The 56522-nt window shown below is 66.3% G+C and carries 53 protein-coding genes and 2 pseudogenes (1 of these 55 running past the window's edge); 34 read left to right on the forward strand and 21 right to left on the reverse strand.

From position 1 onward, the window contains the following. The 5 genes from E5P2_RS34945 to E5P2_RS34965 form a co-directional block, all read left to right on the forward strand. Window positions 1-867 (forward strand): ParA family protein (locus tag E5P2_RS34945; RefSeq protein ID WP_162571659.1); only part of this gene is annotated, 867 nt, incomplete at its 5' end. A gap of 234 nt (window positions 868-1101) precedes the next feature. Further along, entirely contained in the window at window positions 1102-2205 is a 1104-nt protein-coding gene (locus E5P2_RS34950) for a ParB/RepB/Spo0J family partition protein (protein WP_162571660.1), read from the forward strand. A gap of 355 nt (window positions 2206-2560) precedes the next feature. After that, entirely contained in the window at window positions 2561-2761 is a 201-nt protein-coding gene (locus E5P2_RS34955; RefSeq protein ID WP_232081019.1) for a hypothetical protein, read from the forward strand. A gap of 83 nt (window positions 2762-2844) precedes the next feature. Further along, complete coding sequence (locus E5P2_RS34960; RefSeq protein WP_162572119.1) at window positions 2845-4722, forward strand: phage integrase family protein; 1878 nt, start codon at window positions 2845-2847, stop codon at window positions 4720-4722. A gap of 85 nt (window positions 4723-4807) precedes the next feature. Then, complete coding sequence (locus tag E5P2_RS34965; protein ID WP_197908659.1) at window positions 4808-5677, forward strand: hypothetical protein; 870 nt, start codon at window positions 4808-4810, stop codon at window positions 5675-5677. 229 nt (window positions 5678-5906) lie between these two features. On the opposite strand, the gene E5P2_RS34970 is transcribed toward E5P2_RS34965, so the two are convergent. From E5P2_RS34970 to E5P2_RS34990, 5 genes are all read right to left on the reverse strand, one after another. After that, entirely contained in the window at window positions 5907-6779 is an 873-nt protein-coding gene (locus E5P2_RS34970; RefSeq protein WP_269475723.1) for an acyl-CoA dehydrogenase family protein, read from the reverse strand. 6 nt (window positions 6780-6785) lie between these two features. Then, window positions 6786-7898, reverse strand: coding sequence for an acyl-CoA dehydrogenase family protein (locus E5P2_RS34975; RefSeq protein ID WP_232081021.1), 1113 nt, complete (start codon window positions 7896-7898; stop codon window positions 6786-6788). A 121-nt stretch (window positions 7899-8019) separates the two neighbouring features. Further along, complete coding sequence (locus E5P2_RS34980; protein WP_162571664.1) at window positions 8020-9045, reverse strand: CaiB/BaiF CoA transferase family protein; 1026 nt, start codon at window positions 9043-9045, stop codon at window positions 8020-8022. Next, window positions 9042-9899, reverse strand: coding sequence for a MaoC/PaaZ C-terminal domain-containing protein (locus E5P2_RS34985; RefSeq protein ID WP_232081022.1), 858 nt, complete (start codon window positions 9897-9899; stop codon window positions 9042-9044). Before E5P2_RS34985 ends, E5P2_RS34980 begins: the two co-directional genes overlap by 4 nt. After that, entirely contained in the window at window positions 9896-11137 is a 1242-nt protein-coding gene (locus E5P2_RS34990; protein WP_162571665.1) for a thiolase family protein, read from the reverse strand. Before E5P2_RS34990 ends, E5P2_RS34985 begins: the two co-directional genes overlap by 4 nt. 143 nt (window positions 11138-11280) lie before the next feature. Here E5P2_RS34990 and E5P2_RS34995 point away from each other — a divergent pair, with 143 nt between their 5' ends. The 8 genes from E5P2_RS34995 to E5P2_RS35030 all read left to right on the forward strand — a co-directional run bounded on the left by E5P2_RS34995 (window position 11281) and on the right by E5P2_RS35030 (window position 20074). Further along, a complete protein-coding gene (locus E5P2_RS34995; protein WP_162571666.1) occupies window positions 11281-12015 on the forward strand; it encodes an SDR family oxidoreductase in 735 nt (244 codons plus the stop codon). Between the two features lie 76 nt (window positions 12016-12091). Continuing rightward, a complete protein-coding gene (locus tag E5P2_RS35000; RefSeq protein ID WP_162571667.1) occupies window positions 12092-13081 on the forward strand; it encodes a Bug family tripartite tricarboxylate transporter substrate binding protein in 990 nt (329 codons plus the stop codon). A gap of 11 nt (window positions 13082-13092) precedes the next feature. After that, window positions 13093-14265 carry an acyl-CoA dehydrogenase family protein gene (locus E5P2_RS35005; RefSeq protein ID WP_162571668.1) on the forward strand — a complete coding sequence of 391 codons (1173 nt, stop codon included), beginning with the start codon at window positions 13093-13095 and terminating at the stop codon, window positions 14263-14265. Window positions 14266-14269: 4 nt separating this feature from the next. After that, window positions 14270-15616, forward strand: coding sequence for a phenylacetate--CoA ligase family protein (locus E5P2_RS35010; protein WP_162571669.1), 1347 nt, complete (start codon window positions 14270-14272; stop codon window positions 15614-15616). 19 nt (window positions 15617-15635) lie between these two features. Then, window positions 15636-17183, forward strand: coding sequence for a rhodanese-like domain-containing protein (locus E5P2_RS35015; protein WP_162571670.1), 1548 nt, complete (start codon window positions 15636-15638; stop codon window positions 17181-17183). Window positions 17184-17285: 102 nt separating this feature from the next. After that, a complete protein-coding gene (locus E5P2_RS35020) occupies window positions 17286-18452 on the forward strand; it encodes an acyl-CoA dehydrogenase family protein (RefSeq protein WP_162571671.1) in 1167 nt (388 codons plus the stop codon). 10 nt (window positions 18453-18462) lie between these two features. Then, window positions 18463-19212, forward strand: coding sequence for an SDR family NAD(P)-dependent oxidoreductase (locus tag E5P2_RS35025; protein WP_162571672.1), 750 nt, complete (start codon window positions 18463-18465; stop codon window positions 19210-19212). Window positions 19213-19267: 55 nt separating this feature from the next. Beyond that, the gene (locus E5P2_RS35030; protein ID WP_162571673.1) at window positions 19268-20074 is read left to right on the forward strand and encodes an IclR family transcriptional regulator; all 807 of its coding nucleotides are present in this window, start codon (window positions 19268-19270) and stop codon (window positions 20072-20074) included. A gap of 22 nt (window positions 20075-20096) precedes the next feature. Here the strand turns inward: E5P2_RS35030 and E5P2_RS35035 are convergent, their stop codons facing one another. Together E5P2_RS35035 and E5P2_RS35040 are read right to left on the reverse strand one after the other, a co-directional pair. Continuing rightward, window positions 20097-21068, reverse strand: coding sequence for a Bug family tripartite tricarboxylate transporter substrate binding protein (locus E5P2_RS35035; RefSeq protein ID WP_162571674.1), 972 nt, complete (start codon window positions 21066-21068; stop codon window positions 20097-20099). A 12-nt stretch (window positions 21069-21080) separates the two neighbouring features. Next, a complete protein-coding gene (locus tag E5P2_RS35040; protein ID WP_162571675.1) occupies window positions 21081-22055 on the reverse strand; it encodes a Bug family tripartite tricarboxylate transporter substrate binding protein in 975 nt (324 codons plus the stop codon). 136 nt (window positions 22056-22191) lie between these two features. Here E5P2_RS35040 and E5P2_RS35045 point away from each other — a divergent pair, with 136 nt between their 5' ends. Next, window positions 22192-23340: an acyl-CoA dehydrogenase family protein gene (locus E5P2_RS35045; RefSeq protein WP_162571676.1), complete on the forward strand. Its 1149-nt coding sequence runs from the start codon at window positions 22192-22194 to the stop codon at window positions 23338-23340. 87 nt (window positions 23341-23427) lie between these two features. Then, window positions 23428-24309 (forward strand): IclR family transcriptional regulator, encoded by an 882-nt coding sequence (locus E5P2_RS35050; RefSeq protein ID WP_162571677.1) that lies wholly within the window; start codon window positions 23428-23430, stop codon window positions 24307-24309. Window positions 24310-24327: 18 nt separating this feature from the next. Here E5P2_RS35050 and E5P2_RS35055 read toward each other — a convergent pair whose 3' ends face one another. Further along, window positions 24328-25725 carry a phenylacetate--CoA ligase family protein gene (locus tag E5P2_RS35055; protein WP_162571678.1) on the reverse strand — a complete coding sequence of 466 codons (1398 nt, stop codon included), beginning with the start codon at window positions 25723-25725 and terminating at the stop codon, window positions 24328-24330. A 96-nt stretch (window positions 25726-25821) separates the two neighbouring features. Here E5P2_RS35055 and E5P2_RS35060 point away from each other — a divergent pair, with 96 nt between their 5' ends. Genes E5P2_RS35060 through E5P2_RS35070 form a run of 3 tightly spaced genes read left to right on the forward strand, consistent with a single transcriptional unit; the run spans window position 25822 to window position 28196 of the window. Continuing rightward, window positions 25822-27210, forward strand: a complete 1389-nt coding sequence (locus tag E5P2_RS35060) for an MmgE/PrpD family protein (RefSeq protein WP_162571679.1) — start codon at window positions 25822-25824, stop codon at window positions 27208-27210. Between the two features lie 9 nt (window positions 27211-27219). After that, window positions 27220-27750, forward strand: coding sequence for a flavin reductase family protein (locus tag E5P2_RS35065; protein ID WP_162571680.1), 531 nt, complete (start codon window positions 27220-27222; stop codon window positions 27748-27750). Next, window positions 27747-28196 (forward strand): flavin reductase family protein, encoded by a 450-nt coding sequence (locus E5P2_RS35070; protein WP_162571681.1) that lies wholly within the window; start codon window positions 27747-27749, stop codon window positions 28194-28196. Before E5P2_RS35065 ends, E5P2_RS35070 begins: the two co-directional genes overlap by 4 nt. A 74-nt stretch (window positions 28197-28270) precedes the next feature. On the opposite strand, the pseudogene E5P2_RS38060 reads toward E5P2_RS35070, so the two are convergent. After that, window positions 28271-28363 (reverse strand): annotated as a pseudogene (locus E5P2_RS38060) (IS6 family transposase); the annotation flags it as partial. Between E5P2_RS38060 and E5P2_RS38065 the strand changes: the two are divergent. Next, window positions 28325-28687, forward strand: a complete 363-nt coding sequence (locus E5P2_RS38065) for a hypothetical protein (RefSeq protein WP_332107585.1) — start codon at window positions 28325-28327, stop codon at window positions 28685-28687. The pseudogene E5P2_RS38060 and the gene E5P2_RS38065 sit on opposite strands and share 39 nt — an antisense overlap. 9 nt (window positions 28688-28696) lie before the next feature. Here the strand turns inward: E5P2_RS38065 and E5P2_RS35080 are convergent, their stop codons facing one another. Then, window positions 28697-29683: a tripartite tricarboxylate transporter substrate binding protein gene (locus tag E5P2_RS35080; protein ID WP_162571683.1), complete on the reverse strand. Its 987-nt coding sequence runs from the start codon at window positions 29681-29683 to the stop codon at window positions 28697-28699. 117 nt (window positions 29684-29800) lie between these two features. Between E5P2_RS35080 and E5P2_RS35085 the strand changes: the two genes are divergently transcribed. The 3 genes from E5P2_RS35085 to E5P2_RS35095 all read left to right on the forward strand — a co-directional run bounded on the left by E5P2_RS35085 (window position 29801) and on the right by E5P2_RS35095 (window position 32695). Then, on the forward strand, window positions 29801-30703 hold the full coding sequence (locus E5P2_RS35085) for a LysR family transcriptional regulator (RefSeq protein WP_162571684.1): 903 nt from the start codon (window positions 29801-29803) through the stop codon (window positions 30701-30703). Between the two features lie 160 nt (window positions 30704-30863). Further along, the gene (locus E5P2_RS35090; protein ID WP_162571685.1) at window positions 30864-31865 is read left to right on the forward strand and encodes a Bug family tripartite tricarboxylate transporter substrate binding protein; all 1002 of its coding nucleotides are present in this window, start codon (window positions 30864-30866) and stop codon (window positions 31863-31865) included. Between the two features lie 20 nt (window positions 31866-31885). Then, the gene (locus tag E5P2_RS35095; protein WP_232081024.1) at window positions 31886-32695 is read left to right on the forward strand and encodes an amidohydrolase family protein; all 810 of its coding nucleotides are present in this window, start codon (window positions 31886-31888) and stop codon (window positions 32693-32695) included. Between the two features lie 90 nt (window positions 32696-32785). Here the strand turns inward: E5P2_RS35095 and E5P2_RS35100 are convergent, their stop codons facing one another. Further along, entirely contained in the window at window positions 32786-33214 is a 429-nt protein-coding gene (locus E5P2_RS35100) for a LysR substrate-binding domain-containing protein (RefSeq protein WP_162571687.1), read from the reverse strand. Between E5P2_RS35100 and E5P2_RS35105 the strand changes: the two are divergent. Both E5P2_RS35105 and E5P2_RS35110 read left to right on the forward strand, forming a co-directional pair. After that, a pseudogene (locus tag E5P2_RS35105) lies at window positions 33158-33448 on the forward strand (serine--glyoxylate aminotransferase); the annotation flags it as partial. The gene E5P2_RS35100 and the pseudogene E5P2_RS35105 sit on opposite strands and share 57 nt — an antisense overlap. 73 nt (window positions 33449-33521) lie before the next feature. Then, window positions 33522-34424, forward strand: a complete 903-nt coding sequence (locus E5P2_RS35110; protein ID WP_162571689.1) for a LysR family transcriptional regulator — start codon at window positions 33522-33524, stop codon at window positions 34422-34424. Window positions 34425-34455: 31 nt separating this feature from the next. Here E5P2_RS35110 and E5P2_RS35115 read toward each other — a convergent pair whose 3' ends face one another. Beyond that, the gene (locus E5P2_RS35115) at window positions 34456-35184 is read right to left on the reverse strand and encodes a transporter substrate-binding domain-containing protein (RefSeq protein ID WP_162571690.1); all 729 of its coding nucleotides are present in this window, start codon (window positions 35182-35184) and stop codon (window positions 34456-34458) included. A gap of 255 nt (window positions 35185-35439) precedes the next feature. Between E5P2_RS35115 and E5P2_RS35120 the strand changes: the two genes are divergently transcribed. The 6 genes from E5P2_RS35120 to E5P2_RS35145 all read left to right on the forward strand — a co-directional run bounded on the left by E5P2_RS35120 (window position 35440) and on the right by E5P2_RS35145 (window position 41472). Continuing rightward, window positions 35440-36420, forward strand: a complete 981-nt coding sequence (locus E5P2_RS35120) for a Bug family tripartite tricarboxylate transporter substrate binding protein (RefSeq protein ID WP_162571691.1) — start codon at window positions 35440-35442, stop codon at window positions 36418-36420. Window positions 36421-36570: 150 nt separating this feature from the next. Continuing rightward, the gene (locus E5P2_RS35125; protein ID WP_162571692.1) at window positions 36571-37506 is read left to right on the forward strand and encodes a LysR family transcriptional regulator; all 936 of its coding nucleotides are present in this window, start codon (window positions 36571-36573) and stop codon (window positions 37504-37506) included. Between the two features lie 48 nt (window positions 37507-37554). After that, complete coding sequence (locus E5P2_RS35130) at window positions 37555-38424, forward strand: amidohydrolase family protein (protein ID WP_162571693.1); 870 nt, start codon at window positions 37555-37557, stop codon at window positions 38422-38424. Window positions 38425-38431: 7 nt separating this feature from the next. Further along, window positions 38432-39340, forward strand: coding sequence for an amidohydrolase family protein (locus E5P2_RS35135; protein ID WP_162571694.1), 909 nt, complete (start codon window positions 38432-38434; stop codon window positions 39338-39340). Window positions 39341-39377: 37 nt separating this feature from the next. Beyond that, window positions 39378-40373 carry a tripartite tricarboxylate transporter substrate binding protein gene (locus tag E5P2_RS35140; protein ID WP_162571695.1) on the forward strand — a complete coding sequence of 332 codons (996 nt, stop codon included), beginning with the start codon at window positions 39378-39380 and terminating at the stop codon, window positions 40371-40373. A gap of 346 nt (window positions 40374-40719) precedes the next feature. After that, window positions 40720-41472 carry an IclR family transcriptional regulator gene (locus tag E5P2_RS35145; RefSeq protein WP_162571696.1) on the forward strand — a complete coding sequence of 251 codons (753 nt, stop codon included), beginning with the start codon at window positions 40720-40722 and terminating at the stop codon, window positions 41470-41472. On the opposite strand, the gene E5P2_RS35150 is transcribed toward E5P2_RS35145, so the two are convergent. From E5P2_RS35150 to E5P2_RS35170, 5 genes are read right to left on the reverse strand one after another with little or no spacing between them, the layout of a single operon-like run. Then, window positions 41466-42356 (reverse strand): amidohydrolase family protein, encoded by an 891-nt coding sequence (locus E5P2_RS35150; protein WP_162571697.1) that lies wholly within the window; start codon window positions 42354-42356, stop codon window positions 41466-41468. The two genes, E5P2_RS35145 and E5P2_RS35150, sit on opposite strands and share 7 nt — an antisense overlap. Window positions 42357-42401: 45 nt before the next feature. Continuing rightward, window positions 42402-43520: an NADPH:quinone oxidoreductase family protein gene (locus E5P2_RS35155; protein WP_232081025.1), complete on the reverse strand. Its 1119-nt coding sequence runs from the start codon at window positions 43518-43520 to the stop codon at window positions 42402-42404. A 32-nt stretch (window positions 43521-43552) separates the two neighbouring features. After that, window positions 43553-44575 carry a tripartite tricarboxylate transporter substrate binding protein gene (locus E5P2_RS35160; RefSeq protein WP_162571699.1) on the reverse strand — a complete coding sequence of 341 codons (1023 nt, stop codon included), beginning with the start codon at window positions 44573-44575 and terminating at the stop codon, window positions 43553-43555. A gap of 25 nt (window positions 44576-44600) precedes the next feature. Continuing rightward, window positions 44601-46010, reverse strand: coding sequence for a phenylacetate--CoA ligase family protein (locus E5P2_RS35165; RefSeq protein ID WP_162571700.1), 1410 nt, complete (start codon window positions 46008-46010; stop codon window positions 44601-44603). 13 nt (window positions 46011-46023) lie between these two features. Beyond that, window positions 46024-46815, reverse strand: a complete 792-nt coding sequence (locus E5P2_RS35170) for an SDR family oxidoreductase (protein ID WP_162571701.1) — start codon at window positions 46813-46815, stop codon at window positions 46024-46026. Window positions 46816-47237: 422 nt separating this feature from the next. On the opposite strand from E5P2_RS35170, the gene E5P2_RS35175 reads away from it, so the two are divergent. The 3 genes from E5P2_RS35175 to E5P2_RS35185 all read left to right on the forward strand — a co-directional run bounded on the left by E5P2_RS35175 (window position 47238) and on the right by E5P2_RS35185 (window position 51108). After that, on the forward strand, window positions 47238-48911 hold the full coding sequence (locus E5P2_RS35175) for an alkaline phosphatase family protein (protein ID WP_162571702.1): 1674 nt from the start codon (window positions 47238-47240) through the stop codon (window positions 48909-48911). 77 nt (window positions 48912-48988) lie between these two features. Then, the gene (locus tag E5P2_RS35180) at window positions 48989-49318 is read left to right on the forward strand and encodes a hypothetical protein (protein ID WP_232081026.1); all 330 of its coding nucleotides are present in this window, start codon (window positions 48989-48991) and stop codon (window positions 49316-49318) included. Continuing rightward, entirely contained in the window at window positions 49318-51108 is a 1791-nt protein-coding gene (locus E5P2_RS35185; RefSeq protein ID WP_232081027.1) for a hypothetical protein, read from the forward strand. Before E5P2_RS35180 ends, E5P2_RS35185 begins: the two co-directional genes overlap by 1 nt. 75 nt (window positions 51109-51183) lie before the next feature. Here E5P2_RS35185 and E5P2_RS35190 read toward each other — a convergent pair whose 3' ends face one another. The 4 genes from E5P2_RS35190 to E5P2_RS35205 all read right to left on the reverse strand — a co-directional run bounded on the left by E5P2_RS35190 (window position 51184) and on the right by E5P2_RS35205 (window position 55426). Further along, entirely contained in the window at window positions 51184-52506 is a 1323-nt protein-coding gene (locus tag E5P2_RS35190; protein WP_162571705.1) for a sulfatase-like hydrolase/transferase, read from the reverse strand. A 9-nt stretch (window positions 52507-52515) separates the two neighbouring features. Continuing rightward, window positions 52516-53514: a tripartite tricarboxylate transporter substrate-binding protein gene (locus E5P2_RS35195; RefSeq protein ID WP_162571706.1), complete on the reverse strand. Its 999-nt coding sequence runs from the start codon at window positions 53512-53514 to the stop codon at window positions 52516-52518. Between the two features lie 128 nt (window positions 53515-53642). After that, complete coding sequence (locus tag E5P2_RS35200) at window positions 53643-54461, reverse strand: SDR family NAD(P)-dependent oxidoreductase (protein ID WP_162571707.1); 819 nt, start codon at window positions 54459-54461, stop codon at window positions 53643-53645. Between the two features lie 50 nt (window positions 54462-54511). Next, window positions 54512-55426 carry a LysR family transcriptional regulator gene (locus tag E5P2_RS35205; protein ID WP_162571708.1) on the reverse strand — a complete coding sequence of 305 codons (915 nt, stop codon included), beginning with the start codon at window positions 55424-55426 and terminating at the stop codon, window positions 54512-54514. Window positions 55427-55522: 96 nt separating this feature from the next. Between E5P2_RS35205 and E5P2_RS35210 the strand changes: the two genes are divergently transcribed. Next, window positions 55523-56522, forward strand: partial view of a serine hydrolase domain-containing protein gene (locus E5P2_RS35210; protein WP_162571709.1) — the 5' portion only. The gene runs 161 nt beyond the window's last position; 1000 of the gene's 1161 nt are visible here — the first part of the coding sequence; its start codon is at window positions 55523-55525; its stop codon lies beyond the right edge, outside the window.

The raw sequence follows: 56522 nt of genomic DNA on the forward strand, positions 1-56522 counted from the left end.
ATGACTCTGGCGCAGGGGCTGACGTTGCTGGGCCACAAGGTACTCGTGATCGACACCGATCCCCAGGCCTCGCTAACCACCCTCTTCGGCATCCTCCCCGATGTCGAGATTAGCGCCAAGGACACGATCATGTCGTTGGCCGATGGTTCATCCATGACCGTGCGGCCGATGATCCGAAGCACGTACTGGGACGGATTGGACCTGGTGCCAGCCGCGAGCTCGCTCTTCGACGCTGAGTTCATGCTGCCCTCCCGGCAAGGCAAGGAAGGATTGTCGGGCTTCGAGTTCTACAGGGTTCTGGATCTCGGGATCGATGACGTGCGGGCGGACTACGACGTCATCATCATCGACAGCCCCCCTGCCCTGTCCTACCTGACGATCAACGCGCTGATGGCGGCCAACGGCATCATCATGCCGCTACCTCCCGAGACGTTGGACTTCGCCTCTTCCACCCAGTTTTGGTCTCTGTTCTCCGACCTGACCCAAACGATGCTGGAGGGACGCGGACAAACCAAGAACTTTGATTTCATCAACATTCTCCTGTCTCGTGTACCGCCCAAGGCGGGTCGCGGTGCATCGACTACCGCGGACGCCGTGAGGGAATGGATTGGCGCCACCTACAAGGAGAAGGTGTTGCCATTGGAGATCCCGCGCACGTCGATCGCCTCCCAAAAGTCCTCCGGGTTCGGGACCGTCTACGACAGCGAGGCGGGTGATGCCAAGGACAAGACGTACAAGCGTGCCCGGGACGCCTATGACCTCTTTGTACAGCACATCGAGGTCTCGATCCGCAATGCCTGGGCAAGGCAGATGCCGGCCCAGGCAGGGGGTTTGTACGGTACAAACCCCCTGCGGGTAGAGGCCTAGGGGGCCAGCATGTGCATGAATTAGGCCCGACCAGTTTCCCAAGCGCGGGTTGCCTCAAGGGTTTTGTACGGTACAAACCCCCTTGGTTCCCAATGTCGAACCGAGGCTTAAATATTCGTTGTGCAGCAGTGGGATACCGCGAGGAGATCTTCATGCTGCCATGGGCTGCACGCAATCTCTCCTACCTGAACCGCGGCGCAACGCGCTGGAAACAACTGAACAAGGAAATCGGCAATGGCGAATAAAGACTTGGTGAAGCGCGCGTTCAGCGTCACGGCGAATCTCCCAATCCCCAGCCAGCAGCGGCGGGACGGCACATCAGCGTTGGGAGCAGCGGAAGAGGGCGCAAAAGCTTCCGAAGCTCCCGCCACCATCGCGCCGTCCGTATCCAACGAGCAGCTTGCGGCTTCCACGGCGCCAAAGACCGGGCCTGGCTCCATGCTGGCCTTCATGACAGAGCAGTCCGAGGTTCACCGCGAGGTAGTGCACCTTCGCGAGCGGCTGGGCGAATTCGACGGCGCGCAAGCGACGCGGCGTATCGATCCGAAGCTGATCAAGGCCTCCAGTTGGGCCAACCGGGATAGTTCGCACTTCAAGACGCAAGCTTTCTCCAGTTTGAAAGAGGAAATCGCGAGTGCAGGCGGCAATGTTCAGCCGATCAAAGTACGCCCGATCGAGGGTGCGGCTGCAGGATCGCCGAGCTTCGAGATCGTTTTCGGCCATCGGCGGCATCAGGCGTGCCTGGAGCTGGGCCTCTGGGTGTTAGCGCTCGTGCAACCTGGCATGAGGGACGCTGAGCTTTTTGTCGAGATGGAGCGCGAGAATCGCGAGCGCGAGGACCTGTCTGCCTGGGAGCAGGGCGTCATGTACATGCGTGCACTGGAACAGGGTCTTTTCCCATCCGCCAAGCAACTGGCCGCCGCGATCGACCGGGATATGGGCAACATCAGCAAGGCGATGGCCTTGGCCAAATTGCCGGGCGAGGTCGTCCGCGCTTTCGGCTCGCCCTTAAACCTCCAGTTCCGTTGGGCTACGCCACTCAAGGATGCGCATCAGCGCGACCCCGAGGGTTTGCTTGCCGCATCGCGTGAACTTGCAGCCCGGGTGCCGCCGCCTTCGCCGGCGGAGGTCTTCTCGGAACTCACCACGCAGGGCGGGACCCAGAGGCAAGCGCCAAGATCCACGACCGAATGGAAAGATGACGATGGCAAACGCCTTGCGTCACTTGTTGTGGACCGGAAAGGGAGGGCGACCCTATCCTTTGACCAGCCCATGGGGGATGCTCAACGCCGAAAGCTGACCAAGATGATCGACACCTTTGTAGGCAGCAAAGCCTGAGGGGGTGCACCTAGGACGGCATCGGCGTTGCCAAAATAAAGTGTGTGCTTGCATACTATTCTGAACGGTGAACGAAGGCTGAGGCATCAGAGAAGCGGAGCAGATGCTTCAGCGCATTCCTAAAAACTTCAACACCATCAAAGACTTAGGACGATGAGCTCACAAATGTTGTTGCGCGACCAGCTAAAATCGCATTGATGATTATGACCATTAGGGCGATCGCCGAGCATCAACATCCGCTGGGCTTGAAAGCGCATGGCGTGCGTGCTCGCATGCACTAGTTGCGCTGGAACCGTCCAGCTTTTGATCGGCTATCTTCATCGCGAACATGAACACCCGGCCTACGCCGTCTCAGATGGCAAGCCTCGATAACGAGCGCCTCGAGCAGCTCGGTGCTGAGTGGCGCGCGCAGGCGCTGCGCGGTGACCGGCGGGCCTTCGGCGTTGCCCACGCTTTCGAAGTCGAACGGCGGAGGCGCCTGCGCGAGAGTCAGCTGCAGCAACTCGAGCCCCAGGAGCATGTCTCGCCGTGCAACCCGTGGTGGAAGTTCTGGTGACCAAGCATCACGGCGCGCCTGCAAACCCAAAGAAGGGGAGGTTGCGGCAGGACCGAAAGCTGCACCGCGGCCATTTCGCCTTCATGCGGGCGCTGGCCCAGGGCCTGGACGAGCGCGCGAGCTGGGACCGGTACCTCCGGCTCGAAGGCGAGCACGCCGATCTCAGAACCGTGCGGCGCACGATCGCCTGGATCCGTGACGAATTTGCGGCGGCTGCCAAACGCGAGCACAAGCCGGGCACCGCGCGGCTGATCCTGCTCGATCCCGATCGCTTCGCCTCGGCGCCGGCGCTGCCGAGCTTGGCCGAGTTCGCTGCTGCCCAGGGCCTGGAGGACTTCTCCGAAGCCGAGCAAATCGAGGCCTATGAGGCGGCTTACCCGGCGGGTGGCGGGGGAGGGCGGGGCGGTGCACGGCCGTCGCGTCGCGCCCGCGTCATCGACCACCAGTTGCAAGCGTTGCGATGGCTCGAGGGCCTAGTGGTCCAGGATCCGCGGCCTAGTGACGGCGTGGCGGCCTGGCTCAACCCGTCGCTCGCGGCCCGGCTCGAGCGCGCCGGCGTGCCGACGCTTGCCGCCCTGGTCGACCGCATCAACGGCATCGGAGCGCGCTGGTGGGTCGGAGTGCCCGGCGTGGGCGAGCTCAAGGCCGCCCGGATCCTGGACTGGCTTCAAGCCAACGAACAAGTGCTCGGCCTGCGCGTCGGTCTGCATGTCGCGCGGCCGCGTGCCCAGCTGACACGGGCCGCACTGGCCGCGGTGATGCCGGCGGCCACCGCCATTCGACCCTACGAGAAATTCTTGCTGCCGGCAGAGCTCAACGGCAGTGCAGGGCGCTACCGCGCACCGCGCGAAAGGTGTTTGCTGTTGGCGGCCAATGACCACGAGGCAGTCGGCGCGTGGCTGGCCTCAAAGTGGCACTCCGCCGCCGAAGGCGATCTGTCGTCGACGCAGCGCTCGTACCGCAAGGAGGCCGAGCGCTTGCTGCTATGGGCGATCCTTGAACGCAAGAGGGCGCTGTCGTCGTTGTCGATGGAGGACGCGACGGCGTACCGCAGCTTCCTCGCCGATCCGCCGCCGGGCTGGTGCGGACCGCGGCACCACCAGCGCTGGTCGCCGATGTGGCGGCCACTGGAGGGGCCCTTGACGCCGACAGCGCTGCGGCAATCGCTGATCATCCTGCGCAGCCTGTTCGCCTTCCTGATGAGCCAGGGCTATGTGATGGGCAACCCGTTCGCGGCAGTGACGCTACCGCCGAGTCTGCAGCGCCCGCTGGGCGCGAGCCGGACGCTGAGCTTTGCGCAATGGGACCGCATCGATGCCTTGCTGCAGGCCCACGTCGACACCGAGCCGGGACGACGGCTGCGGCGCGGCATGCGCTGGCTCTACGCGACAGGGCTGCGTCTGGCCGAGATCACGCGCGCGAGGTGCCAGGACCTGGAGCAAGTCGTCTACGAGACCGCCGATGGATCGATGGCGACCGGCTGGCTGCTGTCGGTGGTCGGCAAGGGCGGCCGCAGCCGGCAGGTGCCGGTGTCGATCGAGCTGGTCGACGAGCTTGGTGATGAGCTGGCGCGGCATGGCTTCGAGCGCCAAGTCGGCGCCGTGGGCAACCAGGGCATCCATGTACTGGCGCGCTTCGACTCAGAGCGCGAGCGGCCGGCGCCGTGGTCGGCTTCGGGTCTCTATCAGGCGATCAAGGCGTTCCTGGCGCGGGCCGCGGACGGCCTCGAGGGGGTTGATGCACAGCAGCTTCGAAAGGCCAGCACGCACTGGCTGCGCCATTCGCACGGGTCACACGCGCTGCAGGGCAGGGCAGCGCAGGCGCCGGTGCCGATTCACGTGGTGCAGAACAACCTGGGGCATGCATCTATCGGGACGACATCGATGTACCTGACGACCGAACGAGAAAGCAGGCTGGCAACGATGCGGCGGTTCTGGAGCGAAGCGAAGTTGACTTCATGACCGTCTCGCAGAGGGCGGGACTCGATGCCCCCTCCACGAGCTGATTTACAGTCACGCGCAAGGACAGCCTGTTTGGATGGGGACCATGCAGCCGCAACAACTCGACATCTTCGATCACAGTCGCGACACCGTGCTGTGCAACGACGTCGCGACCGCCCTCGAGCGTCGCGACCCGAGCGGCGCCAGATTGGCGCAGGGCACATTCGCAGAAGAATTCCCAAAGCATGAATCCCTGGCGCCGCTTTCCGTGCTCGTGGATGCGCTCGAGCAGCGCGTGGCTGCACCGCTCCAGGATCACGAGTCCCTGCACGAGGCGCGCCGTGCATTGAGCGAAGTGATCGAACCCGCAGCGCTGCGTATTTTCGGGAAGTGCGCCGCTGCGACCTGGCTCATCCCGCTGTGGCGGGAGATGGCGCAGCGGGCCGCGCATCTTGCGTTTCGCTCCGACCGCAACGATGACCACGCCGCCGCACTGTGGCTGTGGGCCGGCGATTGGTCCGCGGCGAACGACGTCGTGGCACGGATCGCGTCGTGGTGCCGAATTCCGGCGCCGCCGGCCTGGATGGCGGAGGCGCGTTACCGCCTGCACGATCTCGACGGCGCATGGGGCCTGCTCGCAGAACTCGCCTGGCTGTCGCCCGATCGATTTGACCAACTGACGAAGAGGCTCGCCGACCCGCTGCTGGAGCGACTTCGCAAGGCGTTCGACGCGAGCTTTGACGGGCACGGCGACGTGCGCGACCTGGCCTGGTTTCCAGCCTGGGTGCTCACGGAAAAACCCAGCTTGTCAGCCCTGTTGGATCAAGCGCAGCGTTCTCTTCACACCGAGGCGAACAGGCGATGCGACTGCTGCTGGAACTTCTGGGTCTGGAGCGGCAGGGCCGGCACCACGACGTGGTCGCGCAACGCAAGGCGCTGCGCGATGCCCATGCGTCGCTGTATGCGGCCTATATGAGGACGTCGTCCTCGTACATTCATTTTCGGCGCGCAGTGAGAGCATTGAGCCCACTCCGACGGAGACGCTCCACGCGAATCTCGATCCAGGCCTGTATTGAAGGAGAGGGCCGGAGCCTACGAAGATCATTGCGGAAGGGGCGGTCAATCGGTGCCGGCCCTTGAACAGTTTGTCCATGCCTTGAACCTTCTTCGCCATCAGCCCGCACGTGGTGCACAACGCGGGCCGCCTATACCGCGGCACGGTTTGCACCAGAACCAGCCGCCGTCGAATCAGGAACCGACGGCGGCTTGCATCGATTCGCGGATGTGCGCCCGCTCAACGATCTGTTCGAAGTCGGCGGGCCGCGGATAGCGCCGATCGGCAGACCCTGCACGCCAGACTTGTCCGCGGATCGCCATGGTCGCGCAGGCGCGCGGCCTGCATCACGGTCGATCGGCTGGCCGAACTGCCGACGCTGCTTCAAGCAGTCTGTCGTGCGCAACAGAACTTCGTCGGCCATGCCTGCCAGCTCGGCCGCCAGTGCCAGGCGGCCGGCGTCCAGCACGTCTTCGAGCAGCGGCCACGCCTGGCCGACTTTGCCGATCACGTCGTCCGGACCTGCGCGAACGCCGTCGAAAGCGACAGAGGCCGCGGCACGGCTGTCGATCATGTCCAGAGGCTGCACCGCAACGCCGGGCTGCCCGGCCTCGACCAGGAAAAGACTCAGGCCTTCTGTATCGCCCGCGCGCTTCGACGTCCTGGCCGCCACGACGAAGGCGTCGGCAGCCTGACCGTCGACGACGAAGCGCTTCTCGCCTCGCATTGCGATCGCGCCCATCACCGCCGTCGATACGAATGGCGAGGCCGACAACTGCCGCCCCATCTCCATGCACAGAAGGCTGCTGCCGAAATGACCGAAGTCCGAGCCGCCATGCTGCTCATCCACCAGCATGCCGGCCCAGCCCATCGCAGCCATCTCCTGCCACACCTCGCCGCGGAACGCGGCCGTCAAGCGCTCGTCGCGCAGGGCGCGCAAGTCCCGCGGCGAAGCGCGCCGCGCAAGAAACTCGCGCGCGCTCGCTGCCAGCATCGCCTCTTCATCTGTCGGTGTCAGTGACATCGTTTATCAACTCACCGGAAGATCGAGCAGTCTCTTGGCCACGATGCCGAGCATGATTTCGGCCGTGCCGCCTTCGATCGAATTCGCTCTCGACCGAAGCCAGTCCTGCGCCACCGGACCGCCGTCGCGACGCTTGAAATCCCACCGCAATCCGTCCATCCCGGCCGCTTCGACGATAAGCCCCTGGCGGCGCTTGGCGATCTCGGCGTTGCAATACTTGAGCACGGAAGAGCGATCGCCGATCTCCTGACCGCGGGCCGCCTCGTCGACGAAGCGCGCGATGGTCGCTTCGAGCGCCATGGCATCGATCTCCGCATGTGCGACGCGTGCGCGCAGTGCTGGATCGGCGATCCGGCCATCCTCGGCGCCTGTGAGTTCCTGCACGATGCTGTGCAGCGCGCGGCCGTCGTGCAGTCCGCGCGCACGGCCCGAGATCATCTCGCGCTCCTGCGTCAGCAGGTACTTGGCCACCGTCCACCCGCCGTGCAAGGGACCCACAAGGTTGTCCTTGGGCACGGCGACGTCGTCGAAGAAGGTCTCGCAGAAGGGCGACTTGCCCGATATCAGCTTGATCGGGCGCGTCGTCACGCCCGGGGTTGCCATGTCGAACATCAGGAAGGAGATGCCCCGGTGCTTCGGCGCAGCACTGTCGCTGCGCGCGAGGCAGAAGATCCAGTCGGCCTGGTCGGCATAGCTGGTCCAGATCTTCTGGCCGTTGACGACGAAGTGCTCGCCGCGGTCTTCGGCCCGCGTGGACAGGGACGCGAGGTCCGATCCGGCCCCAGGCTTCGAATAGCCCTGGCACCAGCGGATCTCGCCCCTGGCGATGCGGGGCAGATGCAGACGCTTCTGCGCTTCCGTGCCGAACTTCAGCAGCGCCGGCCCGAGCATCCAGATGCCGAAGCTCTCCAGCGGCGAGCGCGCATCGATGCGCATCATCTCTTCATCGAAAACGCGCAACTGCTCCGGCGAGAGGCCGGCGCCGCCATAGGCGCGCGGCCAGCCCGGCACAGTGAAGCCGACGGTCGCCGCTCGCTCCGATGGCTCAATGCCAGCCTCGCCCAGTCGTTCGGTGTACCGGATGCTGACGTATTGGGCGCATTCAACCGGTCGTCGCAACGCACTCAGGAAGTCGTTCGGCCGAGCGGAGAACTTGCAACAGGGCCAGCGCAACGGCGTACGGGCCGTCTCATGATTGCCCTCCGTCTTCGTCGTCGTCCCCGGTGGGCGCAGTGTAAGTTCAGCCGTCTGTGACGTCCGACGCCTTCGAGAACCGGGGCACGGGCGCGGTTTGCAGCAACCCCCGCCTCTCAACAAAGCTGCCCCGCGCGATCAGGTGCGGATCGGACGCAAGCTCCGCCAGCGACAGCACGGGCGTCACGCACGCGTCGGTCCCCGCGAAGACGCTTACCCAATGTTGTCGCGGGTGCGATGCGAAGGCTTGCGCGAAAGACTCGTGCAGTTGCGGCCATTGGGCGCGGTCGTTCTGCTCCGGGAGCGTGGCGGCGTCAAGGGCGAGGCCTCTCAGCAGCGCGGCGTAAAAGCGCGGCTCGATCGAGCCCACGGCAACGAATTTGTCGTCGGATGTCCGGTACGTGCGATAAAACGGTGCGCCGCCGTCGACCAAGTTGCTTTCGCGCGCGTCGATCCAGCGGCCCTGCTGCAAGCGGGCGAATGTCGAAGCCATCAGCGCGAGCGTGCCGTCCACCATCGCGGCATCGACGACGCTGCCTTCGCCGCCGGGCGCTCGTGCCTGGTTGAGCGCCGAAAGGGCGCCGACGAGCAGGAGCATCGCGCCACCGCCGAAGTCGCCGACAAGATTGAGCGGCACCGCGGGCGCATCGCGGGGCCCGATGGCATGCAGCGCGCCCGTGAGCGCAAGAAAGTTGATGTCGTGCCCCACCACCTGTGCGAGCGGCCCTGTCTGGCCCCAGCCGGTCATGCGGCCGTAGACGAGTCGCGGCTGCTGCGCGAAGCATTCCTTCGGCCCGAGGCCGAGACGTTCCATCACGCCCGGCCGCAGGCCTTCGAGCAGGATGTCGGATTGAGCCACGATGCGCAGCGCGTCGTCGCGCTGCGCCGCATCTTTCAGGTCGGCCGCAACGTTCGTGCGGCCGCGCAGCAGCGGCTCGGCCCATGGCCCGTCCGACGACGGACGCGCGATGCGCGTGACCTGCGCGCCCAGGTCGGACAACATCATTCCCGCCCACGTCACCGGCCCGGGTGCTTCGAACTCGACGACGCGAACATCTTGCAGCGGTTTCATGCGGCAAGCTCCAACACGCCTTGGTCGATCGCGACGACGTCGCGCTGCGGCACGCGTACCCGGAACGAACCGTCGTCCCACGCCTCGACGAGCAGCCGATTGCCGGGAAACACAGGCGCGGAAAAACGTAGGCTCACCCGGCGGAATCGGCGAGGCTCGCCTTTCGCGAGCGTGCGCAGCAGCACCTGCATCGCAATTCCCGCCGTGCACATGCCATGCAGCAGGGGCCGTTCGAAGCCGGCATCGTGCGCGCGTTGCGGGCTGCTGTGTAGCGCAAAGAGATCGCCGTTCAATCGGTAGAGCAGCGCCTGTTCAGGGCGCGTGTCGACGTGCACTTCGACTGCTGGCGCCGCGTCGGGAACATTGCGCGTGACAGGCTTCGGCGGCGGCTCTCCGCCAAAGCCTCCGCCCTGGCGCAGCACGTGCGTTTGCGCAAGCGTTGCCAGCGCCGCGCCCGAGGCGTCGTGCAGCACCCGCTCCGAGCGAATGAAGGCGTGACCGCCCGCGCCCTTGTCGTAGATGCCGGTGACGCGCGTCGTGCTCGTCACGCGGCCCGACGTCGCGATGGGCGCGTGCCATTCGATCTGTTGCTCGACGTGCATGAGGCGGGCGGGGTCGGCCGTGGTGCCCGAGCGCGCGAGCCAGAAGCCCGGGTACGCCAGCACGAGCGCCATCGAGGGCAGCGCGACATGGTCGCTGCGTGTTTCGTCGGCAAAGCGAAGCTGCGATTCATCGAGCGGGTCATGGCCCATGCCGCACGAGACGGCATAGAGCGCGCAGTCGCGGGGACGCCATTCGTGCTCGACGCGCTCGATGTCGAACCGGCGCAGCGCCCCGGGGTCGAATGTGGTCACGGCGCTTCGAGGATCGTTACCGCGCACACGGCTTCTTCGACGCCGTAGAAGCCGCCGCCGTTCTCGGCCAGGCCCAGACGCGCGCCACTCACCTGTGCCGTGCCCGCTTCGCCGCGCAACTGGCGAACCAGGTCGTGAATCATCAATGCCCCCGTGGCGCCGATGGGGTGGCCCTTGGACAAGAGGCCGCCCGACACGTTGATCGGCAGGCGCCCGCCGAGCCGTGTCGCGCCGCTTTCCACCAGCGCGCCGCCCGAGCCCGTGTCGCAGAAGCCGACATGCTCGGTGTGGATGATCTCGGCGATGGCCGATGCGTCGTGCATCTCGGCCAGCGAAATGTCCGATGGGCCCACGCCCGCGCGCTCGTAGGCCTGCGTGGCGGCCAGATGGGTGATGTGATGTTCGTCGTCGTCCGGCGCGCGCGCCATACCCGATGCGATCGCGATGCCGCGAATGCGAACCGCCCGCTTCGTGGCGCCCAGGCGCTGGACGGCTTTCTCGCTCGCGACGACCAATGCACCCGCACCGTCGCTCATCGGCGCGCACATCGAGCGAGTCATGGGCCAGCTGATCATCTTGTCGGCGAGCACTTCGTCCACCGTCATCGGCATGCGGTACTGCGCGAGCGGGTTCCACTGCGAATGCCAGTGGTTCTTGGCGGCGACGCTCGCGATCTGCCGCGGCGTGGTGCCGAAGCGCCGCATGTGAAAGCGCGCCTGCGCGGCGTAGATGTCCATGAAGACCGAGCGCTCGGGCGCGGATTCGACACCCGCCGGCACATCCACGCCTTCGCCGAGCGCCAGCAGCGCGGCGAGGTGTTCGTCGGCGAGGTCGCGGTCCCAACTGCCCTTGAACGCCTCGAACATCTCCTTGCGGCGCTCGGGGTAGTTCATCTTTTCCGCGCCGACGACGAGCGCGATGTCGGCCAGGCCCGCGCGGACGGCGGCATAGGCCTGGTACAGCCCGGCCGTCGAACTCGCGCAGGCGTTGTCGGTGTTGAAGATCGCCAGGCGCTCGAACCCGTCGGCCCGCAGTGAGCACTGGCCCCGAATGCCGTGCTGGCCTTCCAGCACGCCCTGGCGCGTGTTGCAGAACCACGCGGCTTCGATGTCGCGGCGCTCGACGCCCGCATCGGCGAGCGCGTCCGCGACAGCCTGCGCGCTCAACGATTTCACCGTGCGGTCCAGGTGTTTGCCCAGCGGCGTCGCCGCCGCGCCGATGACGAATACATCGCGCATCCTTCGCCTTCCTTGCTCTTTAGTTTCGCCCTGCGGTTTCCGCTGCGGGCGCCGTGGCGCGAGGATGCGATGCTGGCCGCCCGCGCGGGAACCGCAGGGCGAAACACAACGGCGAGCAAGCGCCGATTTCACTGGAAGAAGCGATGGACCTGGGGCTGAAGAACAAGGTGGCGCTCGTCACCGGCGCGGGCAACGGCATCGGTGCGGCCATCGCGCGGGCGCTGGCGGCTGAAGGTGTCCACGTGGCCGTGGTGGACATCAACATCGAGGCGGCGGAGCGCGTGACAAGTCAGCTGCGCGAGCGCGGCACCGCCATCCGCTGCGACATCACCGATGAGGCGCAGGTCGCCGCAATGGCCGAGTCGGCCGCTTCGCTCGGCCCGGTGGGCATCCTCGTGAACAACGCGGGCTTCACACGCGACACGCGCATCACCAAGATGACGCTGGGCGAGTGGGACGCGGTGGTCGACGTGATCCTCAAAGGCGCGTTCCTGTGTGCGCGCGCGCTGATGCCGGCAATGATCGAAGCGGGCTGGGGCCGCATCATCAATATCTCATCGCGTGCGCACCTGGGCAATCGCGGGCAGGCCAATTACTCGGCGGCCAAGGCGGGCCTGATTGGGTTTACCCGCGCCCTGTCGCTGGAAAACGCGAGACACGGAGTGACGGTAAACGCCGTCGCGCCGGGACTGATCGACACAGAGATGGTGCGAGCGCTTCCCCACTACGAAAGCGTGCGTTCCAGCGTGGAGAAGAATACGCCCATCCCGCGCATGGGCCGGCCCGAGGACGTGGCGGATCTCGTCGTCTTCCTGGCCTCCGAACGCGCGAGCTACATCACCGGTGACCTGATGCACGTGAGCGGCGGGCGTTATTGAGCGTTTCGATGTGCGGAACCGACGCGCCTGTGTTGCTGCCTAGGATGGTTGGGAACATCCAACAGGAGACATCGCCATGCTGAATTTCAACGCGCGCCGGCTCGCGCTGGCGTTGCCGGTCGCCGCTCTCTCGGCGGCGCTTCTCGGGGCGGTGCCAGCGACGGCCGCGGGCGAATTCCCCACCAAGCGCATCACCATGCTCGTGGGCTACCCGCCCGGCGGCACGGCGGACCGCACGGCGCGCGTGCTGGGCGAGATGATGGGCAAGGACCTGGGTCAGCCCGTCATCGTGGAGAACAAGTCCGGCGCGAGCCAGACCATCGCGGGCACGGCGCTGCTCGCGGCAGAGCCCGACGGGCACACGATGCTGGTGGTCGCCGAGATCGATTTCGTCTCGGCCGTCGTGACCGCGAAGGGGCTGGCGTACAAGCTGTCCGATTTCAAAACGGTGTGCGGCACAGCCACCACGCCCTACCTCGGCCTCGTCGTGAAGGCCGACTCGCGCTTCAAGACGGTGGACGACGTTGTCGCCGAAGCGAAGGCCAAGCCGGGCTCGCTCTCGTGGGGTACTGCGGGTCTGGGGACGGGCCACTTCTGGACGATGGAGCTGTTTCGCCGTGAAGCCGGCGTGGAGATCCTGCATGTGCCCTACCAAGGCGGTGGCCCTGCCATCACCGCGCTGCTCGGCGGCCAGGTGGACCTGATGGGTGGCTCGTACGCGCTGTGGCGCCCGCAATTGCAGGCGGGCAAGGTGCGCGTACTTTTGATCCAGGGACCGAACCGCCTGGCGGATCTGCCCGGCATCCCCAGCTACAAGGACAAGGGCTGGCTGCCCGCGCTCAAGCAGGGCTGGATGCGCGTGCTCGTCTCGAAGCGCACGCCCGATGCGGTGGTGGAGCGCCTGTCGAAATCGTGCGAGCTGATCAAGACCGATGCGCACGCGCAGAAGATTCTTCGCGATGGTGGCGCCGAGCCGTTGTTCTTCAGTGCAGCGGAGGCGACCAAGCTGGCGCAAGAGGACGAGAACGAGATCATCCCGCTCGCGAAAACCGCGCAGATGCAGTGACGGCGGCGCCCATGACGACGAACGATGCAGGCGAAATGCAGTGGGGCTTTCAGTTTCCCGCTGACGTGGAAGCACTGCGCGCGCGCGTTCGCGAGTTCGCGCGCGCTGAGATCGCGCCCGTCGCGGCTCCCAACGACGCCAAAGAGGTCTTCCCGATCGAGACGCTTCGCAAGATGGCCCGCATCGGGCTTCTGGGCGTGATCTCGCCCAAGGCGCTCGGCGGCCTGGGCATGAGCAATGTCGCGCTCGGCGCGGCGGTCGAGGAGATTGCGAAGGTCGATTTGAGCTGCGCCATCATCTGCTCGATGCAGAACACGCTCGGCAACTTGCTGCACGGTTGGGGCGACGGGCTGCGCGCTTCGGTGAATCGCGCCGACGACATCATCGGACTTGCGACATCGGAGCCGGACTCGGGCTCGGACATCTCGCAGATCCGCACGACGGCGGTCAAGGACGGCGACGAGCTCGTCATCAACGGCACCAAGCGCCACGTGAGCCTGGTGCCCGGCGCCACGGTGCTGGCGGTGAGCGCGACGATGGAAGTCGAGCCTGGCCGAAATGCCACGACGCTCATCAAGGTGGAGGCGAATCGCCCCGGCGTGAGCTGGGAGGAGATTCCCGAGATGGGTCAGCGTGCCCACCAGCTCGCGGAAGTCCATTTCCGTGACGTGCGCGTACCGATCTCGAACGTGATGGGCGAAGAAGGCCAAGGCATGGCGATGAACTTCGTGCGCTGGAACGTCTCGCGCGCGGTCAGTGCGTTGATCTCGCTGGGCACCGCCACGGGTGCGCTCGACCTGGCGACCGAATACGCGAAAAAGCGCGTCGTGTTCGGCAAGCCCATCGCGCGCTTCGAGGCCGTGCAGTTCCCAATCGTGGAGCAGTACACACGCGTCGAAGCAGGCCGGTGGCTGGCGTACCGCGCGCTCTGGGGCGCGGACAACGGCATCGCTTCGGCCAAGGAAGCCTCGATGGCCAAGCTGTATGGCGCGCGCACGGCCTTCGAGGCTTGCGACGTGGCGCTGCAGACGCACGGCGCCGACGGCTACACGCGCGAGCTGCCGCTGGAGCGCATGCTGCGCGACGTGCGCGGCATGTATTTCTCGGGCGGCACGCCGCAGATCCACTCGATCAACATCGGGCGCGAAATCTTCGGCAAAGGCTACGCGCCGCACAGGGATTGACCGGGTGCACGCGCAGGCACTTTCGCTCTCGCCCGATGCGCTGCACGAGCTGCGCATGCGCAAGCTGCAAAAGCAGATTGCCTATTGCTGGGAGCGTTCGTCCCTTTATCGCGCGAGCTTGCAGGCAGCGGGCGCGCAGCCCGGCGACATCCGCGAGTGGAGCGACTTCCGGCGCCTGCCGGTGCTGATGAACAAGCAGATCGAGCGCGAGAGCCAGGAAGAATCGCAAGCGAAGCTCGGGCATCCGCTGGGCATGCACCTGTGCGCCGACCCGGCGGATGTCGCGTGCATCTGCGGCACCTCGGGCTCCACCGGGCAGCCGACTTTCACTTACCTCTACACGCGCGAGGACCTGAAGGATGTGCGCATGCTGTGGGGTCGCATGCTCGCGTGGATGGGCATGAAGCCCGGCGAGCGCGTGCTTCACGGCTTCGGCATGAGCATGTGGGCCATGGGCGCGCCGCTGACGAGTGCCCTCCTGGACAACGGCTACAACCTCATTCCCGCAGGAGCCGAAGCAGGCGCCGAGCGCATGTTGAAATTCGCCGAGCTCTTTCGCCCGCGCCTTCTCATGGGCACGCCGTCGCTGGTGGAGCACCTGATCGAGCGCGCACCGCAGGTGCTCGGCAAACCCGTGAGCGAGCTGGGTATCGCACGCATCTACTGCAGCGGCGAGCCGGGCGCGAGCATCCCGGCCGTGCGCAAACGCGTGCAGGACGCATATGGCGCGCAGCTTTTCGACGGCATGGGGGGCGGGTGGGCACGCGCTGCGATCACCTGCGCGGGCGAGCATTCGCGCGGCCTGCACGAGCTCACGCCCGACTACATGATCTGGGGCGATGACCTCGTCGATCCACAGACGCACGCGCCGATGGAGGTGACCGAAGGCGCCATCGGCAAGGTGCTGACCACGGCGCTGGAGCACCGCGCGCGGCCCGTGCTGAAGTACGACACGGGCGATGTCGCGCAGGTGTACACCGCGCGCTGCGAATGCGGCTTCGAAGGTCGGCGCGTGCGCATCATCGGCCGAGCGGACGACATGGTGATCGTGCGCGGCGTGAACGTGTACCCGGCGGCGGTGCGCGGCGTGGTTGCCTCGTTCGTGCCCCGCTGCACGGGGATGATGCGCATCGTGCTCAAGGAGCCGCCGCCCCGCGCCGCGTCGCCGCTGGACATCAAGGTGGAGCACGACGCGGCGCTCGGCGAGGGCGAGCTCATCGCGCTGAAGGAAGAGCTGGCTACCGAGATCCGCTCGCGCCTGCGTTTCACGGCCAATGTGCTGCTGGTGAAACCTGGCGAACTGAAAGTCACCGACAAGGGCAAGAGCCCGCTGGTCGAACGCGCCTACTGAACTTGTCGAACAAAAGCCCATGGCCTTCCCACGCTCCATCACCGCGCTGGAACTGAAGGCGCTCACGATCGACCACGCCTTGCTGGACATTCGCGACCTTGGCGAATACGAGAAAGCGCATCTGGGCGGCGCGACGCCGCTGCCGCGCGCGCGCATCGAGAGCGATCTGGCGGCGATCGTGCCGGACACGTCGGCCTGCTTGGTTCTGTACGGCGAGGACGACGTGCGCGCACGCCTGGCCGCCCAGACGGCGAAGTCGCTCGGCTACACGGACGTGCGCGTGCTCGAAGGTGGCATCGCGGCGTGGCAGGCGTCGGGCGGCGCGGTGCACAGCGGCACCAACGTGCCCAGCAAGGTGTTCGGCGAAAGCCTGTTGCATGAAGATGGTGTGCCCGAAGTGACGGTGCAGGAGCTGGCGCGCGAGCTGGAAGATGCGGGCCATGCGCCGCTCGTCATCGACGTGCGCACCGGCGCGGAATTCCTGCGCGGGTGCATTCCGGGCGCGGTGAACCTGCCGGGCGGCGACCTCGTGCGTGCCGCCAGCGAATTGAAGGCCACGGGCCGCCCCATCGTCACGCATTGCGCGGGCCGCACGCGCAGCCTGGTGGCGGCCGCCACGCTGCGCAAGCTCGGGATCGACAACGTGCGCGCGCTGCGCAACGGCACGATGGGCTGGCTGCTCGATGGCAAACAGGTGGAGACGCCTGCGAAGCTGCGCCGCTTCGAGTGGCGGGACGTTCCGTCCACCGATGCGGCCACGCCGTCGCCGTTCGAATCGGCCGGTGTCACGGCACACGAGCTGCATGAACGGATGGCGCACCTGCTTCGCGACTTCTATCTTTTCGACGTGCGCGGCACCGCCGAATTCGAGGCGGCGCACGTGCCGGGCGCGAAGCACGTGCCCGGCGGTCAGCTCGTGCAATGCGCCGACGACCACATCGCGCTGCACCGTGCCGACATCATCGTCGTCAGCCTGCGCGCTGAGCGCGCTGCTGTGACGGCTTCCTGGCTGCGCCGCATGGGTTACTCGCGGGCGCAGGTGTTGCAAGGGGGCATCGCCGCATGGCAAGCAGCGGGCTATGGCGTGGAAAAAGGCGCGGCCGCAACGCTGCGCGTGCCCGATCGCGCGCCGTACGTCGATGCCGCAACGCTCGCGCGCGAAATCGAAAGCGACGCGCAGCCCGTCGTCCTCGACCTGGGCTCCAGCATCCGGTTCGACAAGCGCCACATCCCCGGTGCGCACTGGATCAGCCGCGGCTGGCTCGAGATCGAGATGCCCCAGCGCATTGCCGTTCGCGGCACCCCCATCGTGGTCAGCGGCACGTCGCACGAGCAGGCGCAACTAGCCGCGCGGACGCTGCAGGGCCTGGGTTACACGCACATCCGCGTGCTGCACGAATCCATCGACGAATGGCGCGAGGCGAAGCATCCGCTCGAAGCCGGCCGTACCAGCGCCTGGAGCCGCGTGAAGGATCTGGCCAATCTCGCGATCCTCAATCGCGACTTCGAGGCCATGCAGCACTACCTGGATTGGGAAGTGGCGCTGGCGGGCAAGCACCGCGGCTGAATCGCGAAAAGCCGCAGTGAGTTTCAACGTGCGGAACCGCCTCCGCACACCGGCTGCCTACGATGGACTCACATCAAGGTACACGCCACAAGGAGAGCCATCTTGGATTTCAGTTTCACTCCCCAGCAGCAGAAGGTCTACGATACCGTGGGGGCCCTGGGCCGCGAACGTTTCGCGCCACGCGCGGCGGAACATGACCAGGCCGCGACGCTGCCGGTCGAGAACATGACCGACCTGAAGGACGCGGGCCTGCTCAAGCTCACCGTGTCGGAAGACCTGGGCGGCATGGGCAGTGGCACGGCCGGCACCGACCCGCTGATGTACCTGGTGGCGGTCGAGCAGACCGCGCGCTATTGCATGTCGACCGCGCAGTGCCTGCACATCCACTGCCACGGGTCGCACTTCATCGACAAGGCAGGCAGCAAGTACCTGCGCGAACTCGTGGGCAACGACGTGGTTAAAAAGGGCGCGACGGTGAGTTTCACCGGCAGCGAGCCTGGGCGCACCTCGCGCGGCCTGTACACGCTGCTGACCACAGCCGAGCGCGTGCCCGGCGGCTTCAAGGTGAACGGCGTCAAGAACTACGCGACGCTCGTCGACATGGCCGACTACAACATCGTCGCGGCAGGCATCCCCGACGTGCCGCCGGCCGAAGGCCACGTGAATCTCGTGATCCCCAAGCGCACCGAGGGCCTGTCGATCGTGAAGGGCTCGTGGAACCCGATCGGCATGCGCGGCGCGGTGAGCCCCGTCATGCAGCTGCAGGACTGTTTCGTGCCGGACGAAATGTTGCTGGGCGATCCCGGCATCTTCCCGCGCGAGCGCTGGCAGGCACGCTTCCACCTCAGTTTCGCGGCGCAATACCTGGGCGGCTGCGAAGGCATCTTCGACCTGCTCAAGGAATACATCCCGCATCGCGGCACTGCGGACGATCCGTACGCGCAGCTGCGCATGGGAGAGATCCGCGTGGGCATCGACTCGGTGCGCTGGCTCATCTACCGCGCTGCGTGGCTCTGGACGCAGGGCGACCGCGTGAAGGCCGAACTGGAGTCGATGGGCGCCAAGCACCGGGCAATCGAAAACGCCGTGATGGTGATGGACAAGGCCGCGCAGATCGCGGGCTCCAGCGCCTTCTGGGCCGACAGCGTGCTCTCGCGCTTCGTGCGCGACCTGCGCATCCACACGCTGCACGAAAACCTCGACAAGAGCGCTGCGACACTGGGCAAGTTCAACCTGGGCCAGGCATTCGACACCACGGCGCGCCTGTAAGGACCGCAACGTGAAAGGCCGCGTCGTCTGGATCGTCGGCGCCACGGGCGTGGTGGGGGCGGCGCTTGCGCCATTGCTCGCCTCGCGCGGTGCGGTGCTTGCGCTGACCGGCCGCAAGCAAGAGCAGTTGGCCGAGATCGCCAAGGCCGTCGCGGATGCGGGCGGCACCGCGCACACCTATGCGCTGGACATTTCAGACGACAGGGCGATCCGCGAGATCGCCGAGCGCATCGCAGCGGACTGCGGCGGCATCGACGCGCTGGTCAACACGGTCGCCGCGCGCACCTTCGGCGACTTCATGAAACTCACCGACAGCGACTGGCAAGAGGTGCTGGACACCAAGCTCATGGGCTACATCCGCACCATGCGCGCTTCGATCCCGCACATGCAGCGGCGCGGCGGCGGCAGCATCGTCAACGTGTCCGGGCGTGGTGGGCGCCAGCCCACGCCCGCGCACCTGCCGGGCGGATGCGCGAACGCGGCGGTCAATCTTCTGTCGAAAGGCGTGGCCGACGTCGTGCGCGCCAACGGCATCCGCATCAACGTCGTTGCGCCGGGTCCCATCGAGTCCGACCGATTCAAGCTCATCGAGCGCAGCAATGTCGCGGCCTGGGGCGGCGACAACAAGCGCGCGGCCATGGACCACATGGCGCAGCCGCTGGATATCGCGAACGCCATCGCCTTTCTTCTGGGCGATGCGGCGCGCCACATCACCGGGACCGTGCTCGCGGTCGATGGGGGCGGAACTGCAACGGTCTAAACTGGCGGACGCGCCGTCTGCTGGGTCTGTGTTCCGGCACCTGAGCGCCTTCGCCATGGATACGCCGGATACTCCCGACGCGGCGGCAGAGGACAAGGACCGCCAGTTCGCCACCTCGCTTGCACGCGGCCTCGACGTGCTGCGCTGCTTCAGCGCGCGCCAGCCTGTGCTGGGCAACGGCGAAATCGCGGAGATCACGGGCCTGTACAAGTCCACCGTCTCGCGCCTGACCTACACGCTGACGCAGCTGGGTTACTTGCGCAAAGTGGCCGACAGCGCCAAGTACGAGCTGGGCCCCGCCGTCGTGTCGCTGGCCTATCCGCTGGTCGCAAGCATCCAGATCTATCGCGTGGCCGTGCCGCAAATGCGCGAGCTCGCCGACTACGCGCGCGGGTGGGTCTCGATCGGCGTGCGCGAACGCACCAACATCGTCTACATGGAGACGGTGAGCTTCGATGCGCAAGCGCTTTCCAAGCGCGACATCGGCCTCACCTTTCCGATCATCTCGTCGGCCATCGGACATGCCTATTTGGCCGCGCTGGACGAAGGCGAGCGTACGAAGCTCTTGAACCAGATTCGCCTCAAGACGCCGCAGGACTGGACGCGCTATTCGCAAGGCGCGGCCGATGCGCTGGCCGAATTCGCTCATCGCGGCTTCTGCCTGCGCCGGGGCGGCTACAACCCCGACGTGCACACGGTGGCCGTGCCGCTGCGGCTGCAGGACGAGACCGTGGTGTTCAACTGCGCGGTGCCCGCGCGGTCGCTGTCACCGGGCCAGCTGGAGATGGACATCGGTCTGCGCCTGGTGGAGCTGGTGCGCAGCGTGCACGAGCGGCTGTCGTCCGATCCGGAAGCGGCCTGAGGCCGGCCGCTTCTTTCGCGCTTTATTGCACCTGCACCTTCGCGGCCTTCGCCACGTGGGTCCACTTCTCCGTCTCCGCCGCCAGGTACTGCTCGAACGCATCGGGCGTGCTGCCCACGGGGATCAGCGAGTTCTTCTCGAACTTCTCGACGACCTCAGGCATGTGGATCACTTCGGCGATCGCCGTGCTCAGTTTTTCGACGATGGCCTTGGGCGTGCCGGCGGGTGCGACCACGCCATACCACGAGCGCAAATCGAAGTTGTCCAGTCCGGCTTCGGTCAAGGTCGGCACGTCGGGGCTCGTCGCGAGCCGCTTGACACCGCCGTAGGCAAGCATGCGGATGCGGCCGCTTTGCACCTGCGGGCCCGCGCTGGCGACGGTGTCGAACATCGCGCTCACGTTGCCGCTCAGAAGGTCGGTCATCGCGGCCGAGCTGCCCTTGTAGACGACGGTGGGCATGTCGACGCCGGTGCGCTGCTTGAAGAGCTCGGTGGCCAGATGCCCTACGCTCGCCAGTGCATTCACACCGAGCGCGTAGCGCCCGGGCGATGCTTTCGCGGTGTCGATCAGCTCCTTCACGTTGCGCGCGGGCACGGCCGCGTTCACGTACAAACCCATGGGCACGTCGGCCACGAGCGAGACGGTGGCCAGCTCGCGCAAGGTGTCGAACGGCATCTTCTGCATCACCGCCGGATTGACCGCGAGGCCTGAGTACGCCATCGCCAGTGTGTAGCCGTCGGCCGGTGCGCGTGCGGTCGTGAGATTCGCGATGTTGCCGCCCGCGCCGGGACGGTTCTCGACGACGACAGCCTGCCCGAGCTTCTTCGTGAGTTCGGTCGCGACGATGCGCGCGACCAGGTCCGAGCCGCCGCCGGCGGTGGCGCCGACGAGCAGGTGAATCGGCCGGCTCGGGTATGCGTCCTGCGCTCGGGCAGTGGGTACGACGGCCGCCACCGATGCGATGGCGGAAAAGAGGATTGAAGCGAATTTCATGTCATTTCTTCTTCAGTCTGCTTTCACGCCGGTCTTCTTGACGATCTCTGCCCAGCGCACGGTTTCGCTGCGAATCTTGTCGGCGGCCTGCTGCGGCGTGCCCGGCACGGCGTTGGCGCCTTGCTTGGCGAGCCATTCCTTCGCATCGGGCCCGGCGAGCGATGCGTTCACGGCCTGGTTCAACTTGCCGACGATGGCAGCGGGCGTGTTCGCGGGCGCGACCAGGGCGAACCACGGAGCGGCGACGAACTCCGGGTAGCCGAGCTCCTTGAACGTGGGCACGTCGGGCAGCTGCGGGGCACGTTCGGCACCCAGGGTGGCAATGGCGCGCAGCTTGCCCAGCTTCACGTATTCGGCCACAGCCGGCAGGTTCTCCACGTCGAGGTCGATGTGGCCGGCGAGCATGTCCATGATCGCGGGGCCCGAGCCGCGGTAGGGCACCATCGTGAACTTCGTGCCGTTGTGCGTGGCGAACATCTCGGTCATCAGGTGGTGCATCGAGCCGGTCGCGTTGATGGCGGCGCGCACTTCCATCGGCTTGGCCTTCGACAGGTCAACCAGTTCCTTCAGCGTATGCGCCTTGAATTCGGGGTTGCTCACCAGCACCATCTGCGCTTCGGCCACCATGGCGACCGGGGCGAAATCCTTCAGGATGTCGTAGGGCACTTTCGGGTACAGCGCCAGCGCCACGCCCAGCGGTCCAGCCGAGGACATGAGCAACGTGTAGCCGTCGGGCGCTGCCTTGGCGACGAAGTCGGCGCCGATCAGGCCGCCCGCGCCGCTCTTGTTTTCGACCACCACGGCCTTGCCCAGGTGCGTGGACAGGCTCTGCGCCAGGAAGCGACCCAGGATGTCGGCCGTGCCGCCGGGCGGGAAGGGCACGATCATCTTGACGGGGCGGTCGGGCCACGCGCTCGCCTGCGCGAGGGCCGCGGGCAGGGCCAGGGCGAACACGGCCGCGGCAAGCAGGCCCTTCAAATAGCGCATCGCTTGTCTCCTGTGTACTTCTGATCAGAAAGCCGAGGCCAGTCTAGGAGCAGGCGCGCGCGCGAAGAATTCGCTCTGCGAAACATTGGGCCGCGCCGCGCTGCCACCATTGCATGGCATCAAGGAGAGCACCCCGATGGCACTGGATTATTCGTTTTCGCAAGAGCATGAGTCGTTTCGCGCTTTCGTCCGCGGCTTCGCGCGGGAGGGGATCCAGCCTTACGTGGTGGAGTGCGACGAGAAGGAACGGTTTCCAGTGGAGGCCATCCGCCACATGGGCAAGGCGGGCCTTCTGGGCATCATCGCGCCCAAGCGCCTGGGCGGCATGGAAGGCGACTACATCATGCTGGGCATCGCGGTCGAGGAGATCGCGCGCGTGGACAACAGCTGCGCCATGATCTGCTCGATGCAGAACACGCTGCCCAACCTCGTGCCCGGCTGGGGCGAGGAGGCCGCGCGCGGCGTCATCAGCGGCGAGCGGCTGGTGTGCATCGCAACATCCGAGACCGAAGCGGGCTCGGACCTGTCGAACATGTCGACCATCGCGTGCGTGGAAGACGGCCACTTCGTCATCAATGGCGAGAAGATCCACGTGAGCCTCATGCCCGGCGCCGCGCTGATGGGCGTCACTGCGAAGGTGCAGCAGCCCGACGGCAGCTCGCGCATCACGTTCATCCGCGTGCCGGCCGACGCGCCCGGCGTGAGCTGCGAGCTCATGCCCGAGATGGGGCTGCGCTCGCACCAGCTCGGCATCGTGCGCCTGAAGGACGTGCGCGTGCCGGTGGAACACACGCTCGGCGGCGAAGGGCAGGGCAAAGCCGTGCTCTATGCGCGGTGGAACGTGTCGCGGTGCCTGTCCGCGCTCAACGCACTGGGCGCAGCGCAGCAGGTGCTCGACGACACGATCGAGTTCGTCAAGAAAAAAGAGGTGTACGGCAAGGCCATCGGCCACTACCAGGCGATCAGCTTTCCCCTGGTGGAGCACTCCACGCGTGTGGAGGCGGGCCGCATGCTGGCCTACCGAGGGCTGTGGATGAACACGCGCGGCGAAAACGCGGCGCGCATCGCCGGCATGGCCAAGTGGAGCGGCATCACTGATTCGATCGCCGCCATCCAGGACTGCCTGCAGATGTTCGGCGCCAGCGGCTACCTCAAGGCACTGCCGCTGGAGCGGCGGCTGCGCGACGTCCTGGGGCTTACGTTCACCGGCGGCACGATCAACGTGATGAAGCTCACCGTGGTCAAGGAGCTCCTGGGCGCGAGCTTCATGGACATTTCCGGCTGACCGGCTTCGGGTAAATCCCCGGTCCCGCAGCCGCTGGGTTTCACTCCGCAGAAATGCACGCTGCGGCGCGGGGACGTACGATGGCGCGTGACCCGAAACCCGCCCGATCTTCCGGAAGAGCCGTTCGACGAGGCCGGCGGCGCGCATGTGGGCGACCGCCAGTTCGCCATCACGCTCGCGCGCGGCCTGGACGTGCTGCGCGCGTTCAGCGCCGAAGCGCCTGTGCTCGGCAACAAGGAAATCAGCCAGCGCACGGGCCTGCCCAAGGCCACCGTCTCGCGGCTGACCTACACGCTCACCAGCCTGGGTTTCCTGCATTTCCTGCCCGAGGCGGGCAAGTACGGCAAGTACGTGCTCGGCCGTGCGGTCCTGTCGATGGCGCATCCGCTTCTGGCCAACATCAAGCTGCGGCAGGCGGCCCGCACGCCGATGCGCGAGCTGGCCGACGCGGTGGGCGGCGCGGTGTCGCTCGGCGTGCGCGACGGCCTGAACATGGTCTACGTGCACACGGCCAAGCGCGTCGAATCGGCAGGCTGGATCTCGGACATCGGCAAGACGTTCGCGCTCGGGCGCTCGTGCATGGGCGATGCGTTCCTTGCCGCGTTGCCGCAGGGCACGCGCGAGTCGCTGCTGTCGGACATCCGCACATCGATGCCCGACGACTGGGAGGCGACGGCAAGCCGCATCGAGCGCTCACGCGAACAGGTCGCGCGCCTGGGTTTTTGCGTGCACGAAGGCCTCGTGCGACCCAGAGTGCATGTGGTGGCCGCATCCATCTACTTGCCCGATCAGGGCGAGCCCTACGTCTTCAATTGCGCGATCACCGCGGAAGCGTCGTCGCACGCTCGCTTGTTCGACGACATCGGCCCGCGCTTGGCGGAGCTGGTGGCGCAGATGAAAGAGCGGCTGGCCAACGCCGAGGCCGAGCCCCCGCAGCCGCTGCCCGACGCGTGGGCACGGCGGCACTGAACGCGGCTTGCCCGCAGTTCAGGGCTCCACGACGATCAGCTTCGCCTTGCTTTCCGTGCGGTCGAGCGAGCCGGCCGCGACGCATTCCACGCGCACGCGCACATTGAGCTGCTCGCGGCATGCGTTCTCGAAGGCCGCTTTCAATGTCTCGAGGCTGGCGCCTTCGATGCCCGCGCTCACCTCGGCGCGCACCTGCAGCGGCGGCTCCACTTTCGGCCCTTTGGCTTTCAACACGATTTGCATCGACCCGGCCAGCTGTGGCTCGAACTGGTTGACGACCGCCTGCACCGCGGACGGGTAGAGGTTCACGCCGCGCACGATCAGCATGTCGTCGGTGCGGCCGACGATGTCCATTCGAAAGCCCGTGCGCCCACAGGCGCAATCGCCCACGCGCACCTTCAGCACGTCGCCGCTGCGGTAGCGCACCAGCCCGCAGGCGTGGCGGCTGAGGTGCGTGAAGATGTACTCGCCCTCGGCGCCGTCTTCCAGGGGCAGCAGCGTGCCGGCTGCAGGATCGATGAGCTGCACCAGCGCCATGTCGGGCGTGGTCTGGTGCTTGCCCTCGCGCACGTGGCAGTGCGAGAAGTTGTTGGGCTGCGCATCCGACGATGAGGCGAAGTCGTACACGTGCGGCGTGCCCCAGGCCTCCTCGATGCGGCGGCGAAACTCCGGTACCTCGAAACCCGACTCGCCCCCGCCGCAGATCACGCGCACGCCGAGATCGGCCGGGTCCATGCCCAGCACGTCGCGGCAACGCTCGGTCAGGTAGGCCATGAACGAGGGCGTTCCGATCCACGCCGTGGCGCGGATCTCCTTCATCATCCTCAGCATGCCTTCGGCGCGCTTTTCCGCGCCCACCGGAATGCTGTTGGCGCCCAGGTGTTCGATCGACGTGCAGATCGGCACGCCCGCGTTGAACATGCTCAGCGCAAAGCCGTTGACCACGCGGTCGCCGGGCCGGACCCCGAAGGACCACAGCGCCCGCGCGATGCTCTCGCTTCGCATCAGCACGTCGTGGCGCGTGTACGCCTGGAACACCGGCTTGCCCGTGGTGCCTGACGTGGCGGTGGTGCGGATGATCTCGCTGTCGGCCGCGGCCTGGTGCAGGCCGAACGGCGGGTGCGATTCCTGCCCCGCGCGCAGCTCGGCCTTCGTGGTGAAGGGCAGCTGCGCGAGTTCGTCGATGGTCTGGAGGTCCTTCGCGCGAAAGCCCGCCTGCGCGAACTTGCGCTGGTACAGGGCCGAGTGGCTTTCCAGGTAGTCGAGCTGCACGCGCAGCTTTTGCAACTGCACCTCGCACATGAGCCCGGCGGGCATGGTCTCGCGCCCGGTATTCCAGTAGGGGCGCCCCAGGTCGTCGCCCGGCTGTGCGAAGTGAATGTCGGGCCCGAAACCGGCACCAGGATCGATTGGCATGGACCGACGATAGCGTGCGGTGCGCCGCTTGCGGTTTCGCAGGGCGGAACGCGCGCGGGCAGGCGCTGGTTACGATGGAGGGGACCAGGACCGGACATGACCGACACACTCGCCCAGGCCCTCTCGCGGCACGTCGCCATGCGGCGATTCGAGGACTTGCCACCGGACGCCATCCAGGCCACGCGCCTGCTGCTGCGCGACACGCTGGCCGTCGGCTGGGCGGGTTCGGCGTTTGCCGGGCTGGAGGCGATGCGGGGCGGTACGCTGGGCGGCGCGGCCCTGGGTCCATGCGATGTCTGGGGAACGGGCGGGCGGGCCCGCGCGCTCGACGCCATCTTCCTCAACGGTGTGGCCGCTGCCGCGCTGGAATTCGATTCGCTGCACGACGCCGGGCTGGTGCATGCGGACCTGGTGTGTGTGCCGGCGGTCTTCGCATTCGCGCAGGAGCGCCACGCCAGCGGCCGCGAGCTCATTGCGGCAGTGGCGCTCGCGTGCGATGTGACCTGCCGCCTCGCACTCGGCGCAGCGGAGCACACGGGCTGGTGGCACAGCTCGATCTATGGCGTGTTCGGCGCTGCCGCCGGTTGCGCACGCCTTCTCGGGCTGGACGAACACGGCATTGCGCAATCGCTGGGCATTGCGCTCGGACACACGGGCGGCACGCAGCAGGCGATCGTCGAGCAGACGGGGCTCAAGCGCGTGCAGTCCGCCATCGCCGCGCGCGGTGGGGCGCATTCGGCGCTGCTTGCCGCGTGGGGTGTTAGCGCGCCGACCGAACCTTTCGCGGGGCGCCACGGCCTGTACGCGCGCTTCGAACGCGGCGGCGACGAAAAAATCGTGCTCGATGGACTGGGCAGGCGCTTCGAAGGCATGCTGTCGAGCTACAAGAAATTTCCCACCTGCGGCTGCGGCCACGCGGCCACGGAAGCGGCGCTGCAACTGGCAGTCGAGCATGCGCTGGACGAGTCGATGATCGAAAGCGCGGTGATCCGCATCTCGCCCTACATGAACGGCATCGTCGGCGCGCCGTATTCGCCCGCGGACAACCCCACCGTCGCCGCGCAGTTCAGCGTGCGCTACTGCGTGGCGAGCGCCGTGGCCCGCAAGCGCGTGGGGCTGCAAGAGATCGAGCCGGCCAGTGCACTCGATCCAAGGCTCCTTGCGTTCGCGAACCGCATCGCCATCGAGGTGGACGAGACGAACTCCGGCAAGCTCGCGCCCGCCGAAGTGCGTCTCACCCTGCGGGACGGCCGCGTGCTCGCCCGCCGCGTGGAGGAGGTGCCCGGTACCCGCGCGAACCCCATGACCGAATCGGACTTGCGGGCCAAGGCGCGCGACTGCCTCGTACGCGGCACACGGCCCCTCGATGCCGCGCAGTGCGATGAGTGGCTGAGGCGCCTCGATGCGCTGGAGATCTGCGCCGACGCGGCGGATCTTTTCGCTCCGTTTCACTCTGCCGAACCGGGCGGCATCCGGCAGGAATAGGATGGCCCGATGGACATGAAGGCGCTGCGCAACTCCCTCGGGCGCGTGCCCACGTGCGTGTGCGTGGTGACGACGGTCGCTGTCGATGGCACGCCCGTGTGCATGACTGCCAACTCGGTGCTGCCGGTGATGTCGGCACAGCCCCGCATCATCTGGAGCCTGGGCCGCTCATCGCGGTCGCGACCGGCTTTCGAGGCCGCGGGACGCTTCGGCGTGTCGCTGCTTGCCGAACACCAGCAGGCGATTTCGACGCAAATGGCGTCGCCCGTGGCGGACCGGCTTGCCGGCGTCGACTGGCATCGTGGCGCTGCAATCGGCATGCCGCTCATTGCGGGCAGCATGGCGCGATTCGAATGCTCGAACATCATCGTGCGCGAGATCGGCGATCACGTCACGTTCATCGGCGACGTGGTGGCGTGGGACGCGGACCCGAACCTGCGGCCGCTGCTCTACGTGGATGGCCGCTACGCCGCGATCGAGCGCATGGCGTTGGATGCGCAGGCCTCGCGCGCCGCCTTGGCCGAGGGCCTTGCCGCATGAACGCCATGCCCATCCTTGCGCCTTGCCCGCCGCTGCCGCAGGGCCTTTTCGCCACGGGCCGGGTTCTGATCTCGCTGCGCGGCGACAACGGGCGGCCGCGCGCGACGCAGGCGCTTGCCTTCAACTCCGTGTCGCTCACGCCTGCCATCGTCGTGTGGGTGCTGGGCAAGGACGAGGAACTGCACTTCAGCCTCGACAGGGCGTGCGGTGTGAGCGTGCTCGCGGGCGGACAGCCGCCCAGCCTGTTGCACTGGCAGCCGGGCGAGGAACTCGGCGCGCCGCTGGCGACAGATTCGCTCGCAAGCTTCGAGGCGGTGGTGTTCGACCGCATCGACTGCGGTGACGAGGTCGTGCATTTCGCGCAGCTCGCAAGCTTCCGCCGCGGTACCGGCGAGACCGGCGACGTGGCCTTGCGCGGGCAGGTGCACGGCTGCCGTGCGCTCTGAGCCCGTCGCTGGGCCATGTATCGCCGCCACGCGGCGGCGAAGGCGGGTGCAGCCCTCTCGGCTTTGTCACGTTAGCGATGGCTGTTTTCGGCGCGGTTGTCCACGCGCGCACAGGCCTTCACGAACACCTGTCGCACGGTCGCAAGCTCAGGGATCTCGGATTCAGCGCAGCCAACTACCGCGACAACACCTTCACCGCAACCGAGGCGGACCGCTTCGGCCAGGACCGCCTGACGCAGGAAGACGCCGCGATCACGCTGTCGATGGGGCCGGTGTATGACCGCACCGCCGAGCATCTGGTTGCGGCCGACGCGGCGATCGTGAAGCTGCGCCAGCGTCTGCTCGAATCGCTGGCGATCGAGGAGTCCGGGGGCGACCCGATCGGACTCAATCTCGCAGACCTCGGGAGGATGAGGGCATTGGATCAGGATATTGCCACGCGTGATTCGGTCAGAAACTTGACAGATGGTCATGCGCATTTCCGAATGTGATCGGATTCTTCATTCGGCCTTGATGTTGGACTTGTGCACGACCTCGGCCCATTGCCCGAGCTCGGTGTGAATCAACCGGCCGAACGCGTCGGGGTCGCTCGCCACCGACTCGATGCCGTAGGCCTTGAGCTGCTTCAGATAGTCGTCCTGCTTCGCGAAGCGCGCGATGGCCTCGTGAAGCCGACGCACCACCGCAGCATCGGTGCCCGCGGGTGCCAGGATGCCCATCCACAGGATGCCCTGGTAGCCCGGCAGGCCGAGTTCGGCAATGGCCGGCACGTCGGGCATCAGCGGCGAGCGCTGCGGGCTCGCGATGGCCAACGCCTTGAGCCGTCCGCTGCGAATCTGCTGCGCCGAGGTCGCGATGGTGTCCATCTTGATCGCCACCTGGCCCGCCAGCAGATCGTTCATGGCCGGCGCCGCGCCCTTGTAGGGCACATGCGTGACGACCACGCCGAGTCGCTGTAGCAGCAGCTCCATGGTGACATGCGGCAGCGTGCCGTTGCCCGCGGAGCCGTAGTTCAGCTGGCCCGGATGCGCCTTGGCATAGGCCACGAAGCCCTTGAAATCGTTGTACGGTTGCGCGCTGTGGGCGACCAGCAGCTCGGGGATCTGCATCACCAGCGAGATCGGGACGAAGTCCTTTTCGGTGTCGAACGGCAGCTTCGTGAACAGCGCCGGGTTGATCGTGTGGTTGGGCGTGGTGAAGAGCAGGGTGTAGCCATCGGCCGGCGACTTGGCCGCGCGACCTGTGGCGATCACGCCGCCCGCGCCCGGCAGGTTGTCGACGATCACCTGCCCGCCGAGCTCGGCGCCGAGGCGGCCCGCCACCAGCCGCGCGGCGAAGTCGACGGTGCCGCCGGCCGGGAACGGTACGATCAATCGGATGGGGCGCTGCGGGTAGGCGGATGCGGCCAGCGCCGGCGGCGCGATCAGCGCAGCAGCGAATGAGCCGAGCGCAGCGAGCAGGAGGGTACGGCGCAGTCGGCGAAGCATGTCTCGATTTTTTCTCATGGGTGGGCGGCAGTACACCATCGGCGCTGCCGCATCACAAATGATTTGTTTGCACCGGCCGATGAATCGGCTTCATTCATTCACTCTACGAACCTGAGCATGCAGATCGACTTCCTGGGCATCCAGGCCTTTTTGGCCATCGTCGAGAACGGCAGCTTCCAGCTTGCCGCCACGCAGCTGAACCTGTCACAGACGGCCGTGAGCCACCGCATGCGCAAGCTCGAGGAAAGCCTGGGCGTGCGGCTGATCGCGCGCACCACGCGCGACGTGACGCTGACCGACGCGGGCCGTGCGCTGCTGCCCAATGCGCGCAGCGCGGTGCGCGAGCTCGGTGTCTCTTGCGACGCGGTGCGCCGACACGGCCAGAACGCCAACGACTGGCTGGCCTTCGCCTGCCTGCCCACGTTGTGCACGGGCATCCTCGCGCCGTTGCTGCAGGCCTGCCGCGCGCAGTGGCCCGACACACCGGTGCGCGTGTTCGACACCTCGATCCGCGAGATTGCCGAACTGGTGGCGTCGCGCACCGCCGCGTTCGGCCTCAGCGTGCTGCAGGCCGGGCGCACCGAACTCGGCGTCGAGCGCCTGGCCGATGAGCCCTTCGTGCTGGTCTGTCCCTCGGGCCATGCGCTTCAGGGCGCACGCAGCGTGGCCTGGCAGGCGCTCGAGCATGAACCGCTGATCCGCATCAGCCTGCCCTCGGGCAACAGCATGACCATCGACGACGCACTCGGCCCGCTGCGCGAGCGGCTGCGCTGGCGCTACGAGGCGCAGCACAACGCGATGGCGCTCGAGATGGTGCGCGCAGGGCTGGGCCTGACCATCGTGCCCCAGCTTTCGGTGGCCGAGGGGCAGGGGCTGCACGTGGTCGAGATCGAGGCGCCGCGCGTGCTGCGCACGCTCTCGCTGTTGACGCGGCGCAACGAGGACCTGAGCGCGCAGGACGCGTGGCTGCGCGACCGCGCCGTGGCCCTGCTGCGCGAACGGCTGGCACCCGCGGGCTGAGCGGCCGAGCGCGGATCAGGGACCGCCCCAAGATGAACGGGGCGAATGGATCGCGCAGAACAATTCATTTGTTGCTGTCCCCTGCGCTCCCTAGACTTCGGCGCGAGATCGAAACAACAGGCTGCGCCAGGCGCGCAGGCGCCCCCTCCGGAGACAGTCCATGCATTCCCCCTTTCTTTCCCCGCGCGGTCGCGAGCGGCGCGCACTGCTCGCGCGCCTGGGCGCTGTCGGCGCGGCCAGCGCGTTGCCTCTTCAGGCGGCCTGGGCGAGCGACGGCTACCCCACGCACCCGATCCGCGTGGTGGTGCCCTTCGGCCCGGGTGGCCTCGCCGACATCTCGATGCGGCTCATCGCGCAGAAGCTCAGCGAGCGGCTGGGCCAGCAGTTCGTGATCGACAACCGGCCCGGCGCGGGCGGCGTGGCGGCTGCGACCGGCACGCTCTCGGCACCGCGCGATGGCCACACGCTGATCATGTTCACCAACGGCACGGCAATCGGCAAGTCGCTCTTCAAGCTGAGCTACGACCCCGAAACCGACTTCACGCCGATCTCGAGCCTGACCTACTTCGACCTGATCCTGATCACGCGCAAGGACGGCAGCATCGGCGACCTCAAGGCCCTGCTCGCCCAGGGCCGGCAGCGCCAGCTGACGCTGGGCACCATCAACCCCGGCAGCACGCAGAACCTGTCGGGCGAGCTGTTCCGTTCGGTTTCCAGAATCAAGGCCGAGCTCGTACCCTACAAGAGCACGCCCGAGGTGCTCACGGCACTGATCCGCGGCGACATCGACGTCGCCTTCGAGTCCTATGCGGCGCTCAAGGGTCCGGTCGATTCGGGCCAGGTCAAGGTCATCGCCACCACCGGCCCGACCCGCACCGCCTGGCTGCCGCAGGTGCCCACGGTGCGCGAGGCCGGCCTGCCCGGTTACGAGGTCACGGGCTGGAACGCGCTGTATGCCGCCGTCGGCGTGCCGCCCAAGGCCGTGGAGGTGCTGGACCAGGCCGTGCGGGAAGTGATCCACCTGCCCGACGTGCGCGAGCGCCTGCTCAAGCTCGGCACCGAGCCGAAGGCGAGCACGCCGGCCGAACTGGCGGCCGTGTTTCGGCGCGACGCCGCGAAGTGGGCCGAAGTGATCCGCGTCGCCGGCATCAAAGTGCAATGAATCCTGAAGAAAGAACCGTCTTGAATCCCGCCTTGTCGCTCCCCGATCGGCCGCTGGTCGATGCCCACGTCCACGTGTTCCGCAGCAACATGCCGCTGGTGCCGAGTCCGCGGCACAGGCCCAGCTATGAATTCACTGCCGAGCAACTGCAGGGCACGCTCGATGCGCATGGCGTGCAGTACTGCGTGATCGCCGCGGCCAGCCCATGGGGCGACTGTAACGACTACGTGATCGACTCGCTGCGCACGCGCCCGAACTGGCGCGGCACCGCCATCCTCGATCCCTCCACCGACCGCTACATCCTCGAGCAGATGGCGCGCGACGGCATGGTGGGGGTGCGCCTGCCCTTCATCAGCATGAAGCAGCTGCCCGACCTCGACAGCTGGGACTACCGCAAGTTCCTCTACCGCCTGGCCGACATGGACTGGCACGTGCACCTGCACCTGGATGGCCCGCGCATCCCGCAGGTACTGCCGCAGCTCGAACGCTCGGGCGTGAAGATCGTGCTCGACCACATCGGCCGGCCCGACCCGGTGGCCGGCGTGGAGAGCGAGGGCTTCAAGGCCATGGTGCGCTCGGTCGAGAAGGGCCGCACCTGGGTCAAGCTCTCGGGCGCCTACCGGCTCGGGCCGCAGGCCACCGAGCACGCGCGCGAACTGTGCCGGCAGGTCGGCTACGAGCGCATGGTGTGGGCCAGCGACTGCCCCTTCGTGGGCGACGAAGCCACGCTCTACCAGAGCACCATCGACTGGCTGGCCGAGGTCGTGCCCGACGCGAACGACCGCCGGCGCATCGGCGGCGAGAACCCGCTCAGGCTCTACTTCTCCTGAGGTACCGCGGCTGCCGCGGCTGTTGGCCCGGTACGTCCTGCCCGCCTGGACAGCTCGGCAAGCCGCGCGACATCGACCAGCGCGGAAAGCTCAGCGCCGCTGTCCGCGCGCCGCTCTCCGGAATTCGGTCGCCAGCAGCTGGGCATGCGGCGTCAACGGCCGGGTGGCCGGCGTCAACAACGATTGCACGGACACGCCCGGCGGGGTGCGCAGCGGCACCCTGTGCAGCAGCCCGGGGCGGCAGAAGGGTGCGACGGTCGCCTCTGTGGCGACGGCCACGTAGTCCGACTGCAAGAGCAGGAAGACCAGTGCGCTGAAGGAATCGCGCTGAACGGCGAAGACGGGCTGCGGCAATTGCGCCTTTCGGAATGCGGTGCTGATCGCCGGTTCCAGCGCGCCGGGACGCGCACCGTGGATCCATTCGCAGCCGCCGAGTTGTGCCAGTTCCGAAGCGCCCGCCTGCGGATGGCCGTCGGGGCATGGGGCCTGGCGGTCCAGTGCGCTGATCCGGCGGTCCATTCGCCCGTGCTGACCGGCGTCATGATGCCCAAGGGCATCGATGCAGACGCGGTGCGCCGGCTCATTCATCAGCGCTTCGACATGTCGCTGGGGACCGGCCTGGGCAAGGTGAAAGGCCGCATGTTCCGCATCGGCCATCTGGGCGACAGCAATGACCTCACGCTGCTGGGCGCGCTGGCCGGCAGCGGCGTCGAGGCGGCCATGGAATTCTTCGCCGCGCGTCCGTCCCATTGACCGGCTGCCCGCGGGGCGCGACCATGCCGGCGGGTAAGATCGCCGCAGGCTGATCAGTTCACCAGGAACCCCGATGCGCGAGGCACACTTGCGAGACTTTGTCGCCGTGATCGGATGCGGCAGCGTCAGATTGGCAGCCAGGAGCCTGGGCATCAGCGAAGCGGCGGTCAGCAAGAACCTCACCGCCCTCGAACGCTCGGTGGGCGTTCCCCTCCTGATCAGATCGTCCCACGGCGTGGAAGCCACGGAACATGGAAAGCTCGTGCTGCGTCGCGCCCGCGTGATCGACGCGGAGTTGCGCAAGCTCGACGAAGAACTCGCCATGCTCTCGGGCGCCGAGATCGGCACCAACGTGTCGATCGGCGTTTCCTCGACGGCGGAGGCGATCATCATGCCGCGCGCGGTCCGGCGCTTTCGCGAGTCGGCGCCGCACACCACGGTGACCATCATCAGCGGTCCGCCGTCCGCAACCGTCTCCGCCTTGCGAGAGGCCCGGGTGGATTTCGTGATCGCGCCGGCATCCGAAGGCGTGGTGGGCCCGGACATTCATGCCGAGCGCCTGCTCAGCACCGACATGGTTGTCGTCGCCCGACGGGGACATCCGCTCGAACACAGCAGCGACATCGATGCGCTGGCCCGGTGCGAGTGGGTGCTTGGCGCCAGGCGCAGCGAAACCGAACGCGCATTGACGCACGCGCTTCGTGCACATGGGCGCCCCGAAATCCGCTTTCCGATCCAGCGCGATTCATTCAACGCACTCCTTCATCTGCTCCTTCAGAGCGACCTGCTGGCGGTGGCGAGTCTTCCGACCGTCGCGGTCTTTCGCGACGCGGGCATCCTGTCCATCGTTCCGGCGCCGTTCACGCTCGAACCGATGGTTCAGCATCTGATCACGGCCAGCGGAAGACCTCTTTCCCTGGCAGCCAGGATGCTGGCCGACGAGTGCCGACGCACGTCGAGGGCCTGCCGCCGTTGAGGTGGCGTGCACCGCCGTCGGCATGCCCTGTTCAGGGCGCGACCGCGACGTCGCCCTGGCCGCTGTTCTTGAGGGCCTTGGCCACAAGGCCGCCCGATTTGGCATGCGCGATGAAGTCGTCGAGCCAGCGATGCGCCGCAATCCGGCCCTTCGGCGTGCCGATCGCCTGGTCGACTCGCATGTAGGCATCGTCGATCACGCGCACACCGGCGTGCGCAGCGGCCAGCGCCGCCAGCGGCTGCCGGATGGACGCCATGGCGTCGAGCTTCTGATCGAGGAACAGGCGAAAGGACGCCACCGGTGAATCGGCGAGGACCAGTTCCGCTTGCCGCAGGCTTCTTTGCAGATGGAGCGCATAGGCCGACCCGCGCGAGGCGGCGATCCGCACGCCGGGCGAATCCAGTTCGGCCGTGGTGCGCAAGCGCGCATCGGCGCGGACCAGGTACGTGCCCTCGATCGAGAGGTAAGGGGCGGTGAAATCGATCTTCGTTCCGCGCAACGGGTCGAGCGCCATGAAGGCGACATCCCAGGCGCCGTCGTCCAGCGCCTCGAAGACCTTCCCGGCCGCGTCGAAGCTCACCAGCTCGAGCGCGAGGCCCAGCCGTGCCGCGATCGCCGTGGCGAGTTCCACCGACACGCCCAGCGCCTGGCCGTCCGCGGCGCGCTGCGCCAGCACCGCGTTGCCGAAGTTGATGGCGGCGCGCAACCGACCATGGGGCGCAATGCTGTCGATGAGCTGCTGCCGTTGAATGTCGTTCATCGCGATGTCCGAGAGGGGAGGGGATGCGAATTCTCCGCGCCCGCGCAGCCCGGCAGCCATCGATCGGCGACTAGCAGCTATGCACGGCGCGGGGACCGCGAGACGGCCGCTCGATGCATAGCAGCTAGTCTGCACATGCAAATCCGCAATGGCTTGCGGCCCGCAGAATGTCAACGGCCCGCGGCCATCCCGGCCCTCCCTGCCGTCGCGAACGCGGGCGTTGCGTGCGGCCAGGAAATACAACGAGATCACGAGATGCGAAACATGCGAGGCAAGCTGGCCAGGATGCTGGGAATTCTGGGACTCATCGTTGCCGCCCACTCGGGCGCGGCGCAGACGGACGGTATCCCCGAGGGGCCGATTCGCATCGTCGTTCCGGTGTCGGCCGGCGGCACGGTGGACATCGTCAGCCGCAGCGTGGCGGCCGGCCTGCAGCAGGCGCTGGGCCGCAGCGTGATCGTCGAGAACCGCACCGGCGGCTCGGGCGTTCCGGCAACGCTGAACGTGGTGCACGCCAAGCCCGACGGCACGACGCTCTACATGGGCACCATCGGAACCGTGGCGGTCAACCCGCACCTGATGCGCAAGCCGCCCTACGACCCGCTGCGCGACCTGGTGCCGATCTCGCTGGTGGCCGACGTGCCCGGCGTACTGGTCGTGAGTGCTTCGTCGCCCTTCAACACGGTGGGCGACCTGATCGCGTACGCCAAGAAGAACCCCGGCAAGCTGAACTATGGCTCGGCCGGCAATGGCACCTCGTCGCATATGTCGGCCGAACTGTTCAAGCAGGAGGCCGGCGTCGACATCCTGCATGTGCCTTATCCGGGTGCGACGCCGGCAGTGATGGATCTGATCGGCGGCCAGGTGCAGATGTTCTTCGACAACATCATCACCGCCTTGCCGCAGATCAAGGGCGGCAAGCTGAAGGCACTGGCCGTCTCGGCGGCGAAGCGCTCGCGCTACCTTCCCGACGTGCCGACCATCGCCGAGTCGGGCGTGCCGAAGTACGACGTGACGGGCTGGCTGGGCCTGATGGCACCGGCCGGCACGCCGGACGCGGTGGTGCGCAGGCTGAGCGCGGAAGTACAGAAGTTGATGCGTGCGCCGGCCACGCAAGCCCGGATCGTCGGCGCCGAGACCATCGGCAGCACGCCCGAAGCGTTCGCGACCTTCCTGAAGGCGGAAAACGAGCGCTGGGCTGCCGTCATCAAGGCCTCGAACATCCCGTTGAACTGAGGCGGCGACCGGACGTGGTGAAGACCCGCACACGGCCGCGGGCCGTGTGTTCCGATATGCTCGGCGCGCGTGTCGGTCGATGGTGCGGCGCTCGATGCCGACCACGGACCGGCCCGCACAACGCGTTGCAACGCACGAGAGGCGGGATCAGTGGAAATCAGGCAGCTCGAATGCTTCGTGACGGTCGCCGATCTCGGCAGTTTTACGAAGGCCGCGTGGCTGCTGCAGGTTCCGCAGCCCGCGCTCAGCCGCCAGGTGCGCGCGCTGGAGATCGAGCTGCGGCAGACGCTGTTCCATCGCAACGGACGCGGCGTGAGCCTGACCGAGCCCGGCAAGCGTTTCCTGAGTCATTGCCGCGGCATCCTGGTCCAGATCGAGCGTGCCCGCACCGAGCTGGACACCGGGCGCGACGAGCCCTCGGGCGAGGTGGTGATCGGCCTTCCGCATTCGATCGCGCGGTTGATCACGATTCCCTGCGTGCTCGAATTCCGGCGCCAGTTTCCCCGGTGCACCCTGCGCATCACGGAGGGCCTGACTTTCCACCTGCAGGAATGGCTGCTCGCCGGCCGCCTGGACATGGCCCTGCTGCACGATCCGCTGCCGACGCCGATGCTGGAAACCCTGCCGCTGCACGAGCAGAGCCTCTATGTCATCGGCGCCGTCAAGAGCAAGAACGCGCTGCCGCCGACGATCGAGCTGGTGCGGCTGGCGGACCTGCCGCTGGTGATGCAGGGCCGGCCGCATCCGATGCGCATGTTGATCGAGACCCAGCTGGCGAATGTCGGCCGCAGGCCGCAGATCGTGCAGGAGCTGGACTCCGTCGCCGGCATCGTCGACGTGGTCGAAGCCGGACTCGGCTACGGGGTGCTGAGCAGCAATGCCATGCCGACCGGCGGCGCGCGGCGCTTCACGAGCCACCAGCTGGTGGCGCCCGAGTTGAAGAGCGTGCTGACGCTCGCCCACTCGGCAGAGCGGCCAGTGACCAGCCTGGCGCGCAAGTCGATGCTGATGCTCAGGCAGGTGCTGGCGATCGAGATCGCCCGGAGTTCGTCGGGCGCCGCTATGCAGCTATCGGATAGCAGCTAGTCTGCCAATGCCCCGGCGCCCCGCCGGTCGCGGCAGAAAATGGGCGCCATGTCGCAATACCTCACGCCGCCTCCCGACTTCAAGCCACGCAAACCCAGGATGAAAGTGCCGGCGGGCGCCTGGGACACCCAGATCCACCTGTTCGGCCCGGCGGCCGAATACCCCTTCGATCCCGACAGCCCCTACTACTCGGACGAAGTCTCGGCCGAGGCCGCGATCGCCATGCAGGATCAGCTCGGCCTGTCGAAGTCGCTGCTGGTGAGCGGCGGTGGCTACGGTCTCGATTACCTGCACATGGAACACACGCTCGCACGCTATCCCGATCGCTTTCGGGGCGTGATCTTTGCTTCGGCGCAGACGAGTGACGAAGAGCTGGCACGCCTGCACGCGATGGGCGTGCGCGGCATCCGTTTCGTGAGCGACCGGCGCGCGAAGAACCTGCCACGCATCCAGCCCGAGGTCGCGGCGCGCGTGCGCCAGTTCGACTGGCCGGTCCATTTCTACCCGCATGGCGAAGATCTGCTCGACTATGCCGGCGCCTTGATGGCGCTGGACTCCGACAAGATCGTGATCGACCACCTCGCCAGCGTGCCGGCCCAGGGGGGTGTCCGGCAGCCCGCCTTCAGGAAGCTGCTCGAGATGCTGGACAGCGGGCGCGTCTGGGTCAAGCTGTCGGGGCCGATGCGCTGCACCACCGAAGAACCTCCCTATCCCTCGGTGACGCCGATCGCCCGCGCGCTGGTGGCGCACGCGCCCGAACGGATGATGTGGGCCTCGGACTGGCCGCACGTGAACATGGTCGGGCGCACCATGCCCAATGACGGCGACCTGCTGGACCTGCTCGCCGAATGGGCGCCCGATGAAGACGATCGTCGCAAGATCCTGGTCGACACACCCGAGGCGCTTTACGGTCGATGAGTACGCCATGCGCCCATCTCCAGCGATCGTCATCGCCGATGCGCAAGTGCATTTCTGGCAGCCGCACAGCGAGGCCCGTCCCTGGCCGCCCGAGCAACGCGGCTCTCCCTCCTTTCTGACCGTCCCCGGCGCCCGCCCCCATCGCGCCGAGCCGATCACGCCCGAGGAATTCCTGGCCACGATGGACCGGAACGGCGTCCAGCGCGCGGTGATCGTGCCGCCTTCACCGGTCGGCGACAGCAACGCCTATGCACTCGAATCGGCCGCGCTCTGCCCGAGCCGCCTCGGCATCATGGGCCGCTTCGACCCTTCGGCACCGGGCGGGCGCGAGGCGCTTCGACAGTGGCGCGCCCAGCCGTCCATGCTCGGCATTCGCATGACCTGGTACAAGCCGAAGTGGGGCCAATGGCTCGACGGCGACGCAATCGATTGGTTCTGGGAAGATTGCGAGCGGCTGCGGATCCCGGTGATGATGCTGATGCCCGGCCTGCTCCACAAACTGCCGCCGCTGGCATCGCGCTACCCGGCACTCACGCTGATCGTCGACCACCTGGGCCGCAGGAGCGAACTGCGCGACGACGCGTGCTTCGCCGACCTGGACGAGATGCTCGCGCTCGCGCGTTTTCCGAACATCGCGATCAAGGCCTCCGCCGCCCCCTGCTACAGCACCGAACCCTATCCCTTCGCCAATCTTCGGCCTTTCCTGCGGCGCATCTTCGATGCCTTCGGTCCGCAGCGACTGATGTGGGGTTCCGACTGTTCCCGGCTGCCCTGCAGCTACCGCGAATGCATCGACCATTTCATGCACGGTCTGGACTTCCTGGGCCCGACGGACAAGGAATGGGTGATGGGGCGGACGCTCGAGACGCTGCTGCGCTGGCCGGTCGAGGCCGCGCTGGCGCCGGCGGCACCCTGAGCCGCGGGCGGCGAGAACAACTGCGAAAGGAAGCGCCATGAACGACAGCATTCGACCGAGCCTTCGGCGCCGCGCCCTGGTCGGCAGCCTCGTGCTGGGGGGCGGCCTGCTGGCGGGCGCGCAATCCGCGACGGCGCAGGTCTATCCGGACAAGCCGATCCACATGGTCATTCCGTTCCCGGCCGGTGGCGCGCTCGACATCCTGGGCCGACTGATCGGCGAGCGCCTCGCACTGCAGCTCAAGCAGCCCGTGCTGGTCGAGAACCGGGCCGGCGCCGGCGGCAACGTCGGCGCCGAATACGTGGCGCGCGCCGCACCCGATGGCTACACGATCCTGCTCGGCTCGAACCCGCTGGCCACGACCGCCCTCTATCCGGGTCTGAACTTCGACGTGCTCAAGGACTTCGCGCCGGTCGCCTACATCGGCTATGCGCCGCTCATCCTCGTGGTGCCCGAGAACTCGCCTGCCCGGTCGCTCAAGGACATCCTCGACGCGGCGCGGTCCGATCCGTCGAAGGTCTCCTTCGCCTCCGCCGGTGCGGGGAGCTCGGGCCACATGGCGGCCGAGCTGCTGAAGTCGGTGGCCAATGTGAGCATGCTGCACGTGCCCTACCGCGGCGGCGCGCCGGCGCTGGTCGACCTGATCGCCGGACGGGTGTCCTTCATGCTGCTCGATCCGCCGCAATCGCTGCCTCACATCAAGGCCGGCCGGCTCCGCGCGATCATGGTCGGCAGCCCGACGCGCTTCGCGCTGCTGCCCGAGGTCCAGACTGCGGCCGAAGCCGGGTACCCGAACCTCCAGGCCGTCGTCTGGTGGGGCTTCGTGGCGCCGGCAAAGACGCCCAGGGAGGTCGTGCTCCGGCTCAACGCCGAAATCCAGAAGGCACTCGCCGATCCCGCCGTCCGCGCCCGGCTGGCCGAACTGGGGGTCAGCTCGGAACCGAAGACGCCGGAGCAGTTCGGCGACTACGTCAAGACCGAGACGCTCAAGTGGAACGGTCTGATCAAGAAGGCCGGGCTCCGCGCCGAATGAGTCGTGCCGCCGAACCGAGCTAGGCGCAGTTGACGACGTTCGAGCCAGCCGAACGCCGAGGTGCTCAAGGAACGGATTGTCTATCGAATGCATGAGCGACTCACTTCAGCGCAACAGCGGTCGCCTTGTCCGACTTGGGATTGAAATCATCGATGAGTGGAGCTGCCCCGCCTGGCATGTTCAGATGCCGATTGAGAGATTCGCGTTGTCCCTCAGGCAAATGAAGATGCGGGCTTCTAGACTTGGATTTCGCAGAGATCCAGTATCGAGCACGTTTCTGGATCGGCGGCCTCAGTCTTCAAATCTTCGGCGCCTGCCTGGGCTCGCGTTCGACACGAGGTGGAACATGTCATTGCAGACCATCGACAGAGCAGCGCAACTACTGACGGAGCTTGGCAAGGTAGAAAGCATGCGGCTGATCGACATGCAGCGCGCGTTGTCGCTGTCGAAGCCGACGGTGCACCGGCTGGTTCAATCGCTGATGAAGCACAAGCTTGTGGAACGCGCACAGGACGCACCCCTCTACCGCCTGGGCTCAACCTTGCCGAAACTCGCCCAGCGCGGGATGCCACCGATCAATGGATGGCACGACGCGTGTCGTCCGGCTCTGCGGCGACTGGCAGCAAAGGGACATCCTGCGTCATTGTTGGCGCGCATCGGGTTGGAAACGCTGTGCATCGAAACCCTGGGCGGCACTTCGGCGACGCAAGCTGCTCTGCATGTCGGCCTCATCGTGCCACTCGGTGCAGGGTCCGCAGGTGTGTCGATCCTCGGCGATATGGAGGACGACGACATCGCCTATGTTTTGCGAACCATGGGACCACGCATTCGGAGCTTGGCCGCCGGACGGCCGCGCGATCTGCCAGAAGAGATCCATTGTGTCCGGCGCCAGGGCTACGCGGTCGTGCCGGACATGCTTGTGAAGGGGATGGCAGGCGTCAGCGCCGTGCTTCACGATGGCGCAGGGCGTCCCCTGGGAGCATTCGGATTGTTGCTCCCGTCGTCGGGCCTCCATAGTCCGTTGGGGCGCGGGTTGATCGACACGCTGCGCCGCGAGAGGGATTGGGCGGAGCGCGCGCTGTCTGTGAGGCTTCAATAGGCCGGGTGCTCGGCCTTCACCGTGGCGCGGAAAATCCGTTCAGCATTCGCGTGGAAGACTTTCTGCAGGATCTCGTCGCTGTAGCCGAGCGCTCGCCAGTCTTCGACCAGCCGCTCGTAGGTCAGCAGTGGATAGTCGGCGCCGAACATCACCCGGTCCTTCAGGCGCCGCGGAATCTCGCGCTTGAGCGAGTCGCTGAAGTACCTGGGCGACCACCCGTGGAGTTCTGCCGAGACGTTGGCCTTGTGGAGCAGGATGGCGATCATGTCTTCCTGCCAGGGCCACGCCGGCCTGCCGGCGATGATGTCGAGCTCGGGGCGGTCCGCCGCGAGTGAGTCGAGGTGCCTGGGATGGCACAGGTCCAGCTTCAACCCGCCGCCACCGCGCTGGCCTGCGCCGGCAGCCGTGGTCCCCACCAGCACCAGCACGGGGCGCCCGACTTCCGCGCAGACGTCATGGAAGGGCGCGTAGATGGGGTCGTCGGCGGGAAAGCCCGTGCCGGAAGCCGAGACGCAGAAGCCGATGAATCCGCTGCTCGCCTCCATGCACCTGCGCAGCTCGCGCGCACCTTCGGCGCCCGTGCGCGGGTCGATCTGGATCCAGTTGCCGAAGATCACGTCGGAGTGGCTTCGCTGGGTCTCGATCGCGTAGTCGTGGAAGGGTCTCGCCTCTTCGACGGACATGCTCTTGGTGAAGCCCAGGTCGAGGATTGTCTTGACGTTGTTGCGGCGGAACGTGTCGGTCATCTCCTGCTCGGTGACGAACTTCGCATCCGAAGAGAAGCTGTGCCTCTGCAATGCAAGCGATTGCGCGTCCCTGAGCGGATACCCTCGTTCGGTGCCCCAGTGCGAGTGGATGTCGAAAATGCGTGGATGTGAGGACATGTCCGTTCCATGGCGTGAATGATTCTTGCGCGCTCTGGCTTGTGCTCAAGGGTTCAGGACGCAGCTGCCGACAACATCGCCATTCAGCTTCCTGCGCATGGCCTCCCTGAATTCTTCGAGAGGGTACGCGTGGGAAACGAATGGACAGACGAGTCCTGCTTCCGCCCAGCCGAAGATCCTGGCCAGGCGCTCCTCTCGCAGCTGGGGGTCGCGTTCGGCGTGCTCGAGGGTCGGTGAACCCATCACGTAGAGCCCCTTCAACTGAATGATCCTTGTCGGGAGTTGGTCCGCATTCCGGGGCGCGTGCCCACCGTCGCCGCCGCCATCGGAGATCCAGCCCACGATCACATGGCGACCTGCAAAGCGCAGCGAGTGCATCGACTCCAGCGAGACATCGCCTCCGACCGTGTCGTACACCATGTGCGCGCCTTCTGCGCCACAGAGCGCCCGCACTTCATCGCGAAAGCGCGCGACCGATCCATCGGCGCGCGATGTCGCGATGAAATGGTCCGCGCCGAATGCCATGACCAAGTCACGCTTCGCGTCCGAGCGTCCGGTCGCTATGACCTTGGCGCCCAGGATCTTCGCCAGCTGGACAGCGGCCATGCCGGTGGCTCCTGAAGCGCCATTGATCAGCACGGTTTCGCCGGGCTTCAGCTGCCCGCGGGTGACCAGCGCGTAGTAGGCGGTCTCATAGTTGACGAGAAGATTCGCCGCCTGGTCGAATGACAGATTTCCGGGCATTCGATGCAGCCCGTGCTCGGGCGCAACGGCAAACGAAGCCCACCCGCCGGCGGCGCGATATTCACCGCGACTGCGCGGTCCGACCCGAAAGAAATCGCCGAGGACGGCGTCGCCGACTCGCATCTTCGAGGTGTTCACGTTCGAGCCGACCGCCGTCACAGTTCCGGCGTAGCTCAGGCCGGGCGTGCCGCCGAGCGGGGGCATGAATCGGTACTGGCCGCTCAGCATGAGCAAGTCGGCGAAGGCGATCGCCGCGCTTCGGATCCGAACCAGCACTTCGTCCGGCTTCAGCGAGTCTGCCCGCGGCGGATCGATCTCTTCCAGCACGAGAACACGATCGACGGCTTCACGCTGCGACTGCGCATACCGGGGCAGAACGATCCGCCTGCCCGCGGGGTTGGCTTGCGACACTCGATGCATTGCGGCGGGTCCTTGGGATCGAAGCCGCGGCCTCAGTCTGCCTTGATACCTGCCTTGCGGATCACGGCACCCCAATGATCGAACTGCGAATTCACGAAGGTGGTCGCTTGCTCGCGCGTGTCGCCCACGATCTGCACGCCCTGTTCATCGAGAAGTCTGGAAACCTCCGGATCCTTGAGGGCCTTGACGATCGCGACATTCAGCTTCTCCTGAACGTCGACCGGTGTCTTCTTGGGCGCCATCAACATGTACCACGCGCTCACTTCGAAGCCGGGCAGCCCGCCTTCGATCAGGGTCGGCAGGCGCGGCAACGCGGGCAGGCGCTGCGCCGTCGCGACGGCCAATGCCTTGAGCTTTCCTGCCCGGACCATCGGATAGGCAGTGTTGATCGTGTCCCACATCACCGGGACATGTCCGGCCATCACGTCGACGAGGGCGGGCGCGTTGCCTTTGTACGCGATGGGTATGACCTCCACCGAGGCCGTGATTCGGAACAACTCGCCGGCGAGATGGCTGCTCGCGCCGGTGCCACCGTGCGCGTACTTCAACCCGCCTGGCTGCGATTTCGCGTAGGCAACGAGTTCCGACACCGTGTTGGGAGGAAAGCTCGGGTTGGCCACCAGGATCATCGGAATCCTGCCCACGAGAGACAACGGGGCGAAGTCATCTTTCGTGCTGTAGAGGACCTTCGGGTTCAGATGCGGATTGACGGCCATGCCCGAGAATCCCATGAGTAGGGTGTAGCCGTCCGGGGGCTGCTTCGCCGCGTATTCGATGCCGATCGTGCCGCCCGCACCACCTCGGTTGTCGACGATGACCGGCGTCCCGAGTTCCACCGCCATGCGCTGGCCGATCGTGCGCGACAGGATGTCGATTCCACCGCCCGGCGGAGCCGGCGCGATGATGCGGATGGGCCTGTCGGGGAATCCCGCGTGCGCAAGGCTTGCCAGACCCGCGGCGAGGCTCAGCAGCGCCATGCGGGTCGTATTTCTGAAGAAGTGCGTCATGGCGTCTCCGATACTCTCCATTGGCTGATGTCTGGCTTGGCGGTCCAAGGTCTCAGGCGTGCATGCCCCCGCTTCACGTTTTGGGGCGCCTGTCCAGAAGCCGCTTGATCTTCGAATTCCGCGAGGTTCCGGTGAACGCATCGAGCTCTCCCTTCTCCTTGGGAACCACACGGATGCGCAGACCCAGGGATTCCTTCAGGCGCTGCTCCAGATCGGCCGTCACTGCGTCGTGATCGTGACCCGGCTCCACCTCCACCCAGGTTTCCATGGTGTCGCGGCCGGTCTGCGCATCACGGTCGACAAAGCAGAAGAACTCGGCGTTGCAGCGCGCATCCTGTGCGATGACCGTGCCCAAGGCCTCCGGGAAGACATTCACGCCCCGCAGTTTGATCATGTTGTCCGCGCGGCCGAGCGGCCGGTCGAGGCGCGAGGTCGTGCCGCCACAGGTGCACGCCGCCCAGGGCAGGATGCGAGTGATGTCGTTCGTGTTGAAGCGGATCTGCGGCGCGCCGTACTTGTACAGCGTGGTCACGTGCAAGGCGCCGGCGGTGCCCTCCGGCCTCGGCGCGTTCGTGTCGGGGTCGAGAACTTCCAGCCAGAAGGCGTCATCGCTCACATGCAGGCCGTTGTGCGCCTCGCATTCGGCCGCGACCATGCCGCTGTCGTGTGCACCGTAGGCGTCGAATGTCGGTGCGCCCCAGAGTTCTTCCACGTGCGTGCGCTCTTCCGGCGTGCCGTGCGCTCCGATGAGGCGCACGCCCAGGGTCTTGGGGTCGATGCCCATTTCGTCGCGCGCGACCACGCCCATGTGCCGCAGGTAGGGGGCAAAGCCGAGGATTGCATTGATCTTCCATGCCTGGATGATCTCGATCTGGCGGCGAGTCGGCGTACCGCTTCCGCTGCCGGTCGTCACCGGAATCGCGCCGGTATATCCCCACAACTGCTCGCGCGGCCCGAAGCCGCCATTGCTCAGGTTGAAGGAATACGTCAGCAGCACCAGATCGCCGGGGCGGATGCCGTGCAGGAGCATCCGGCGCGCTCCCAGGATTGCCATCGTTTCGCGCTCCTGCGGTGCATAGAGCATGGGTCGCGGAAGCCCGGTGGTGCCGCCGCTGGTCTGCAGCACCATGGGCATGCGATGCCCATCGGCAGGCGATATCCCCATGAAGTCACCGAACGGAGGATTTCTCTCGATGCTCTTGCGCACGTCATGCACGTCGTAAGGCGGAATCCTGGGCAAGTCGTCCAGCCCCCGGACATCCCCCGGTTCCAGGCCCGCCTCGCGCCAGTGCCTCTGGTAGAACGGAATGTCCCACGCACGTTGCATGGTCGCCTTGAACCGCTGCTCCTGCAGCGCACGCAGTTCGTCGCGCGGCATTCTGAAGTGCGTATTGAAATAATCCGGCGGGGGCGGATAGTCGCGCGCGAGCTTCTCGAAGTCCAGCGAGCGCGAATACCAAGGCACCTGTACGTTGATGTCCATGACAGCTCTCTCGTCAGATCAGGCTGGCGCGACGGCCGCCATCCACGTGGAAGACATGCCCGGTGATGTACCCAGCCCAGGGTGAGCAGAGGAACGCCACGAGGGCTGCCAGTTCGGCCGGATCACCCAGGCGCGGAATGGGAAAGTCCTTGGACATCTGCGCCATCTGTTCCGGCGTCAGGATCCCCGTCGCGGCATCCCCCGTCGCGAAAGTCCGGGCAACCCGGCCCGTGGCGAAGCGCCCCGGGCATATCGAGTTGACGGTCACGCCATGCCGCCCTGCCTCCAGGGACAAGGTCTTCGCATAGGCCAACACGCCGGCCCATGTCGAGGCGGAAAGGCCGAAGCCTGGAAGAGGCTGGAGCACGGTGAGGGCCGTGACGTTGATGATGCGGCCCATTCCCGCCTGCTTCATGTAAGGCACCGCGCCACGCGACAGGCGCACGACGCTCATCAGGTTCTGCTGGACCGCCTTGTCCCACGCCACGTCGTCGAACTGTTCGAGTTCGCCGAGAGGTGGCGCGCCGTCGTTGTTCACGAGGATGTCGATGCGACCGAATGCGGCAACAGCCTCTTGAAGGATCCGCCCGCAATCGTCGGCTTTGCGAATGTCAGCCTGGATTGGAACCGTGAGTGCGCCAGTTTTCTCTCGAATGGCGGTGCATGCTTCCTGAAGCGGTGCGAGATGCCGCGCCACCATGGCCACGGCCGCGCCTTCCTGAGCGAGCCGCTCCGCGATGGCATAGCCCAGGCCCTGGCTCGCGCCGCCGACGACGGCGAATCTGTTGTGAATCTGCAAGTCCAATCCAGTCCCTTCCTGCCAGGCCGAACAGGCGCCCGGCGTTTCGATGAAATAGCTTTGCTTGGAATCTTGGGTGCAGCGGATTCTTGGAGAGTGCTCGGCATGCCGTCAAACTCGTGATGAAAAGGTCCGCAATGCGGACCTTGAACGGTGGGTTTCGACGACTCGGCCTGCATGAGTGCATAGCCAATCAGATCGCCATCAACTCGCCATGCTATTTCCCAACGACCTCTAAACTGACCAATTAAGTCAGGTAGTGAGAGCCGGAATTGAATGCTCCGGAGTTGCTCGATGCGGTCATCGTCTTGCCATACGGCGCTTTTAGATTGAGCGCCGCTGCGGACCTCAAACCTTGGCTGCGATTTCGACAGTTGTCGTCGGCGGCGAATAGATCAACTTGTCCAACCAATCAAGGATCCCCCGTGATGAAAAGAAGGCACCTGAATCTCGCCGCGGTGGCCGTCGCAACAGCCATGCTTGCAGGCGGCTTGCTCACTGCTGTTCCCGTTCACGCGCATGAGCGTGAAGATGGCCCGAGGCATGTCCTGTTGATCAGCGTGGACGGAATGCACGAAGCCGATCTGGCGAACTACATCAAGGCACATCCCGCGTCCACGTTCGCGAAGCTGGCGAGACACGGCGTTCAGTACACCCACGCCTCGACCTCCAAGCCTTCCGATTCGTTCCCCGGGATGCTCGCGTTTGCGACTGGCGGCACGCCGGTCACGCATGGCGTGTTCTATGACGACACCTATGACGCGACCCTCTACCCGCCCGGCAGCAACTGCACCGGCGCACCTGGAACCGAAGTGTCCAACTTCGAAGCCCTCGATTGGGATCTCACCAAGCTGGACGGCGGCTCGGCACCCGCGGGCGCGCACTTCGACCCGCGAAACCCGCACATCAACCCGGACAACCTGGCACTGCGCAAGACAGCGAGCGGCTGCGAGCAGGTCTGGCCGCACCAGTACATGAAGAACGGCACCAACACGATCTTCGAAGTCATTCATGAAGCCGGCATGCGTACCGCATGGTCCGACAAGCACCCGGCCTACGAGATCCTCAACGGCCCGTCCGGCCGCGGTCTCGACGAGCTCTATGCGCCCGAGATCAATTCGACCTCGCTCCAGGCCAACGGCTATCCGGGCGCACCGGCGGCAGCCGACTGGACCACCGACCCGACCTATACCCGGACCTACGACGGACTCAAGGTCCAGGTCGTTCTGAACTGGATCAATGGCCTGGATCAGACTGGTACCAAGAAGGTTGGTGTACCCGCGATCTTCGGAATGAACTTCCAGGCGGTCAGCGTCGGACAGAAGGTGACCTTGGCGATGGAGAGCGGCTCCGCCGCGCGTGGCGGCTATCTCGACGCGAATGCCACACCGACGTTGCCGTTGAAGCAGTCGCTGGACTTCGTCGATGCTTCCCTGGGTCAGATGTATGAGGCGCTCGAGTCAAGGCATCTTCTGAACTCGACGCTGTTCGTCGTCGGTGCAAAGCATGGCCAGTCGCCGATCGATGTGACCACGTTGCACATGCTGAAAGGTTCGACGAACCCGTACGCAACCGCTGACGTGACGGACCCCGCCACCCTGCTGAGCAATGGCGGTGTACCAGTCGCACAGGAAACCGCCGACGACGTGTCGCTGCTATGGCTGCAGAGCCACGGTGACGCAGCCAAGGCCGTTTCCATCCTCAGCGCCGATCAGGCCAATGGGAACTCCACCAGGATCCAGACCCTGTATCACGATGGCGCGTTGAAGAGCATGTGGGGAGACCCTGCGGGTGGCCGTGTTCCCGACATCATCATTCAGCCGGTCCCGGGAACGATCTACAGCAAGAGCGCCGCGAAGCAGTCCGAGCACGGCGGCTTCGCCGCTGACGACACGAACACGCTGCTGGTCGTGTCGAATCCGAGGCTGGAGGGAAAGCGGATTGACACGCCGGTGACGAACATGCAAGTGGCGCCGACCATCCTCCGGGCGCTCGGTCTCGATCCGAACAAGCTGGTCGCCGTTCAGCGCGAAGGCACCCGGATCCTTCCGGGCCTCGAGGAGACCGGCGCGCGCGAAGATCGATCGGTCGGCGCCGAGTGAGTCCGCTGAACGCCGGGCGATCGGGGCCTGCGTCGACCTGGACATCCGGCACACCGCCGCTGATGTGGATCGGCACATTGCTGGTGGCACTCGCCGTGTGTCCGATCGCGTGTGCGGAGTCGAACCATGCATCGAACGTGCGGCCGCTTGCAAGACCGGCCATTCATGCGGTCGAGCCGTCAGCGGCCGCGGCTTCGCCGCAACCGGAGGTCGGCGTCGCGGCGGATCTCGGCGGTGCCATCTACAACCCCTTCGCGCAGACATCGCGATCCGACGACCAGGTGCCTGCCGCCAATGTCCGATCCACCCACACAGACGATCCGAGTCCGATCGCCGCCATCCTGACAGCGCTCGGTTGCCTCGCGGCGTTCGGCTATCTCCTGCGTCGGATGCTGAACGGGTTCTGATGTGCGATCGACTGCCTGTTCACTTCACGGTCACACAACATGCCAAGGATGCGGAACCCCGCTGGATCAACCAACTGAGAGAGAAAAAGATGAAACCTGAAATGAAACCTTCAATGCACTTGCGCACGGTGTCCTTTCTCGATGTCTGCTCCATTCGCCCCGTGAGCCTCGCGGCGATGCTGTGCCTGGCGCTCGCCAGCGCATCGGCCGTGGCCGACTCCGATCATGATGCGACACTGCTGGTCTCGTCGAGCCGCTATGCCGGCAATGTAGCCACCGTGATCCCGGGCGTGACCGTCACGGGCGGCGTGACAGCCGCCTATGACGGCTCTTTGCCCAATGTTTTCTTGAACGAGATTGCCGATCCCAGCTTCGGCATTACCTCCGGAATATCGCTCGAGGCCTTTGACATCGACGACCCTTCTCGAGAAGGCCGCGCGCCCTTCCGTGCGCCTCGTCTTGTCGGCGTGCTCGATATTTCCGCCGCCGCCAAGGCGCTGGGCACACCCATGTCCACCAGCTTCCCATCAAAGTCGGAACTGGCACTTCACGTCTCCACCGACGGGAGATTCGTCAGCTTCATGGGTTATGGCTCGCCCATCAACCAGTTGGACGTTTCGAACTCGAACACCCCTGGGGTCCTTGATGCCAGCAACCCCGTGACATCGACGGTGCCGCGGGCCATTGCCGACGTGAGCCTGGACGACGGCGCGCTGGCGATCACCTACGTGAACGCGTACAGCGGCAACAACGGACGTGGCACCGTGCTCGCCAACGGCACGCACTACATGGTGGGCAACGCAGGAAACTCGGGCAAGAATGTGAGCAACAGTGTGCTCGACGAACTGAGTGCCAATACCGGCGTGCAGGCGCTCGACAAGAAGTCGGCAAGTTCGACCGGTGGCGTGTACGCCACGAGCGTCGTGGGGCAGCCAAGCTGTTCAAGCTGTGCCGGCACCGGCAAGGGCTATCAGTTCGGCTTTTCCATCAGCCAGCTGGGCCTGCCGGCCGACAAGACCGGCAAGGACGACAACTTCCGCGGCCTGACCGTGTTCAACGGCACCCTGTACGTCACCAAGGGCAGCGGCAGCAACGGCGTCAATACGGTCTATCAGGTTGGTCCCGCGCAAGCGCTGGCCGGCGGTCATGCCCTGGTTGCGCAAAACGCTCTGATCTCCATCCTGCCCGGCTTCAACACCACCCTGGCAAAAACGGCGGTCGGCGGCCCCAACCCCTTTGGCATCTGGTTCGCCAACCCCACCACGCTGTATGTGGCCGACGAGGGCGATGGCGTGATCGCTGATGCAGCCACCAGCAGCTTTGCAGGCCTGCAGAAGTGGACATTCGACGGGACCCAGTGGAAGCTGGCCTATGTCCTGAAGAACGGCCTCAACCTGGGAGTGAACTACACGGTGACGGGTGGCCTGAATGCCGACGGGAGCGTCAACCCTCGCGGCAATCGCAATACCTATACGACCGCAACCGACGGCCTACGCAATATCACTGGCCGGGTCAACGCCGATGGCACGGTGACCCTTTACGCAGTGACTTCGACCGTCAGCTCCGGCACGGGAGACCAGGGCGCGGATCCGAACAAGTTGGTCAGGATCACCGACAAGCTGGCCTACACCAGCGCGGGGCAAGCACTCGACGAGCGCTTTGCCGAGCTGCGCACGGCCGAATACGGGCAGGTATTGCGCGGTGTCGCCGTGGCTTCGCTGCGTGCCGAGAAATGGCGTGGCCATCTCGGCGAGGGGCGAGACGCCGGCGAAGATCGGTCACGAGACTGATCGGATGGCGCATCCGGTCGCGGAGGCCATCCTGATCTGCGACCGCAGTCAACGATGCGGGCGAATCAACGGGCCCTAGAACGTGGCGCGCGGCAAGTCGCGTTCGTCGAAGGCGAGCGAGGCTTTGGCGTCAGCCGGGATGGGAGGAAGTTCACGTTCCCATTCGGTCCATTGCGCGCGCAGTGCGTTCGCGATCTCCGGCTCTCGCTCCTTGAGATTGGCGCGCTCACGGGGATCCCGCTCAACGTTGAACAGATACTGCTGCTGGTCGATCTCCAGCCACTTCCAGTCGCCGCGCAGGATTGCGCGCTGACCGCGGTGCTTCATGCGCCAGTACAGCCTCCGGTCCGGATTCCAGGAAGGATCTTCCATCAGCGGCAGAAGGCTGAGCCCATCGAGGGGATAGTCCCTGTGCGGCGGCACACCTGCTGCCTCCAGGAACGTCGCCACCCAGTCCATCGTGATGACCGGTGTCTTGCTGCGAGTTCCCGGCCGTATGCGCCGGGGCCACCGTGCGATCAGTGGCACCCGCAGGCCACCTTCGAGAAGGTCCATCTTCTGGCCGATGAATGGCCAGTTGTTGGCGTAGCGTTCGCCGCCGTTGTCGCTGGTGAAGACCACGACGGTGTCCTGTGCCATTCCCTGCCGCTCGAGTGCATCCATCACCCAGCCGATGCCTTCATCCATATGGTGGATCATCTTGCGATAGACGTCGAGCGAACCGCCATCCACGTGCTTTCCGACACCTGCGATACGGCGCGACTCTTCTCGGTCCTCTCGCGTCAGCCACGGCCAGTGCGGCGCGTTGTAGTGCAGACTCAGCATGAAGGGTTGCTGCTGCGACTGACGCTCGATGAAGGAGACTGCCTCGCGGCTGAAGAGATCCGTGAGATAGCCGTCCTCGGAGACCGGCTTCTCGTTTCGCCAGAGGTCCGGCTTACCGCGCGGGTCGGTGTGCCCGAAGTAGTCTGCACCGCCAGAGTGGAAGCCGAAGAACTCGTCGTAGCCCGACAAGCGTGGGCCACTCGAAGGCGGGTGTCCCAGATGCCATTTCCCGATCAACGCGGTGGCGTAGCCGCCCGCCTTCAGGAGCGACGGGAGTGTCGGATGCGAGGGCGGCAACCCCAGAATCTTGTCACCCATCGCCGAAGGCAGCGGCTCCTCTGCGCCCCCACGCAACCGGTACTGCCATCGACCTGTGATCAGGGCAAAGCGGGTCGGCGAACACACCGCTGAGTTGGCATAACCTCGTGTGAACAGCATGCCCTCTGCGCCCAATCGGTCCAGCCGGGGAGTGACGTCCACCGGATCGCCGTGCTCGTCCCTCGCCCCCATGCAGCCCAGGTCCGCATAGCCCAGGTCATCGGCAAGGATGAAGATGAAATTCGGCCGCCGCATATCGGCCTGTCATTCCATGGCCACGAAGCCGGTCGACTTCACGATCGCGGTCCATCGCCGACGTTCCTTTTCCAGGCGCGCGGCAAACGCCGCGGGGCCCTCCGCAGAAATGTCGAAACCCCAGTCCGGCAGCTTCGCGAGCAGTTCACGCGAAGCCAGGGCCCGCTGCGTGGCGGCATCCAGACGGGCCACATCGTCCCGCGGTGTCCTGGCCGGTACGAAGGTGCCCAAGCCGATCTCCGCGACGAGGTCGGTATACCCCAGTTCGAGGAATGTCGGAACGTCGGGCAGCGCCGTTGTCCGGCGCGCACCGGAGGCCGCCAAGGCGCGAATTTTTCCTGCCTTGACCATGGCGAGGCCGTCGGAGACGGATCCGAATCCCATCGGCACCTGACCGCCCACCAGATCGACGATGGCCGGAGTGCCTCCCTTGTAGTGAACGGGTTGCAAGTCCAGGCCGGTCACCCGAGCCAGCATGGCCCCGAGGAAATGCGGCACGGAACCTGCGGCCGGCGTGGCGTAGACGGCGCGCTTCGGGTCGGTTTTCGCCCACGCCACGTAGTCAGCGACAGTCCGGACCGTCGCAGGTACGCCAGGGCCGACGAACATGACCAGCGCCATGTTGACGAGCCGCGTCACCGGGATGAAATCGCGAACCGGATCGTACTTGAGAGTCCGGTAGACAGAGGGATACAGCATCATCGCGCCATCAGGCACAAGCAGCATGACGCTGCCGTCGGCCGGGGCATCCTTCACATGCTCGACCGCGATCCTCGATGCGGCACCGACCCTGTTATCGACGATGACATTCGATGCCATCGTTCCCGCGAGACTCACGGCCAGCATGCGTGCGAGTACGTCCGCGGCGCCCCCCGGCGGAAACCCGACGACGATCCTGCCCATGGCCGGCTGAGCCAGAGCGGATTGGGAGACCATCGCCCCCAAGCCAGCCAGCAGCAGCGTACGCCTGCACACGCAGGCGGATGGGTGGCTTGTCAGATGGGTCATCGTGCAGGTTTCCAGATGGGTGTGTCTATCGTTTGAAGTGCAGGTCGATTGGATGAGTCATTCAATATGTTGTAAATCGAAATAACTTCATTGATTCATGAAGAAACGTCATGTCGATCACGGTCTCGTCAGCACGCGGCCCCCAGGGACGCGCCGCCATCGATGACGATCTGTTCGCCCGTGATGAAGCCCGAGGCGCCGGACGCCAGCAGGAGTGCCAGCCCCTGGATCTCTTCCGGCGCTGCGACCCGTCCCAGCGGAACCGCGGCGGTCTGCGCGGCCCGGAAGTCGGCCGCATCGGCCCGGTCCGCGGAGATGTTCGTGGCGAACGGTCCAGGCGCGATGGCATTGACCCGAATCCCGTAACGGGCCAGCTCGAGGGCACAGGTTCGCACCAGATGTGCCGCACCCGCCTTGGCTGCCATGTACGCCATGCCCACGGCCGGCGCCGGCCGCACGGCCGAGATCGAGGTGGTCACGATGATCGAGCCTCGACCCGCGGGCTTCATCAGGCGTGCCGCCGCGCGGATGGAATAGAAGGCCGCATCGAGACTGATGCCGACCACCTTGTGCCAGCGCTCGTCGGAGTAGTTCTCGATCTGTTGTTCGGGAACGCGCGTGCCTCGATGAGCCACCGAAACGAAGCCGGGACCGGGATCGATGCCGGCATTGGCAAAGACGATGTCGAGCCCTCCGTGTGCGGCCGCAGCCGCGTCGAACGCCGTGTCCAACGCCTGTCGGTCGCTCACGTCGAGCGCGGCAGCCCGCACCTCCAGGCCTGCCTGCCGCAGTCGTCCGGTCTCGCGCTCGACGGCCGCGCCGTTCAGATCGAGGAGCGTCACACGGGCACCGCCGCTGGCCAGCGCCTCGGCGATGGCCAGTCCGAGGCCGCTGGCCGCGCCGGTGACGATGGCAGCTTGCCCGCGCACCGAGAACAGTTGATTCATGTCCACCATATGTCCTTTCGTTGAATGAGGCCGCGAGCATACGCATCCGTTCACGCGCGCGCTTTGCGTGCTTGCGTGCGGATGACTTCGTTCAGGGTCTCGATGAAGGCCGCGGCTGCTGGCGACGGTCCTCGCCGGACAACGCGGTAGACGGACACCCGGCGCTTGAACACCGGCGAGCCGAGCTCGATCATTCGCAGACCGTAGGCGCGCACCAGCCGGGCCGCATAGCTCGGCCCGACGGTGATTCCCTGGCCCGCCATCACGAGCCCGAGCGCCGTCGTCAGATAGGAAACGTCCTGTGTGCCCGCCGCGGCAATCCGCTCGCGGGTGCGCACCTCCAACTCTGGCAGCAGCCGCTGGCGGAAATCGCGCGTGGGTCCGATGAAGGTGCGAGATGCGATGTCGGTCCACGCCACCCTGCGCCGGCGCGCCAGAGGGTCGTCGGAACGGCAGATCAGCCAGAAGGGGTCTTCCAGGAAAACCGTGCCTTCCACGCTCTCGCCGTGAGGCAGCTCATGCCCGAACACCAGTTCGGCACGACCCGATGCCAGTTCTTCGAGCAGGTTCTCCGGCAGGGTGTCCGTCAGCCGCACCTCGATGCCTGGGAACTTCTTGCGATACACGGCGATGACCTCGGGAAGGACGGCCGAGGCAATCAGCTGCGGTGCGGCCAGGCGCACGAAACCCTTCTTGCGCGCGCCAAGCTCCGCGACGCTGCTCAATGCCTCGTTCAGGTCCGAGAGCAAGCCTCTCACCCGGGGTTGGAACTCGCGGCCGGCCTCGGAAAGCAGAACACCGCGTGTATGCCGATCGAAGAGCCGGACACCGACTTCCGCCTCCAGTTCGCGAACGAGTACCGACAGCGCGGACTGGGTGAGGTTCAGCTGCGCTGCTGCGGCGGTAAAGCTGCCAGCCTCCGCGACGCCGGCGAATGCCCGCAGTTGTCGGATCGTCACAGACATATGCATCCTTCATGAATCAATGAATTTATTTCCTTTTACAACATAGCGAGAGGCGGCGTCCAATCCGCGCCGGAACACGATATTCGCAGGAGAAAAATGAACACGTTGCCACCATCGGGCATGGATGCCGACCGCCTCGGCCTGCTGTGCGCTGCCATCGAGGCTGACGTCGAACGCGACCTCTATCACGGTGCGGTGATCCGTGTCGGGCGAGGCGGACAACTGGTCCAGGAGTCGGCCATCGGTACCGTCGGCGGCCCCGGCACGCAAGGCCTGACGATCGATTCGGTCTTCAGCATTTTTTCGCTGACCAAGGCCTTCACCAACGTACTGGCGCTGCGCGCGATCGAGCTCGGCCGGCTCTCTTTCACGAGCCGCGTCTCGGACGTCATCCCCGAATTCAGGGGCGCCCCGCGCGAGGCCGCCACGCTCTTGCACCTGCTGACCCACACCGCGGGCATGCCCGGTGTCTGGACGCCCAAGCCGGACATGTACGAGGACCGTCTCGACGAGCTGCTGCAGGCCGTGATCGACAACGTGCCGGGCGTGGCAACGCCGGGCAGCCGCTGCGACTACGCGCCCGTGGTGAACCATGTGCTCATGGGCGAGATGCTGCGTCGCTCGGACCCCAAGGGACGCGCGTTCCGCGATATCGCGCGCGAGGACCTGTTCGAGCCGCTCGGCATGCGAGACACCTCCTTCGGCGTCCGCCCCGACCTGAAGCCGCGCAAGGTGGTCCCGGACGTTCGAGGCGTGATCCCGATCCCGGTGCGCGGGCGTGACGATCCGGGGCGGCACGGCCTGTTCGAGCAGGAATCGAACGAGGCACCGCACGTCGGCGCCTGTTCCACGGTTTCCGACCTGTGGCGTTTCACCGAGATGCTGCGACAAGGCGGGGCCCTGGATGGGGTGCGCATCCTGTCGCCGCGCATGCTGCAGCTCGCGCGCCGCAACTGGACCGGCGACATGCCCAACGAGCTGTATCAGGCGGTCGCGTTGCGGGCCGGCTGGACGCCGCCGCCGGCTTACATCGGTCTCGGCTTCAGCGTGCGCGGCGAAGCCATCGTGCACCACCAGTTCGGCACACTGACATCGC

The sequence above is a fragment of the Variovorax sp. SRS16 genome (assembly GCF_901827165.1).
GTDB lineage: Bacteria > Pseudomonadota > Gammaproteobacteria > Burkholderiales > Burkholderiaceae_C > Variovorax.

Coding starts and splice junctions, on each gene's coding strand:
- E5P2_RS34950 (WP_162571660.1), top strand. CDS start 1,102: ATGGCGAATAAAGACTTGGTGAAGCGCGCGTTCAGCGTCACGGCGAAT.
- E5P2_RS34955 (WP_232081019.1), top strand. CDS start 2,561: ATGGCAAGCCTCGATAACGAGCGCCTCGAGCAGCTCGGTGCTGAGTGG.
- E5P2_RS34960 (WP_162572119.1), top strand. CDS start 2,845: ATGCGGGCGCTGGCCCAGGGCCTGGACGAGCGCGCGAGCTGGGACCGG.
- E5P2_RS34965 (WP_197908659.1), top strand. CDS start 4,808: ATGCAGCCGCAACAACTCGACATCTTCGATCACAGTCGCGACACCGTG.
- E5P2_RS34970 (WP_269475723.1), bottom strand. CDS start 6,779: ATGTCACTGACACCGACAGATGAAGAGGCGATGCTGGCAGCGAGCGCG.
- E5P2_RS34980 (WP_162571664.1), bottom strand. CDS start 9,045: ATGAAACCGCTGCAAGATGTTCGCGTCGTCGAGTTCGAAGCACCCGGG.
- E5P2_RS34990 (WP_162571665.1), bottom strand. CDS start 11,137: ATGCGCGATGTATTCGTCATCGGCGCGGCGGCGACGCCGCTGGGCAAA.
- E5P2_RS34995 (WP_162571666.1), top strand. CDS start 11,281: ATGGACCTGGGGCTGAAGAACAAGGTGGCGCTCGTCACCGGCGCGGGC.
- E5P2_RS35000 (WP_162571667.1), top strand. CDS start 12,092: ATGCTGAATTTCAACGCGCGCCGGCTCGCGCTGGCGTTGCCGGTCGCC.
- E5P2_RS35005 (WP_162571668.1), top strand. CDS start 13,093: ATGACGACGAACGATGCAGGCGAAATGCAGTGGGGCTTTCAGTTTCCC.
- E5P2_RS35015 (WP_162571670.1), top strand. CDS start 15,636: ATGGCCTTCCCACGCTCCATCACCGCGCTGGAACTGAAGGCGCTCACG.
- E5P2_RS35030 (WP_162571673.1), top strand. CDS start 19,268: ATGGATACGCCGGATACTCCCGACGCGGCGGCAGAGGACAAGGACCGC.
- E5P2_RS35035 (WP_162571674.1), bottom strand. CDS start 21,068: ATGAAATTCGCTTCAATCCTCTTTTCCGCCATCGCATCGGTGGCGGCC.
- E5P2_RS35040 (WP_162571675.1), bottom strand. CDS start 22,055: ATGCGCTATTTGAAGGGCCTGCTTGCCGCGGCCGTGTTCGCCCTGGCC.
- E5P2_RS35045 (WP_162571676.1), top strand. CDS start 22,192: ATGGCACTGGATTATTCGTTTTCGCAAGAGCATGAGTCGTTTCGCGCT.
- E5P2_RS35055 (WP_162571678.1), bottom strand. CDS start 25,725: ATGCCAATCGATCCTGGTGCCGGTTTCGGGCCCGACATTCACTTCGCA.
- E5P2_RS35060 (WP_162571679.1), top strand. CDS start 25,822: ATGACCGACACACTCGCCCAGGCCCTCTCGCGGCACGTCGCCATGCGG.
- E5P2_RS35065 (WP_162571680.1), top strand. CDS start 27,220: ATGGACATGAAGGCGCTGCGCAACTCCCTCGGGCGCGTGCCCACGTGC.
- E5P2_RS35070 (WP_162571681.1), top strand. CDS start 27,747: ATGAACGCCATGCCCATCCTTGCGCCTTGCCCGCCGCTGCCGCAGGGC.
- E5P2_RS35080 (WP_162571683.1), bottom strand. CDS start 29,683: ATGCTTCGCCGACTGCGCCGTACCCTCCTGCTCGCTGCGCTCGGCTCA.
- E5P2_RS35085 (WP_162571684.1), top strand. CDS start 29,801: ATGCAGATCGACTTCCTGGGCATCCAGGCCTTTTTGGCCATCGTCGAG.
- E5P2_RS35090 (WP_162571685.1), top strand. CDS start 30,864: ATGCATTCCCCCTTTCTTTCCCCGCGCGGTCGCGAGCGGCGCGCACTG.
- E5P2_RS35100 (WP_162571687.1), bottom strand. CDS start 33,214: ATGGACCGCCGGATCAGCGCACTGGACCGCCAGGCCCCATGCCCCGAC.
- E5P2_RS35110 (WP_162571689.1), top strand. CDS start 33,522: ATGCGCGAGGCACACTTGCGAGACTTTGTCGCCGTGATCGGATGCGGC.
- E5P2_RS35115 (WP_162571690.1), bottom strand. CDS start 35,184: ATGAACGACATTCAACGGCAGCAGCTCATCGACAGCATTGCGCCCCAT.
- E5P2_RS35120 (WP_162571691.1), top strand. CDS start 35,440: ATGCGAAACATGCGAGGCAAGCTGGCCAGGATGCTGGGAATTCTGGGA.
- E5P2_RS35130 (WP_162571693.1), top strand. CDS start 37,555: ATGTCGCAATACCTCACGCCGCCTCCCGACTTCAAGCCACGCAAACCC.
- E5P2_RS35135 (WP_162571694.1), top strand. CDS start 38,432: ATGCGCCCATCTCCAGCGATCGTCATCGCCGATGCGCAAGTGCATTTC.
- E5P2_RS35140 (WP_162571695.1), top strand. CDS start 39,378: ATGAACGACAGCATTCGACCGAGCCTTCGGCGCCGCGCCCTGGTCGGC.
- E5P2_RS35145 (WP_162571696.1), top strand. CDS start 40,720: ATGTCATTGCAGACCATCGACAGAGCAGCGCAACTACTGACGGAGCTT.
- E5P2_RS35150 (WP_162571697.1), bottom strand. CDS start 42,356: ATGTCCTCACATCCACGCATTTTCGACATCCACTCGCACTGGGGCACC.
- E5P2_RS35155 (WP_232081025.1), bottom strand. CDS start 43,520: ATGCATCGAGTGTCGCAAGCCAACCCCGCGGGCAGGCGGATCGTTCTG.
- E5P2_RS35165 (WP_162571700.1), bottom strand. CDS start 46,010: ATGGACATCAACGTACAGGTGCCTTGGTATTCGCGCTCGCTGGACTTC.
- E5P2_RS35175 (WP_162571702.1), top strand. CDS start 47,238: ATGAAAAGAAGGCACCTGAATCTCGCCGCGGTGGCCGTCGCAACAGCC.
- E5P2_RS35185 (WP_232081027.1), top strand. CDS start 49,318: ATGTGCGATCGACTGCCTGTTCACTTCACGGTCACACAACATGCCAAG.
- E5P2_RS35190 (WP_162571705.1), bottom strand. CDS start 52,506: ATGCGGCGGCCGAATTTCATCTTCATCCTTGCCGATGACCTGGGCTAT.
- E5P2_RS35195 (WP_162571706.1), bottom strand. CDS start 53,514: ATGACCCATCTGACAAGCCACCCATCCGCCTGCGTGTGCAGGCGTACG.
- E5P2_RS35200 (WP_162571707.1), bottom strand. CDS start 54,461: ATGAATCAACTGTTCTCGGTGCGCGGGCAAGCTGCCATCGTCACCGGC.
- E5P2_RS35205 (WP_162571708.1), bottom strand. CDS start 55,426: ATGTCTGTGACGATCCGACAACTGCGGGCATTCGCCGGCGTCGCGGAG.